General features: G+C 73.5%; 58 protein-coding genes and 1 riboswitch (1 of these 59 only partly in view). Of the genes, 30 read left to right on the forward strand and 28 right to left on the reverse strand.

Translation table 11 applies throughout. The features are described from left to right. Together DEI82_RS05755 and DEI82_RS05760 are read right to left on the reverse strand one after the other, a co-directional pair. Positions 1-672: the 5' portion of a hypothetical protein gene (locus tag DEI82_RS05755; RefSeq protein WP_111036077.1), read on the reverse strand. It extends 33 nt beyond the left edge of the window; the window shows 672 of its 705 coding nt (coding positions 1-672); its start codon is at positions 670-672; its stop codon lies off the left edge, out of view. After that, entirely contained in the window at positions 669-848 is a 180-nt protein-coding gene (locus tag DEI82_RS05760) for a CopG family transcriptional regulator (RefSeq protein ID WP_111012677.1), read from the reverse strand. Before DEI82_RS05760 ends, DEI82_RS05755 begins: the two co-directional genes overlap by 4 nt. A gap of 113 nt (positions 849-961) precedes the next feature. On the opposite strand from DEI82_RS05760, the gene ligD reads away from it, so the two are divergent. Continuing rightward, on the forward strand, positions 962-1,987 hold the full coding sequence (ligD, locus tag DEI82_RS05765) for a non-homologous end-joining DNA ligase (RefSeq protein ID WP_111036078.1): 1,026 nt from the start codon (positions 962-964) through the stop codon (positions 1,985-1,987). 120 nt (positions 1,988-2,107) lie between these two features. Here the strand turns inward: ligD and DEI82_RS16170 are convergent, their stop codons facing one another. The 6 genes from DEI82_RS16170 to DEI82_RS05785 all read right to left on the reverse strand — a co-directional run bounded on the left by DEI82_RS16170 (position 2,108) and on the right by DEI82_RS05785 (position 7,046). Then, positions 2,108-2,257, reverse strand: a complete 150-nt coding sequence (locus tag DEI82_RS16170) for a hypothetical protein (protein ID WP_181434667.1) — start codon at positions 2,255-2,257, stop codon at positions 2,108-2,110. After that, positions 2,254-2,520, reverse strand: coding sequence for a hypothetical protein (locus DEI82_RS05770; protein ID WP_111026843.1), 267 nt, complete (start codon positions 2,518-2,520; stop codon positions 2,254-2,256). Before DEI82_RS05770 ends, DEI82_RS16170 begins: the two co-directional genes overlap by 4 nt. Then, positions 2,517-2,684, reverse strand: a complete 168-nt coding sequence (locus tag DEI82_RS16175) for a hypothetical protein (RefSeq protein WP_181434666.1) — start codon at positions 2,682-2,684, stop codon at positions 2,517-2,519. Before DEI82_RS16175 ends, DEI82_RS05770 begins: the two co-directional genes overlap by 4 nt. Positions 2,685-2,960: 276 nt before the next feature. After that, positions 2,961-4,199, reverse strand: a complete 1,239-nt coding sequence (locus DEI82_RS05775) for a hypothetical protein (protein ID WP_111036079.1) — start codon at positions 4,197-4,199, stop codon at positions 2,961-2,963. Between the two features lie 4 nt (positions 4,200-4,203). Then, the gene (locus DEI82_RS05780) at positions 4,204-5,259 is read right to left on the reverse strand and encodes an ATP-dependent DNA ligase (RefSeq protein ID WP_111036080.1); all 1,056 of its coding nucleotides are present in this window, start codon (positions 5,257-5,259) and stop codon (positions 4,204-4,206) included. 101 nt (positions 5,260-5,360) lie between these two features. After that, complete coding sequence (locus DEI82_RS05785; RefSeq protein ID WP_111036081.1) at positions 5,361-7,046, reverse strand: AMP-binding protein; 1,686 nt, start codon at positions 7,044-7,046, stop codon at positions 5,361-5,363. 153 nt (positions 7,047-7,199) lie between these two features. Beyond that, a riboswitch (TPP riboswitch) is annotated at positions 7,200-7,297 on the forward strand. On the opposite strand from DEI82_RS05785, the gene thiM reads away from it, so the two are divergent. From thiM to DEI82_RS05805, 4 genes are all read left to right on the forward strand, one after another. Next, positions 7,289-8,098 (forward strand): hydroxyethylthiazole kinase, encoded by an 810-nt coding sequence (thiM, locus tag DEI82_RS05790; RefSeq protein WP_111036082.1) that lies wholly within the window; start codon positions 7,289-7,291, stop codon positions 8,096-8,098. (Overlaps the previous riboswitch by 9 nt.) Then, entirely contained in the window at positions 8,095-8,745 is a 651-nt protein-coding gene (gene thiE, locus DEI82_RS05795; RefSeq protein ID WP_375334612.1) for a thiamine phosphate synthase, read from the forward strand. The genes thiM and thiE overlap by 4 nt, the downstream gene beginning before the upstream one ends. Next, positions 8,742-9,551, forward strand: coding sequence for a bifunctional hydroxymethylpyrimidine kinase/phosphomethylpyrimidine kinase (gene thiD, locus DEI82_RS05800; protein ID WP_111036083.1), 810 nt, complete (start codon positions 8,742-8,744; stop codon positions 9,549-9,551). The genes thiE and thiD overlap by 4 nt, the downstream gene beginning before the upstream one ends. After that, positions 9,548-10,195, forward strand: a complete 648-nt coding sequence (locus tag DEI82_RS05805) for a TenA family protein (protein WP_111036084.1) — start codon at positions 9,548-9,550, stop codon at positions 10,193-10,195. The genes thiD and DEI82_RS05805 overlap by 4 nt, the downstream gene beginning before the upstream one ends. 82 nt (positions 10,196-10,277) lie before the next feature. Here DEI82_RS05805 and DEI82_RS05810 read toward each other — a convergent pair whose 3' ends face one another. From DEI82_RS05810 to DEI82_RS05825, 4 genes are read right to left on the reverse strand one after another with little or no spacing between them, the layout of a single operon-like run. Further along, a complete protein-coding gene (locus DEI82_RS05810; protein ID WP_111036085.1) occupies positions 10,278-11,348 on the reverse strand; it encodes a phosphotransferase family protein in 1,071 nt (356 codons plus the stop codon). Beyond that, complete coding sequence (locus DEI82_RS05815) at positions 11,345-12,292, reverse strand: hypothetical protein (protein WP_111008586.1); 948 nt, start codon at positions 12,290-12,292, stop codon at positions 11,345-11,347. Before DEI82_RS05815 ends, DEI82_RS05810 begins: the two co-directional genes overlap by 4 nt. Further along, positions 12,289-13,149: an enoyl-CoA hydratase/isomerase family protein gene (locus DEI82_RS05820; RefSeq protein ID WP_111008587.1), complete on the reverse strand. Its 861-nt coding sequence runs from the start codon at positions 13,147-13,149 to the stop codon at positions 12,289-12,291. The genes DEI82_RS05815 and DEI82_RS05820 overlap by 4 nt, the downstream gene beginning before the upstream one ends. Continuing rightward, entirely contained in the window at positions 13,146-13,952 is an 807-nt protein-coding gene (locus tag DEI82_RS05825) for an enoyl-CoA hydratase/isomerase family protein (protein ID WP_111036086.1), read from the reverse strand. Before DEI82_RS05825 ends, DEI82_RS05820 begins: the two co-directional genes overlap by 4 nt. A gap of 77 nt (positions 13,953-14,029) precedes the next feature. Between DEI82_RS05825 and DEI82_RS05830 the strand changes: the two genes are divergently transcribed. Continuing rightward, positions 14,030-14,692 (forward strand): hypothetical protein, encoded by a 663-nt coding sequence (locus DEI82_RS05830; protein WP_111036087.1) that lies wholly within the window; start codon positions 14,030-14,032, stop codon positions 14,690-14,692. A gap of 58 nt (positions 14,693-14,750) precedes the next feature. Here the strand turns inward: DEI82_RS05830 and DEI82_RS05835 are convergent, their stop codons facing one another. Further along, a complete protein-coding gene (locus DEI82_RS05835; protein WP_111036088.1) occupies positions 14,751-15,773 on the reverse strand; it encodes an MBL fold metallo-hydrolase in 1,023 nt (340 codons plus the stop codon). Between the two features lie 124 nt (positions 15,774-15,897). Between DEI82_RS05835 and DEI82_RS05840 the strand changes: the two genes are divergently transcribed. The 5 genes from DEI82_RS05840 to DEI82_RS05860 all read left to right on the forward strand — a co-directional run bounded on the left by DEI82_RS05840 (position 15,898) and on the right by DEI82_RS05860 (position 22,905). After that, the gene (locus DEI82_RS05840; protein WP_111036089.1) at positions 15,898-18,186 is read left to right on the forward strand and encodes a glycosyltransferase family 39 protein; all 2,289 of its coding nucleotides are present in this window, start codon (positions 15,898-15,900) and stop codon (positions 18,184-18,186) included. Positions 18,187-18,196: 10 nt separating this feature from the next. Continuing rightward, entirely contained in the window at positions 18,197-18,919 is a 723-nt protein-coding gene (locus DEI82_RS05845) for a response regulator transcription factor (protein ID WP_111012661.1), read from the forward strand. Then, on the forward strand, positions 18,916-20,433 hold the full coding sequence (locus DEI82_RS05850; protein ID WP_111036090.1) for a cell wall metabolism sensor histidine kinase WalK: 1,518 nt from the start codon (positions 18,916-18,918) through the stop codon (positions 20,431-20,433). Before DEI82_RS05845 ends, DEI82_RS05850 begins: the two co-directional genes overlap by 4 nt. Positions 20,434-20,530: 97 nt before the next feature. Continuing rightward, complete coding sequence (locus DEI82_RS05855) at positions 20,531-21,850, forward strand: bifunctional glycosyltransferase family 2/GtrA family protein (protein WP_111036091.1); 1,320 nt, start codon at positions 20,531-20,533, stop codon at positions 21,848-21,850. A 68-nt stretch (positions 21,851-21,918) separates the two neighbouring features. After that, a complete protein-coding gene (locus tag DEI82_RS05860; RefSeq protein ID WP_111036092.1) occupies positions 21,919-22,905 on the forward strand; it encodes a hypothetical protein in 987 nt (328 codons plus the stop codon). A gap of 42 nt (positions 22,906-22,947) precedes the next feature. Here DEI82_RS05860 and DEI82_RS05865 read toward each other — a convergent pair whose 3' ends face one another. Both DEI82_RS05865 and DEI82_RS05870 read right to left on the reverse strand, forming a co-directional pair. Beyond that, positions 22,948-23,589 (reverse strand): FMN-dependent NADH-azoreductase, encoded by a 642-nt coding sequence (locus DEI82_RS05865; protein WP_111036122.1) that lies wholly within the window; start codon positions 23,587-23,589, stop codon positions 22,948-22,950. Between the two features lie 10 nt (positions 23,590-23,599). Continuing rightward, positions 23,600-24,262 (reverse strand): QsdR family transcriptional regulator, encoded by a 663-nt coding sequence (locus DEI82_RS05870; RefSeq protein WP_181435120.1) that lies wholly within the window; start codon positions 24,260-24,262, stop codon positions 23,600-23,602. Between the two features lie 63 nt (positions 24,263-24,325). On the opposite strand from DEI82_RS05870, the gene DEI82_RS05875 reads away from it, so the two are divergent. Further along, positions 24,326-25,555 (forward strand): acyl-CoA dehydrogenase family protein, encoded by a 1,230-nt coding sequence (locus DEI82_RS05875; RefSeq protein ID WP_111036124.1) that lies wholly within the window; start codon positions 24,326-24,328, stop codon positions 25,553-25,555. A 19-nt stretch (positions 25,556-25,574) separates the two neighbouring features. Here the strand turns inward: DEI82_RS05875 and DEI82_RS05880 are convergent, their stop codons facing one another. Continuing rightward, positions 25,575-27,707, reverse strand: coding sequence for a prolyl oligopeptidase family serine peptidase (locus DEI82_RS05880; RefSeq protein ID WP_111036093.1), 2,133 nt, complete (start codon positions 27,705-27,707; stop codon positions 25,575-25,577). 75 nt (positions 27,708-27,782) lie between these two features. Beyond that, positions 27,783-28,664, reverse strand: a complete 882-nt coding sequence (locus tag DEI82_RS05885; protein ID WP_258371979.1) for a patatin-like phospholipase family protein — start codon at positions 28,662-28,664, stop codon at positions 27,783-27,785. 130 nt (positions 28,665-28,794) lie between these two features. Between DEI82_RS05885 and DEI82_RS05890 the strand changes: the two genes are divergently transcribed. Then, positions 28,795-29,385 (forward strand): DoxX family protein, encoded by a 591-nt coding sequence (locus tag DEI82_RS05890; RefSeq protein ID WP_111026855.1) that lies wholly within the window; start codon positions 28,795-28,797, stop codon positions 29,383-29,385. A 12-nt stretch (positions 29,386-29,397) separates the two neighbouring features. On the opposite strand, the gene DEI82_RS05895 is transcribed toward DEI82_RS05890, so the two are convergent. From DEI82_RS05895 to DEI82_RS05905, 3 genes are all read right to left on the reverse strand, one after another. Beyond that, on the reverse strand, positions 29,398-30,426 hold the full coding sequence (locus DEI82_RS05895; protein ID WP_111036094.1) for an NADPH:quinone reductase: 1,029 nt from the start codon (positions 30,424-30,426) through the stop codon (positions 29,398-29,400). Positions 30,427-30,482: 56 nt separating this feature from the next. After that, complete coding sequence (locus tag DEI82_RS05900) at positions 30,483-30,863, reverse strand: helix-turn-helix domain-containing protein (RefSeq protein ID WP_111012653.1); 381 nt, start codon at positions 30,861-30,863, stop codon at positions 30,483-30,485. Between the two features lie 142 nt (positions 30,864-31,005). Continuing rightward, positions 31,006-32,337 carry an MFS transporter gene (locus DEI82_RS05905; protein ID WP_111036095.1) on the reverse strand — a complete coding sequence of 444 codons (1,332 nt, stop codon included), beginning with the start codon at positions 32,335-32,337 and terminating at the stop codon, positions 31,006-31,008. A gap of 138 nt (positions 32,338-32,475) precedes the next feature. On the opposite strand from DEI82_RS05905, the gene DEI82_RS05910 reads away from it, so the two are divergent. After that, positions 32,476-33,333: a LysR family transcriptional regulator gene (locus DEI82_RS05910; protein ID WP_111008596.1), complete on the forward strand. Its 858-nt coding sequence runs from the start codon at positions 32,476-32,478 to the stop codon at positions 33,331-33,333. Between the two features lie 33 nt (positions 33,334-33,366). Here DEI82_RS05910 and DEI82_RS16180 read toward each other — a convergent pair whose 3' ends face one another. Then, complete coding sequence (locus DEI82_RS16180; protein WP_181435118.1) at positions 33,367-34,518, reverse strand: hypothetical protein; 1,152 nt, start codon at positions 34,516-34,518, stop codon at positions 33,367-33,369. An 883-nt stretch (positions 34,519-35,401) separates the two neighbouring features. Here DEI82_RS16180 and DEI82_RS05920 point away from each other — a divergent pair. Together DEI82_RS05920 and DEI82_RS05925 are read left to right on the forward strand one after the other, a co-directional pair. Next, positions 35,402-36,373, forward strand: coding sequence for an aldo/keto reductase (locus DEI82_RS05920; RefSeq protein WP_111036097.1), 972 nt, complete (start codon positions 35,402-35,404; stop codon positions 36,371-36,373). Between the two features lie 61 nt (positions 36,374-36,434). Beyond that, complete coding sequence (locus tag DEI82_RS05925; RefSeq protein ID WP_111036098.1) at positions 36,435-37,007, forward strand: hypothetical protein; 573 nt, start codon at positions 36,435-36,437, stop codon at positions 37,005-37,007. Between the two features lie 182 nt (positions 37,008-37,189). Here DEI82_RS05925 and DEI82_RS05930 read toward each other — a convergent pair whose 3' ends face one another. After that, positions 37,190-37,837 (reverse strand): NADPH-dependent F420 reductase, encoded by a 648-nt coding sequence (locus tag DEI82_RS05930; protein WP_111012649.1) that lies wholly within the window; start codon positions 37,835-37,837, stop codon positions 37,190-37,192. An 81-nt stretch (positions 37,838-37,918) separates the two neighbouring features. On the opposite strand from DEI82_RS05930, the gene DEI82_RS05935 reads away from it, so the two are divergent. Together DEI82_RS05935 and DEI82_RS05940 are read left to right on the forward strand one after the other, a co-directional pair. Continuing rightward, positions 37,919-38,203 (forward strand): GNAT family N-acetyltransferase, encoded by a 285-nt coding sequence (locus tag DEI82_RS05935; protein WP_111012648.1) that lies wholly within the window; start codon positions 37,919-37,921, stop codon positions 38,201-38,203. Positions 38,204-38,300: 97 nt separating this feature from the next. Beyond that, positions 38,301-38,795, forward strand: a complete 495-nt coding sequence (locus tag DEI82_RS05940) for a VOC family protein (protein WP_111008602.1) — start codon at positions 38,301-38,303, stop codon at positions 38,793-38,795. Positions 38,796-38,818: 23 nt separating this feature from the next. Here the strand turns inward: DEI82_RS05940 and DEI82_RS05945 are convergent, their stop codons facing one another. Further along, the gene (locus DEI82_RS05945; protein ID WP_146242842.1) at positions 38,819-39,964 is read right to left on the reverse strand and encodes a hypothetical protein; all 1,146 of its coding nucleotides are present in this window, start codon (positions 39,962-39,964) and stop codon (positions 38,819-38,821) included. Positions 39,965-40,091: 127 nt separating this feature from the next. Here DEI82_RS05945 and DEI82_RS05950 point away from each other — a divergent pair, with 127 nt between their 5' ends. The 3 genes from DEI82_RS05950 to DEI82_RS05960 are packed head-to-tail and all read left to right on the forward strand — an operon-like array spanning position 40,092 to position 42,112. Beyond that, entirely contained in the window at positions 40,092-40,598 is a 507-nt protein-coding gene (locus DEI82_RS05950) for a MarR family winged helix-turn-helix transcriptional regulator (protein WP_111012646.1), read from the forward strand. A gap of 1 nt (position 40,599) precedes the next feature. After that, positions 40,600-41,118 (forward strand): metallophosphoesterase, encoded by a 519-nt coding sequence (locus DEI82_RS05955; protein WP_111008605.1) that lies wholly within the window; start codon positions 40,600-40,602, stop codon positions 41,116-41,118. 55 nt (positions 41,119-41,173) lie between these two features. Then, positions 41,174-42,112, forward strand: a complete 939-nt coding sequence (locus DEI82_RS05960) for an NUDIX hydrolase (protein ID WP_111036100.1) — start codon at positions 41,174-41,176, stop codon at positions 42,110-42,112. Here the strand turns inward: DEI82_RS05960 and pcp are convergent. The 3 genes from pcp to DEI82_RS05975 are packed head-to-tail and all read right to left on the reverse strand — an operon-like array spanning position 42,105 to position 44,693. Then, positions 42,105-42,746 carry a pyroglutamyl-peptidase I gene (gene pcp / locus DEI82_RS05965; protein ID WP_111036101.1) on the reverse strand — a complete coding sequence of 214 codons (642 nt, stop codon included), beginning with the start codon at positions 42,744-42,746 and terminating at the stop codon, positions 42,105-42,107. The genes DEI82_RS05960 and pcp overlap by 8 nt on opposite strands. 10 nt (positions 42,747-42,756) lie before the next feature. Then, positions 42,757-44,070, reverse strand: coding sequence for an MFS transporter (locus DEI82_RS05970; RefSeq protein WP_220037237.1), 1,314 nt, complete (start codon positions 44,068-44,070; stop codon positions 42,757-42,759). A 2-nt stretch (positions 44,071-44,072) separates the two neighbouring features. After that, positions 44,073-44,693 (reverse strand): GntR family transcriptional regulator, encoded by a 621-nt coding sequence (locus DEI82_RS05975; RefSeq protein WP_181434657.1) that lies wholly within the window; start codon positions 44,691-44,693, stop codon positions 44,073-44,075. Positions 44,694-44,840: 147 nt separating this feature from the next. Between DEI82_RS05975 and DEI82_RS05980 the strand changes: the two genes are divergently transcribed. Together DEI82_RS05980 and DEI82_RS05985 are read left to right on the forward strand one after the other, a co-directional pair. After that, positions 44,841-45,575: an aminoglycoside phosphotransferase family protein gene (locus DEI82_RS05980; RefSeq protein ID WP_111008610.1), complete on the forward strand. Its 735-nt coding sequence runs from the start codon at positions 44,841-44,843 to the stop codon at positions 45,573-45,575. Between the two features lie 119 nt (positions 45,576-45,694). Beyond that, positions 45,695-46,639: a DnaJ domain-containing protein gene (locus DEI82_RS05985; protein ID WP_111012640.1), complete on the forward strand. Its 945-nt coding sequence runs from the start codon at positions 45,695-45,697 to the stop codon at positions 46,637-46,639. A gap of 51 nt (positions 46,640-46,690) precedes the next feature. Here DEI82_RS05985 and DEI82_RS05990 read toward each other — a convergent pair whose 3' ends face one another. After that, positions 46,691-47,053, reverse strand: a complete 363-nt coding sequence (locus DEI82_RS05990; RefSeq protein ID WP_111036102.1) for an RNA-binding S4 domain-containing protein — start codon at positions 47,051-47,053, stop codon at positions 46,691-46,693. Positions 47,054-47,097: 44 nt separating this feature from the next. Here DEI82_RS05990 and DEI82_RS16475 point away from each other — a divergent pair, with 44 nt between their 5' ends. Together DEI82_RS16475 and DEI82_RS06000 are read left to right on the forward strand one after the other, a co-directional pair. Then, the gene (locus DEI82_RS16475; RefSeq protein ID WP_258370079.1) at positions 47,098-47,418 is read left to right on the forward strand and encodes a hypothetical protein; all 321 of its coding nucleotides are present in this window, start codon (positions 47,098-47,100) and stop codon (positions 47,416-47,418) included. A gap of 57 nt (positions 47,419-47,475) precedes the next feature. Beyond that, positions 47,476-48,906, forward strand: coding sequence for a hypothetical protein (locus DEI82_RS06000; protein ID WP_111036103.1), 1,431 nt, complete (start codon positions 47,476-47,478; stop codon positions 48,904-48,906). 25 nt (positions 48,907-48,931) lie between these two features. Here DEI82_RS06000 and DEI82_RS06005 read toward each other — a convergent pair whose 3' ends face one another. Next, the gene (locus tag DEI82_RS06005) at positions 48,932-50,386 is read right to left on the reverse strand and encodes a S1C family serine protease (protein ID WP_258371980.1); all 1,455 of its coding nucleotides are present in this window, start codon (positions 50,384-50,386) and stop codon (positions 48,932-48,934) included. A gap of 190 nt (positions 50,387-50,576) precedes the next feature. Between DEI82_RS06005 and DEI82_RS06010 the strand changes: the two genes are divergently transcribed. The 5 genes from DEI82_RS06010 to DEI82_RS06030 all read left to right on the forward strand — a co-directional run bounded on the left by DEI82_RS06010 (position 50,577) and on the right by DEI82_RS06030 (position 54,749). Beyond that, complete coding sequence (locus DEI82_RS06010; RefSeq protein ID WP_111012637.1) at positions 50,577-51,596, forward strand: iron ABC transporter permease; 1,020 nt, start codon at positions 50,577-50,579, stop codon at positions 51,594-51,596. Then, positions 51,593-52,615: an iron chelate uptake ABC transporter family permease subunit gene (locus DEI82_RS06015; protein ID WP_258371981.1), complete on the forward strand. Its 1,023-nt coding sequence runs from the start codon at positions 51,593-51,595 to the stop codon at positions 52,613-52,615. The genes DEI82_RS06010 and DEI82_RS06015 overlap by 4 nt, the downstream gene beginning before the upstream one ends. Before the next feature lie 166 nt (positions 52,616-52,781). Next, the gene (locus tag DEI82_RS06020) at positions 52,782-53,264 is read left to right on the forward strand and encodes an FHA domain-containing protein (RefSeq protein ID WP_111008615.1); all 483 of its coding nucleotides are present in this window, start codon (positions 52,782-52,784) and stop codon (positions 53,262-53,264) included. Continuing rightward, on the forward strand, positions 53,264-53,971 hold the full coding sequence (locus DEI82_RS06025; RefSeq protein ID WP_111008616.1) for a MerR family transcriptional regulator: 708 nt from the start codon (positions 53,264-53,266) through the stop codon (positions 53,969-53,971). Before DEI82_RS06020 ends, DEI82_RS06025 begins: the two co-directional genes overlap by 1 nt. A 292-nt stretch (positions 53,972-54,263) precedes the next feature. Beyond that, positions 54,264-54,749 carry a MerR family transcriptional regulator gene (locus DEI82_RS06030; protein ID WP_258368453.1) on the forward strand — a complete coding sequence of 162 codons (486 nt, stop codon included), beginning with the start codon at positions 54,264-54,266 and terminating at the stop codon, positions 54,747-54,749. The last annotated feature ends 106 nt before the right edge of the window (positions 54,750-54,855 follow it).

A 54,855-nucleotide genomic window follows, 5' to 3' on the forward strand; every position in this document is an offset into this window, starting at 1 on the left:
CTGGGCCCCGTTGACCCACAGTCGCCAGCCGTCGGGCGTGGTCACGAGGACGGTCCGGTTGTATGCCTCGTCGACCACGTCCGCCTCGTACCCGCCGGCGCGGAGACGTGCGGCGAGTGTGTCGAGGTCGCCGCGGTGCTCGAACGACAGCTCGGTGCGGCCGTCCGCACCCTCGTGCAGGGCCGCGAGCCCGCCGCCGTCCGCGGTGAAGTCCGCCCATCCGCCACCGTCGGCCGCGATCCGGGGTCCGAGGCCGATCGCTCGGAACACCCGCGCCGCCTCGGCGACCGACGACGCGTAGCGGATGGGCATGACGCTGAGGTCGCCGCCCACTGCTGCTCGGTCCGCGGTGGTGATCGCGACCGGTGCACCGGCGGCGTCGACGGTGAGCAGCTCCCCGACGTCGGCGAGCGTGCTGGTCCGGACGGCCAGCTCTGCTCGGTCGAGCTCGCGCCGCACTGCCGGGAGGTCCGCCACCAGCACCTGCAGATCGACCCGTCCGTCGTCGGCCGACCCGTCATCGACGCCGCGGATGGCGAGGACCCCGTCGCCGTCGAACTCCGTCCAGTCGCCGTCGGCGGGGGCATCGTGCCGTCGGAGCCCGAGCGCCGTCGCGAGGTCGTGCCATGCGGCGGGGTGGGCGGTGTACAGGATGCTGCGGATGGTCGTCATGGTCGTTCCCCCTCCGTCGGGGCGGCCTCGGCACCCGACAGGTACGTGGACATCACGTGTTCGACGAGCGACGAGAGCGAGACCCCCTCGTCGATGGCGCGGTGCTTGAGCTCGCGGACGAGTTCGGCCGGCAGGTACACGTTGAACTGCACCTTGTTCCCGCTGCTGGCTACCATGCTAGCAATCTAGATCGGAACGGTCAGTCTGTCCACGGGGGAGGGCGAGGCGGAGCGACGCCGGTGTGCGGGCCGGTGCCGCGCCTCCCGGCCGTCCGGCGTAGGTTGCACGGATGGCGAGCAACGCGACGGTGCTGACGGTGCCCGGACCGGCCGGTGACCGGGAGGTCCGGATCTCGAGTCCGGAACGCGTGCTGTGGCCGCAGCTCGGGCTGACGAAGCTCGATCTCGCGCACTACCTCGTCACCGTGGGGGACGCGTTCGTGCGCGCGAACGGGGACAGGCCGGTGTCGCTCCAGCGGTTCCCCGAGGGCGTCGACGGCGAGCAGTTCTTCTCGAAGAACCCGCCGAAGGGCGCACCCGCTTTCGTGCGCGCCGTCACCGTGACCTACCCGAGCGCCCGCGCACACCCGCAGATGATCATCGACGAGCCCGCCGCGGCGGTGTGGGCGGCGCAGATGAACACCGTCGTGTTCCACCCGTGGGCGTCACGTGCTGAGCGGAGCGACTTCCCGGACCAGCTGCGGATCGACCTCGACCCGCAGCCGGGCACCGACTTCCACGACGCCGTCCCCGCCGCGCTCGAGCTGCGGAAGGTCCTCGACGAAGCGGGGTTGACCGCGTGGATCAAGACCTCGGGGAACCGCGGCCTGCACGTGTACGCGCCGATCGAGCCCGAATGGGCGTTCCTCGACGTGCGGCACGCGGTGATCGCCGCCGCCCGCGAACTCGAACGGCGGATGCCGGAGCAGGTGACGACCGCGTGGTGGAAGGAAGAGCGCGGCGAGCGGATCTTCGTCGACTTCAACCAGGCGAACCGGGATCGGACGATCGCCGGTGCCTACAGCCCCCGAGCACTCCCGCACGCGTCCGTCTCGACCCCGCTCCGATGGGAGGAACTGTCGGAGACCGACCCGCGGACACACACGGTGCGCACGATCCCGGAGCGACTCCGCGCCGTCGGTGACCCGTGGGAGGACATGCACGCGCAGCCCGCCCGCATCGACGCGTTGCTGGCGTGGTGGGAGCGGGACCTCGCTGCCGGTCTGGGCGAGATGCCGTTCCCGCCCGACTACCCGAAGATGCCGGGGGAGCCGCCCCGCGTGCAGCCGTCCCGGGCGCGCAAGCAGCAGGCCTGACGCGCGCCCCGGCCGAGATCGCAGAACGCGCCGCGTCTCCGCGCCGAGAATGCAGAACGCGCCGCTGCACCCGGAGGTGAGCGGCGCGTTGTGCGATCTGGGCTGGGTGCCGATCGGTTCCTACAGGCCGAGCGCTGCCTCGTCGCGTGCGGTGCGCCCGTCCTCGGTGCGCTTGGTCTGCGTCGGGAGGCCCGCGCTCGCCGTGTGGAGGCGGGTCAAGCGCGACCACGTCCCGCGGTGCGCGTCGCTGATGCCGTCGATGCCGTTCATGCTGCCATTCCTTCCGTGCCGAAGAGCGTGGTCATGTGCTCGATGAGGTGCTGCTTCGCGAGGTCGAGCGTCGCGAAGTCCCCGACGTAGCGCCCGAAGGTGTCCATCGCGTAGTGGTGCGCGCCGTGCTGGTCGATGGTGCCGCCGAAGTACCCGGCGTGCGTCGCGACCCAGAGGCCCTCGTCCGCGAGGGCCCAGGTGGTCGTCGGTGCCGGAGCGGCGGCGCGCTCGATGAGCGGCGTGACGATGGCGGGGGCGTTCACGCGCCGAGCCCGAGGGTGACGAGCGCGAGGCTCGCGACGGTGACGCTGACGATGCCGGTCACGGTCGCGCTGGCGACGAGTGCGCGCTGGTGCCGCGCCTCCCGGATCTCCGTGAACGGGCTGCGCTGCGCCGTGTGACGGACGGGGAGGAGATGCGTGCTCATGGTGGTCCTGTTCTCGAAGGGCGGTGCCCGGGAACTCGTTCGGTTCGGAGACTATCTCCGACCTGGAACAACTGTGGCACGGAGTTACTAGTTCGCCTAACTATGGAGGAGAACTGTGCGGAATTCGGACAGTCGGTTTGTTTCCGCCGGGGCCGGGCGACTCGGTGGACCCTGATCGGCGTCCTCGACCCGCTGATCGTCGCATCGCTGGGTGAACCGTGCACCTCCGCAGGGGGACAGCCGCGTGAACGGGACAGTCCGGTCGGGAACCGCGGGTCAGGGTGGCCAGGCGACCCAGAGCGCCCAGATCGCGATCGGCTGGACCGCGATGCCGACGACCAACGTCGCCGTCGCGCGACGCGTTGAGGCGGACAGCGCAGGGGTCCCGAGCACCGGGGACAGCGGCAGCAACATGCGGAAGGTGCTCTGCTGCGGCAGGAACACCGCGACCAGGTACGCGACGTACGCGACGACGAACGCCCCGATCCCGACCCCGAGTGCACGACTCCGGAACGCCAGACACCAGCCGACGGCGACGAGGAGCAGTACGACGATCGGCACGCCCCAGCCGCCGACGAGCCGTTCCGCGAACAGGAACCACGGCGTCAGCGGGCGGAACACCGCGGCGGCGTCCCCGAAGTAGTCCCGCCACCAGGCGGTCTCCGTGGCCACGTAGCCGTCGCCGCGGCCGGTGACGAGCGTCACGACGACCGGCCACGCGAGTCCTGCCGCCGCGGTCACGAGACCGGACGCGACCACCGCGAGGTGCGTCCGGAGCGGCAGCGGCCGTCGACGCACGAGTGACGCCACCCACACCGCCGCGAGGGCGACCGGCACCGCGAGGGCACCGGGGTGCGTGAACGCCGCGGCCACCCCGAACGGCATCGCCACGAGCGGCCGGCCCCGGAGCACCGCCAGGAGTGCGGCGAACACGAGCGCGAGGAACAGGGACTCGGCGTACGCGACCTGGAACAGGAACCCGAGCGGTCCGAACGCGAAGAACAGCGCGCCCCACATCGCGGGACGGCTGCCGAACCGCTCCGCGAGCAGCCGGTGCAGGACGACCGTGGCCGCGCCGCCCGCCACCACCGACACGGTCACCGCGGCCGGTGCGTATCCGAGCGAGGTCAGCGACATGAGCGCGCGCACCACGGCCGGGTACACCGGGAGGAACGCCCACACGCTCTTCTGCACCGCACCGCCCGCCACGGGCAGGTCCGACGGGTAGCCATGCAGGGCGATCCGCCGGTACCAGGCGCCGTCCCAGGCCGTGAGGAACCCGCCGAACCCGCCTGGGGCCCGGAGGGTCGCGTGTGCGTCGTGGACGCCGCCGCTCACGATCCAGGCGGTGAGCAGCAGGCCGGTCGCGAGCACCCGCGACACCGCGTAGCCGCCGAGCACGACGAGGGTCGCCGCGCCCGGACGCGGGATCGTGAGCCGTCCGGGCGCGCGGTCGGACCACAGGCCGTCGCGGCCACACGGACGTCCCCGCTCGACGAGGTCCCAGGCACCCACGGGATCAGCGCAGCACGCTGCTGAGGTCGTAGGCGATCGGCTGCTCGAGCTGCTCGTAGGTGCAGGACCGCGCGTTCCGGTCGGGCCGCCACCGGTCGAACTGCACCGTGTGGCGGAACCGGTCGCCCTCCATCTGGTCGTACCGCACCTCGACGACGCGCTCCGGCTCGAGCTCGACGAACGAGGTGTCGCGCCCCGAGGCGAACCGGCTGCGTTCGGTGGCGCCGGTGACGGGCCTCCCGTCCGCGTCCCGCCGGACCAGTGGGTCCAGTTCGGTGACGAGTTCCCGCCGTCGGGCGTCGGAGAAGGCGGAGACGCCGCCGACCATGCGCAGCTCGCCGTCTGCGTCGTACAGGCCGAGCAGCAGGGACCCCACGCCCTCGCCCGACTTGTGGACGCGGTAGCCGACCACGACGACGTCGGCGGTGCGGTGGTGCTTCGCCTTGAGCATCGTGCGCTTGTTCGGCGCGTACGGCCCGGCGAGGGGCTTCGCGACGACACCGTCGAGTCCCGCCCCCTCGAACTCGACCAGCCAGCGGCGGGCCTCCTCGACGTCGAGCGTGCGCTGGGACACGAACAGCGGGTTCTCGAACGCGCGACCGAGTTCCTCGAGTGCCACGCGGCGCTCGGCGAACGGCAGGTCCCGCAGGTCCCGGTCCTCGAACGCGAGCAGGTCGAACGCCACGAAGGCAGCGGGGGTCTCGACCGAGAGCTTCCGGATCCGGGACGCGGCGGGGTGGATCCGCTGCGTCAGGGCGTCCCAGTCCAGCCGCTCCGCGCCCGGTTCGCCGGTCCGCACGACGATCTCGCCGTCGAGCACGCACGGCCCCGGCAGCTGGTCGCGGAACACCGCCACGAGCTCCGGGAAGTACCGGGTGAGCGTCTTCGACCCGCGGCTGCCGATCTCGACGTCCGTGCCGTCGTGGTAGACGATCCCGCGGAAGCCGTCCCACTTCGGCTCGTAGCTGAGGCCCCCGGGCACGGCGTCCGCGGCGGGGACATCCGGGACGGCCTTGGCGAGCATCGGGGCAACGGGGTCCGCGGCGGTGGGGAGGGCCATCGACCCATCCAACGCCCCGCGGCCGGGAGGCTGCCGTCAGCGTCGACGGGCGTCGGCGGCGCTGCTTGCCGTCGACGCCGCTGACGGCCGCGGCGGAGCCGTTAGTCCTGGGAGGACGTCACACCGCGCTGCTCCTCGGCGAGCATCGACACGATCCGGTCGCGCAGCACGTTCTTGCGGACCTTGCCGACCGGGGTCATCGGGAGCTCGTCGATCACCACGAGGCGCTCCGGCAGCTTCTGCACGGCGATCTGCTTGCTCCGGAGGAAGTTGGTCAGGTCGGACAACGAGGGCTCGTCGTGACCGGGGGCGACCACCACGAAGGCGCACGAGCGCTCGCCGAGCCGCGGGTCCGGCATCGCGACGACGGCGACGGTGCGGACCGCGGGGTGCTCGCCGAGCAGGTCCTCGACCTCGCGCGACGAGATGTTGATGCCGCCGCGGATGATGATGTCCTTGATGCGGCCGCTCACCCGCACGAAGCCGTCCGCGTCCATCACGCCGAGATCGCCCGAGCGCGAGAACCCGTCCGGCGTGAACAGCGCGGCGGTCTGCTCCGGATCGCGGTAGTACCCGAGCATGTGGGACGGGCCCTGGTACGCGATGTCGCCGCTCGTGCCGGCGGGGACCTCGACGCCGTCCTCGTCGACCACCTTCACGACGGAGTCCGCGAGGGCCCGGCCGTCCGAGAGCACGGACTTCTCGGGGGCGTCCTCGGGTGCGCACAACGCGGTCGTCATGTTCTCGCTCCGCCCGTAGAGGCTGAGGATCTGGCACGACGGGAACATCGCGCGCGCGGACTGCACGACGGCACCCGGGATCGGCGCGCCGGCACACACCCAGTACCGCATCGAGCTGAGGTCGTGGCGCTCCGGGTCGAATGCCTCCATCACGGTCGTCAGGAACGTCGTCGACGTCACGGTGATCGTGCAGCCGTACTCGCGGATGCGCTCGATGCCCTCGTCCGGCGCCCAGACGGGCATGAAGTGGGTGCTGCCCCCCACCATGAGCGGCATGAGGAGGCCCGTGATGAGCCCGGTGGAGTGGCTCACGGGCGACGGGTTGAACATCACGTCGCCCTCGTCGACGTGCAGGCGCTCGTTGAGCAGGCGTGCGGCCGCGTGGATGGTGTTGAAGGTGTGGAAGCAGCCCTTCGGGCGGCTCGTGGTGCCCGAGGTGTAGACGACGAGGCAGCCATCGTCGGGGCCCGCGGTGTCACCGAGCGACGCGTCGAGCTCGTCGAGGTCGCCCTCGGCCGCCAGCGACGCGAGGTCGATCGCGCCGTCGAGCGCGTCCGGGTACTCGGCCCGGGCGACGACGACGTGGTCGAGGGTCGGGATCCGGTCCTTGAGCGCGGTGAACATGGCGAGGTGGTCGAAGCGGTGGAACACGTGCGGGCCGATCACGACCTTCGCCTCGGAGTGCTCGAGGACGTAGCCGACCTCGTCGTGCCGGAAGATCGGCATCGTGGGGACGAGGATCGCGCCGAGCCGCGAGAGCGCGACGACGATCGTGGCGAACTCCGCCCAGTTCGGCATCTGCACGACGACGCGGTCGCCCCGTTCCACGCCGAGGCCGCGCAGGCCGACGGCGAGGCGGATGGCGTCCTCGCGGAGCTGCCCGTACGTCAGCGTGAGCGTGCCGTCGGTGACGAACGTCCGCTCCGGGTGGGCGTCGGCACGGTCGCGGACGATGTCGATGAGGACCCCGTCCTGCCAGTCGCCGTTCGCGTAGTACCGCTCGACCTGCTCCGCCGTGTAGTTCCCGAGGGCGCTGCTCGCTGACATCGTGCTCCTGTTCCAACGTGGTGCCGCTGCTGGTTCGGAGACGGGTCGGGTCCGGATCGGGTTCGCACGGGACGCTCGGTCGTGGTCCGGCTCATCTTCGGCCGTTCGTCAGGCTAACAGCAGGGTGCGCCAATGTCCGACGGCCCTAGACTCGCCTGCGACGCGGGGTGCCTCCATCGAGCGAGGCTGAGAACAGACCCGTCGAACCTGATCTGGTTAGTACTAGCGAAGGGACGTCATCCGTGGCATCTCCATCTGTCCCACTCGACCCGTCGGCGCTCGCAGCGGCGTTGGACGGTCTCCGCGACCGCCCGCCACTCGTGCAGTGCCTGACGAACATCGTCGTCGCACAGTGGACGGCGAACGTGCTGCTCGCGGTCGGCGCCGCGCCCGCCATGGTCGACAACCCGGAGGAGGCCGGGCCGTTCGCCGGGGCCGCGGGCGGCGTGCTCGTGAACCTCGGCACCCCGCAGGAGCCGACCGTCGAGGCGATGACGGCGGCGGTGCTCAGCGCCGCGGAGCACGGGACGCCGTGGGTCCTCGACCCGGTCGCCGCGGGCGGGCTGGGATGGCGCACGGGCGTCGCCATGGACCTGCTCGAGCACCGGCCCTCCATCGTGCGCGGGAACGCATCGGAGATCATGGCGCTCGCGGGCGGCGCGGGCGGCAAGGGCGTGGACGCGACCGACAGCCCGGAGGCGGCGCTCGGGTCGGCGGAGGAGGTCGCCCGCCGCTTCCACACGGTCGTCGCGGTGAGCGGACCCACCGACCACCTCACGGACGGCGACCGGACCGTCCGACTCCGCAACGGGCACCCCTGGATGACGCAGGTCACCGGGGTCGGCTGCGCACTGGGGGCGCTGATGGCCGCGTTCGCGGCGACGGGATCCGAACCGCTGCTCGCCGCGTCCGCGGCGACGGCGGTGCTCACCGTCGCCGCGGAGCAGGCCGCCCCGCTCAGCCGCGGGCCGGGCACCTTCGCCGTGCAGTTGCTCGACCAGCTCGCCTCGATCACGTCGGCCGAGGTCGCGGACCGGGTCCGGCTCGTGTGAGCGGCTCCCGGTCGTCCGACCTGTCCCTCTACCTCGTCACCGACACGCGGATGTGCGGGGTGAGGGGTGTCGCCGACACCGTCCAGGAGGCCGTGGGCGCCGGCGTCACGGCCGTGCAGCTCCGAGACCACGATGCATCCGACGACGAGTTCGTCGCGATGGGCCGCGCGGTCGTCGCCGCCGTCGGCGGGCGGGTCCCCGTGCTCGTCGACGACCGGGTCGCACTCGTGCGCGCCATCGGAGCCGACGGCGCGCACGTGGGGCAGTCCGACCTGCACCCGGTGCTGGCACGACGTCTGCTCGGACCGAGCGCACTCATCGGGCTCTCCGCCCAGACCGTCGCCCACGTGCACGCCGCGGAGGCGATGGGGCCGGGCGTCATCGACTACCTCGGCGTCGGTCCGGTGTGGCCGCAGAGCACCAAGCCGGACGCCGCCGAGCCCTGCGGACTCGACGGATTGCGTGCCGTGGTCGATGCCAGCCCCTGGCCGTGCGTCGCCATCGGCGGTGTCGACGTCGCGCGTGCGCCGTCGGTCCGGGCCAGCGGTGCGGCGGGGATGGCCGTGGTCAGTGCGATCTGCGGCCGCTCCGACGTCGCGGCAGCCACGTCCGCGCTCAGAGCTGCCTGGGGGAGTGGTGCCCGATGAGGCCACCGGTCGCCCTGAGCATCGCCGGCAGTGACCCGTCCGGCGGGGCGGGGATCCAGGCGGACCTGAAGACCTTCAGCGCGCTCGGCGCGTACGGAACGACCGTTCTGACCGCCTTGACCGCGCAGAGCACCACCGGCGTGTACGGCGTGCACGAGGTGCCCTCGTCCTTCGTCGCCGAGCAGCTGCGTGTGCTCACCGACGACGTCCGCGTCGACGCGGTGAAGATCGGCATGCTCGCCACCGCCGGGACCATCGACGTGGTCGCCGCGTTCCTCCGGGTGCCACCGTGCGACGTCGTCGTGCTCGACCCGGTGATGGTCGCCACGAGCGGTGACCTCCTGCTCCGTCCCGACGCGGTCCACGCCATGACGGAGCTCCTGCCGCTCGTCTCGCTCGTCACGCCGAACATCCCGGAGGCCGCGGCGCTGCTCGCGACGGTGCCCGCCACGTCCGTCGACGCGATGCGCGACCAGGCACGCGAACTCGTGCGCCGCGGTGCTCGTCGCGTGCTCCTCAAGGGCGGACACCTCGACACCGGTGACGAGGTGGTCGACGTCCTCGCCGATGCGTCGGGGGTCGAGTGCCTCCGGAGCCCGAGGATCCCGACGGAGAACACCCACGGCACGGGGTGCAGCCTGTCCTCGGCGGTCGCGGCACTGCGGCCGCGACGGGGTTCGTGGGCGGAGGCGGTCCGTGACGGCCGGTCCTGGCTGCAGGACGCGCTCGCGGGCGCCGACGTGCTCGACGTCGGACAGGGCCACGGCCCTGTCCACCACTTCGTGCACCTGTGGGACGAGCGATGAGCTTCACGGACGAGGTCTGGGAGACCGTGGCGCCGATCCGCGATGCGGTGGACGCGCTCCCGTTCCTCGTGGCGCTCGAGCGCGGTTCCCTCCCGAGGGCGACGTTCCTCCACTACCTCGAGCAGGACGCGGCGTACCTGGGGGCGTACGCGAGGGTCCTGGCCGCCGCGGCGACTCGAGCCGACGACGCCGGGGACCTCGCCTTCTGGAGCAACGCCGCCGCGAACGCGGTCGCCGTCGAGCGGCAGCTGCACGCCTCGCACGGTGTGGACGGCTCCTCGGTGGCCCCGTCACCGACCTGCGTCGCGTACACGTCGTACCTGCTGTCGCTCACGGCGTCGTCGTCGTACCCGGTGATCGTCGCGGGTGTGCTGCCGTGCTTCTGGCTCTACGACGACGTCGGACGCCGGTTGCGGCACCGCGTGGGCGACCTCGACGGCCATCCGTACGGGGACTGGATCGGGACCTACGGGGATCCGGGCTTCGCCGCGGTCACCGCCGAGGCCCGCGACGTGGTCGACCGTGCCGCGGATGCAGCCTCCGCCCACCAGGTCGAGCAGATGCGACAGGCCTTCACCACGGCGTCGCGCTACGAGTGGATGTTCTGGGACGCCGCGTGGCGGCACGAGGTGTGGCCGGTGTGACGGGCGTCGCGGCGGATGGCTGCAGCCGGCGCGGCACCGACGGGGGGCGACTCGTGCGGCGCGGCCGCTCGCGCGCGCCGCGTCAGGTCAGCGGCTCGGTGCGCGCGGCGTCCGCGGCCCTCAGGAAGGCCCTGACCTTGCCCGTACCCGCGTAGTACGGGTCGCCGTCCCCGCGCTCGTGGCGGCGGCGGCTGTACTCGTAGAGCACCGCGAGTTTCCAGTTCGCGAGCACGACGTACCACCGGAGGTGGTCGAGGGGAGCGCCGGTCGCATCGGCGTACCGCGCCACGAGCGTGCGAGCGTCGGGGAACCCGGGCGCACTGCTCGCCGCGCCGAGTTCCTGCACGGGCGTCGACGGGCCCCCGGGCCCGGACCAGGACGCGACGAGGTACCCGAGGTCCACGAGGGGATCGCCGACGGCGGCGAGCTCCCAGTCGAGCACGGCCGCGACCCGCGGGGCGTCCGGCGCGAGCAGCAGGTTCCCGAGTCGGTAGTCGTTGTGCACCAACGCGGCCCCCGACTCGGCCGGCGCGTGCTCGACCAACCACGCGTCGACGTCGGCGAAGGCGTCGGGCGGGGAGCCGTCGGGCTCGGCGACGAGTCGTGCGAGGCGGTCCCGCTGCCGGAGGTTCGCGCCGTCGGGTCGGCCGCGGAGCCCGAGCGTGTCCCACGGCAGGCGGTGCAGCGCGGCCAGCCGGTCCACGAGGTCGTCGGCGAGTGCGGCGCGGGCGGCGGGTGTCGACAGCCCCTCGGGCAGGTCCGTCGTGACCACCGGACCCGCCACGTACGACATGGCGAAGCACGGCACGTCGAGCACCGTGCCGGCGTCGGCCGTCGCGAGCACGCGTGGCACGGGTACCGATCCGCCGGCGTGGCTGCCCACCGCCGCGATCACGCGGGCCTCGCGGAGGACGTCGTTCGCGCCGGGGGGCGTCGGCGGTGGGGGTGGGCGTCGGACCACGACGCGCTGCCCGGCGTCGTCCTCGACGAGCCAGGTGACGTTGGCGTGGCCGTCGCCGATCGGCCGCACCGACACCCGCGAGTCGGTCAACCCGGCGTCGGCGAGCCACCGCCCGAGGGCCGCGGTCGTCGTCGCGTCGACGGCGGTCCCGGTTCCCGCGCCGGTGGTCCCGGCGGTCGCACCGTCGCTCACGCGTCGTCCCCGCGCAGGTGGGCGAAGTAGTCCGTCGGCCACTCGACCTCGAACTGCCCAGCGCCCCGCTCGCCGTCGATGCGCGCCACGCACCCACCCTCGAGCACGGTCGTCCCGGTCCGCTCGTCGGGCAGGTGCAGCACGCCGAAGACGTCGAGGTCGAGCGTCGTCGTGCCGCCCTCGACGTCGTGCAGGACCGCGTGGAGTCGGCGTTGCTCGTACCCGGCGCCGTAGGTCGTGTCGTCCTCGATGCGCGACACGGGCACCGGCCGGCCGTCCCGCAGGACGTACCCGGCGAACCCCCACCGCCCGGCGGCGATCCACGTCCACCCGTTCACCGCGCGCCCGGAGGGCGTGTACGCCACGAGCCACTTCCAGTGCTGGGGCGCACGCCAGTCCCGCAGACCCCACGAGTGGTCGCGGTGCCCGATCGGCCCGAGCTCGAACGCGTGGTCGTCCGCGCGCACGTGACCACGGACGGCACCGGTCTGCTCGATGCGGTCCTCCGCGAACCAGGACGGCAGGCCGTCGGGGGCGTCGCGGAAGCTGAAGGCCTCGTGCAGGGCCGTGAACGTCAGGTCGAGCTCGATGCGGTCCGTCCGCACGACGACGTCAGCCGTGCGCAGCGGATCCCGGTGCCGGACCGTGAGACCGCCGACGGTGAAGTCGTCGAGGTCCATGGCCTCGGCCACGCGCCCGCCGCCGAACTCGCGCACGGTCGGCGCGGCGTCGCCCCACACCGCCACGTTGTAACCCGCCGCCCCCGTGCCCGTGACGAACAGGTACACCTGCACCGCCAGTCGTTCCTCGGGCAGCACCGTCTGGTAGAAGACGCTGTCCCGCATGCGCGCCCCGGGTGCCGGTCGGTGCCGCAGGTCGTCCGTCGGCAGCAACGCTCGGGAGGCCCGGAGCACGTCCGCCCCGCCGCTCGCCGCAGCGCTCACGCCCGGTCCCCGAACGCCTGCCGGACCGCGACCTCGTACGACGGGGTCTCCCCGGCCCTCCCGAGCGATCGCTTGCCGATGCGCGTGCCACGGCGGTCGGGGGCCGCGTACGCCGTGGCGAGTGCGACGGCCTCGGCCTGCAACGCGCCCACGGCGTCGTCGGCGGTGGTGTCGACGATCCGGTCGAGCAGCCCGATCGCCAGGGCTTCGTCCGAACGGACGACCCGACCGGTGAACGCCAGCTCGGCGGCCATGCCGGGGCCGACGACGCGGGGGAGCATCCACGACGTCCCGAGCTCGCCGATCGAGAAGCCGACCTTGACGAACGCCGCGTTGAAGGAGGCACGCCGCACACCGAGCCGCACGTCGGCCGCGAGCGCCAGGGACAGGCCACCACCGGACGCAGCGCCGTTCACCGCGGCGACGACCGGGAACGGCAGGTCGTGGAGCGCCTGGACGGCCTCGCTCGCGGTGTCCTCGATGTCGAGGAACGCCGGGACCGTCGTCGCGCGCAGGGCCGGGAGCGCGGCGAGGTCGTACCCGGCGCAGAACGCGCGGTCGCCGGCGCCCGTGAGCACGAGCGCGCGCGTGCCGTCGCGCCGCAGGTGCCGCGCGGCCTCCCCGATCTCGCGGAAGACGTCGGCGTCCACGGCGTTCATCCGCGTGGGGTTGTCGATGACCAGGCGGCTGACACCGGCGTCGAGGTGCTCGAGACGGATGCCCTGCCAGGGGTGCGCGTGTCCGGAGCCGGTCGCGCCGCTGCCGGGCGTGCCGTTTCCGTCCGGGACCGTCGGCAGGCCCGTGCTGTCACCAGCGACGGTGCTGCCGGTCGTGCGTTCGGTGGAGTTCGGCGTCATCGGTTCGAGAACGACGCCTGGCGCTTCTCGAGGAACGCCTCGAGCGCTTCCGCCATGTCGGAGGTCCGGGTGAGCAGGGTCTGGCCGCGGTTCTCGAGCTCGAGCGCCGCGTCGTACGACGGGACCTCGAGGTTGGCCTGCATCGCGCGCTTCGACAGTCGGACGCCCGCGGGGGAGTTCGCGGCGATCGTCCGCGCCAGCTCGAGCGCGGCGGCGTCGACGTCCGGCACGACCCGGTTCACGAGACGCAGGGCGGCGGCCTCGTCGGCGTCGACCGCGCGGGCGGTGAACGCGAGGTCCGCCGCGACCGCGGGGCCCACCAGTCGGGGGAGCAGCCACGACACGCCGTACTCGCCGGTGGAGGTGCCGAGTGCGGTGAACGACGCCTGGAACACCGCGTCGGGTCCGGCGAGCCGGATGTCGGCGACGAGCGCGAGTGCCAGGCCCGTCCCGGCGGCCGGTCCGCCCACGGCGGCGACCACGGGCACGCGGAGGGCGCGGATCGCCGCGAGTGCGTCGGCGGTGCGCTCCTGTCGGTCGAGGTCGTCCGGGACGGTCGCGTCCGTGCGGTCCGCGGACTCGGCGACGTCGTACCCCAGGCTGAACGCGGATCCCGAGGCGCCGATCACCAGGACCCGGACGTCGACGTCGGCACGGACCGCGTCCGCCAGGTACTCGAGCGCCTGGACCATCGCGACGTCCAGCGCGTTGCCGGCGTCGGGTCGGTCGAGTGTGGCGACGACGACGCCCGGCGCGGGGCGCTCGACGCGGACGGGCGCGGGATCGGATCCAGGGCTGCTCACGGGTCGAGACTAGCCCGGCCACGGGAGGCCCGAACGGGGGCGCGGCGCCCCTGTGGACAGCGGCTTAGGGTGTCCACATGCGCAGACGTCGGGGTGGCATCGTCGGGATCGTGCTCGTGGTGGCGTACGCGGCGCTCCGCTTCGGGTTCCTCGCGTACCGGGAGCACGAGGACGGCATGTCGACCGTCGGGATCGTCGAGAGCCTCCTCGTCATCGCGCTCGGGGTGTTCGTCCTCATCGAGGTGGTCCTCGCCGTGCAGCACGCCCGCACCCGCGCCCGTGAGCGGGTGCTCGCCGAGCGGCACCCCGGTGCGTTCACGGCCCCCGTCCTCGTCAAGCGCGGCACCGCGGCCGAGGTCGACCGCGCCGCGGGCCTCCTCGGCGTGCGACCCGAGCGGCGGGCGCCGCGGAGCGCGGCGGGGACGCTCGTCGCCGACCAGCACGGGATCGGCCTGTACGTCGGTGGCGGGACGCCGACGCTCCTCCTCGGGGTCCCGCGCGCCGCGGTCGGTCAGGTGGGCACGGGGACCACGTCCTCCGCCAACCGCTACGGCGTCGGCACGGTCGAGGCGCTCCGGGTCGTGGTCGACAGCGGCGGACGCTGGACGACCGTGGACCTCCCGGTGTACCGGCGCGTGGTCGGGTTCTCGCTGGCGCTCCACGACGACGCACTGCGCGAGGTCGTCCGCTCGGTCGCCGCGGCGGCGCAGGTGCCGCTCGACGCCCAGGTGCGCGGCTGACGCGTCCTCGGCGCCCGCGTCGGGGATCTCCGGATCGCAGGCGGCGTCCGCGTCGGCCTCAGGCTGGCCGGATCTCCTCCGATCGCCCGAGCAGGCGAGCGTGGAACGCGGTCTGGGCGAGCGCGGACGCGAGCAGGTACCCGGTCATCGACGCGATGCCCCCACGGAACGGCACGTGCGCCGCGACCTCGAACAGCGTGGGACGGTCGAGCGTGTCGAGTGCCGCGGCGACGTGCTCGCCCCGTTCCCGCCGGTGGTCGGCGAGCGTCGCGGCCCGGGCCCGCACGTCGCGGAACCGGTACTCGTGTCCGGGGCACACCTCGAGCTCCGCGAGGTCGGCGAGTCGGTCGAGCGACGCCAGGTAGTCCTCGAGCGGGTTCGTGGCCGTCCGACCCCCGAGCCCCAGCCCGGAGTTGATCCGCGGGAGCACGTGGTCGCCGGTGAACAGGAGTCCGTCCGGCGCGTCGACGAAGCACAGGTGTCCGGTCGTGTGGCCCGGCGTCCACAGGGCCCGGAGTTCGCGCCCCGCGACCGGCAGGACGTCCCCGTCCTCCACGAGCAGGTCCGCCTCGACGTCCGGGAGGCGCCGCCCCGTTCCCCAGGCCCGCACCAGGCCGGCGCGCAGCGGCTCCGGCACGCCCCAGCGTGCGATGTCCTCGTCGTCCCGCCGACGGTCCTCGTCCTGGTGGCGGATCGCTCGCGCCTCCGCCGGGTGCATCGCGACCCGCGCGCCGGAGGCGTCCCGGACGGCCGCCGCCGCGCCGAGGTGGTCGACGTGCAGGTGCGTCACGGCGACGAGTCCGACGTCGTCGAGGGTCCGACCGATCGTGGCGAGGCCGTCCCGGAGCACCGCGAGCGTCGGTTCGGTGCCCCAGCCCGGGTCCACGACGACGAGCGACCCGTCGGCGGCCTCGAGCACGTACGTGAGCGTGGAGTCGGGGATGCCCGCGGCGAACGGGATCGCGAGGGTCCAGACGCCGTCCCGGACCTGCTCGACGGGCGGCAGGGTGCCCGCGGCGAACGCCTCGGCCTGCAGGGTGCTGACGGGGGTGGGCGGACTGGTGGGCGCCGGGGTCGTCACGAGGGCAGCCTAACGACGGGCCGCCGGCGCGATGGCGATCCTCCACAGTCGGCTCGCAGCCGTTCTGATCCACGGCATAGGGATCGCCGAGGAACCATACGCGCTCGCTCGGCATCCTCGACCCATGACCAGTCACCCGGCGACCCTGATCGACCGACCCGACCATCCCGCGGAGAGGAGGACCGCGGAACGACGCAGTGCGATCGTCCGACTCTTCCTCGGCGACCGCGCGGACGCGGCCTGGCTCCGTCCGGCGTTCTGGGCGCTGCTGCTCCTGACCGCCGTCTTGTACTTGTGGGACATCACGGTGTCCGGCTCCGCGAACAGCTTCTACGCCGCGGCGGTGCAGGCGGGCTCCGAGAGCTGGAAGTCCTGGTTCTTCGGGTCGCTCGACACTGCTGACTTCATCACGGTCGACAAGCCCCCTGCGTCCCTGTGGGTGATGGGACTCTCGGCGCGCATCTTCGGCTTCTCGAGCGCGAGCATGCTCGTGCCCGAGGCGCTCATGGCCGTCGCCTCCGTCGCGTTGACCTGGGGGGTGGTCCGTCGGACCCTCGCGCGACTCGGTGGCACGACGGCGAACGTCGGCGCGCTGCTCGCCGGGTTCGTCCTGGCGATGACCCCGGCCGCGGCGCTCATCTTCCGCTTCGACAACCCGGACGCCCTGCTCGTGCTGCTCATGACGGCCGCCGCGTACTGCACCGTCCGGGCCCTGCCCCGCGGGAGCTGGCGGTGGTTCGCGCTCGCCGGCGTCGCGCTCGGGTTCGCGTTCCTGACCAAGATGCTCCAGGGTCTGCTCGTCATGCCGGCCCTCGGACTCGTCTACGTGTTCGCGGCGCAGGCGACCTGGCGGAAGCGCGTCATCGGCGCGGTCATCGGGGTGGTGTCCCTCGTCGTCGCAGCGGGGTGGTGGGTGCTCACGGTGGCCCTCTGGCCCGCCGACGCGCGCCCGTACATCGGCGGATCGACCGACAACACCGTGCTCGACCTCGTGTTCGGCTACAACGGCCTCGGGCGGATCTTCGGCGGTGACGGCAACGGCGGCGGTGGCGGCGGCGGGATGACCGGGGGCACGGCCGGTTCGTCGTTCGGCGGATCGACGGGCCTCGAGCGGCTGTTCTCGTCCGAGATGGGGCTCGAGATCTCGTGGCTCCTCCCCGCGGCGCTCCTCGCGCTCGTCCTCGGCCTCGTGGCCGCTGGACGGCGTCCTCTGGCCGATCCGGCCCGCGCCGGGCTCGTGCTCTGGGGTGGATGGCTCCTGGTGACCGGGCTCGTGTTCAGCTACATGTCCGGCACGATCCACCCCTACTACACCGTCGCGCTCGCTCCAGCGATCGCGGGTCTGGTCGGCACCGGTGGGGCGATGCTGTGGGCACGTCGCCGGTCGGCACTCGGGACGCTCGGGCTCGCGGCCATGATCGCGATCACCGCGTCTTGGAGTTGGGCGCTCCTGGGCGAGAACGCGACCTGGGTGCCGTGGCTGCGGTGGGTCGTCCTCGTCGGCGGATTCCTGTCAGCCGGCGCCGTGGCAGTGGGGACCCTGCCGACTCTGCGCCGGCTCGTGGCGGTCGGCGTTCTCGCAGGCACGTTGTTCGGCCTCACCGGCACGACGGCGTACGCCGTGGCGACCACGACGGTCGGCCACACGGGATCGATCCCGAGCGTCGGTCCTGCGGGGAGCGGATCCTCGGGGACGGGCGGCGCCGCGGGCGGCATGGGCGGGGGCATGCCCGGTGGTACCGGTGGCCCCGGAGGCTCCTCCAGCGACTCCACCACCGGTTCCGGTGCCGGGACGGGCATGCCGCCCGTTGGGTCCGGAGGATCGGACTCGGACGCGACGACGGGGCAGCCGCCCGCCGGTGCGCCGGGGAGTTCGTCGGGCACGAGCGGCACGAGCGACGGGGGTGGCCGAGCGGCGGATGCCGGCAGCATGGGCGGCGGGAGCCAGACCACCTCGACCGCGCTGCAGAAGCTCCTCGAGGCGTCCGACGCCAAGTGGGCGGCGGCCGTGAACGGATCGCAGTCCGCAGCGCAGCTCGAGCTCGACACCGACCAGGCCGTCATGGCCATCGGCGGTTGGTCGAGCGACCCGACACCGACGCTCGCGCAGTTCAAGGCGTGGGTGAAGGAGGGCAAGGTCGGCTACTACATCGTCTCGAGCGGCATGGGCGGCGGCATGGGCGGCGGTCCGGGCGGTAGCTCCGCAGCGGACACGAGCGGCAGCGCTGGCGACACGAGCGGCAGCGCTGGCGACACGAGCGGCAGCGTCGACGGCGATGACGGCGGAGCTGGCGGCGGGATGCCGGGCGGCCAGTCGACCAGCACGGCGACCGCGATCCAGGCCTGGGTCGAGGCGCATTTCACGGCGAAGACAGTCGGGGGCCAGACGGTCTACGACCTCAGCGGCGACTAGGCTCACCGCGATGAGCAGCGCGCCCCTCACGAGGACCGACGGCACGCCCGTCCGGGTGCTCGTCGTGGACGACGAGGTCGCCCTCGCCCAGGCGATCGGCCTCGCGTTCACGGCCGATGGCTGGTCCACGCACGCGGTGCACCGCGGCCGCGACGTCCTGTTCGCAGCCCGGGAGTTCCAGCCGGACGTGGTGGTGCTCGACGTCATGCTGCCCGACATCGACGGCTTCGAGGTCCTGTCCCGGCTCCGGGACGCCCGCGATGACGCCCGCGTGTTGTTCCTCACCGCCAAGGACGCCCACGAGGACCGGATCGCCGGACTCACGGGCGGCGGGGACGACTACCTCACGAAGCCGTTCGGCATCGAGGAGTTGCTCGTCCGTGCGCGGATCCTCGCCCGGACGTCGTCGCGTGTGGTCGCCGACGGGGGGCCGGCCCGGCTCGTCGTCGAGGACCTGGAGCTCGACGAGGACACGCACGCGGTCACCCGCGGTGGCGAGGGCATTGACCTCACGGCGACCGAGTTCGAGCTCCTGCGGTACATGATGCGGAACGCACGACGGGTCCTCACCCGGGATCGCATCCTCACGAACGTCTGGGGGATGGACTTCGGGGCGTCGTCGAACCTCGTGGACATGTACGTGTCGTACCTGCGACGCAAGGTGGACGCCGGGCGCGAGCCGCTCCTCCAGACCGTACGGGGCACCGGGTACGTCCTCCGTCCGCCGACGTGAGGGCGTCCGGGGCCGGGAGTCCGCGGAAGGACCGGACGCACTCGCTGCGGTGGCGGATCGTCCTCATCGTGGCGCTGCTCCTGACGGTCACGAACGTCGTCGTCGGCGTCGTGACCGTCGTGGCGTTCCGTGGGTACCTGTTCGGGCGCCTGGACGACGACCTGACGACCGCGTCCCAGCGCGCGCTCGACGCGCAGAGCGACCTCCCGTCGCCGCCGCCGGACGGGCGCAACCCGCCCCCGGGCGTCACCGGCACCGATCCAGACCACGACTTCATCGGCGCACCAGGCCAGTCCGCGGACACGGTCGTCGCCGTGTCCCGGAAGGGAGCGTTCGTCATCGCCGGGTACACCGACGCGACGGGTGAGCAGCACCGTCTCAGCACCGCTGCGAAGGCGGCGCTCGCTCGGGTGCCGCGTGACGGCGATCCGGTCACGCGCGAGCTCGGCTCCCTCGGTGCCTACCGAGTGCTCGCCACCAGGTCGGACGGCGCGGTGTTCATCACGGCGCTCCCCGTGGGCGGCATCACGGCGGCGATCGCGCGGCTCGTCCTGGTCATCGCGATCGTCGCGGTGCTCGGGGTCGTGGTCGCTGCCTGGGCCGGGGCGATGCTCGTGCGTCGCGCGATGCGTCCGCTCTCGCGAGTCGCCGCCACCGCTTCGGCCGTCACCGCCCTCGATCTCGACAGCGGCGACGAGGGCATCCCCATCCGGGTCTCCGACGAGGACATCGGCGTCAGTCGCGAGGTCCGCCAGGTCGGCACGGCGTTGAACAGCCTGCTCGGGCACGTGTCGGAGGCCCTCGCCGTGCGGGATCGCGCCGAGACCCGCGTGCGCGCGTTCGTGGCGGACGCCTCCCACGAGCTACGGACGCCGCTCGCGACCATCCGGGCGTACGCGGAGCTGACGGGATCTGAACCCGCGTCGCCCGCGGTGCACCGGAACACCGAGCGGATCCGAGCCGAGGCGGTGCGCATGGGTGACCTCGTCGAGGAGCTCTTGCTGCTCGCTCGGCTCGACTCGACCGTGCCGCCCGTCCGGGAGCCCGTCGACCTGTCCGCACTCGCCGTCGAGACGACGATGGACGCCCGTGCGGCCGGGCCGGAGCACCGATGGGCGCTCGACCTCGACGACGAGCCGGTGGTGGTCATCGGCGACCCGGTCCAGCTGCGTCGGGTGGTCGTCAACCTCCTTGCGAACGCGCGGATCCACACGCCAGCGGGGACACACGTCGCGGTCTCGGTGCACCGGGACGAGCGTGACGGAGCCGGTGCCCGCGCTCGGCTCGCCGTCGCGAACGACGGTCCTCCGATCTCAGCGGCGTCCCTGCCGACGCTGTTCGACCGGTTCAGCCGGGGTGACGCCTCGCGGTCGCGGTCGACGGGCACGACGGGGCTCGGTCTGTCGATCGTGCAGGCCGTTGCCCTCGCGCACGGCGGTTCGGTCTCGGTGACGAGTGGCCCGACCCGGACGGAGTTCGTCGTGTCGCTGCCGCTCGACGTCGCCGCCAGCTGAGGTCGCGCCGACCTCCTCGGCGACGCCTCGGTCGTTCTTACGGCGACCACAGGCCCCGGAAGCGCTTCCTCCATCCCCGCTCCGCACGCTGTCTGGCATGAGCGCACCGACGGACACCATCGACATCGACATCGTGGTGCCCTGCTACAACGAGCAGGGCACCCTCGCCGCGCACATCCGGCGGCTCCACAGCTTCCTCAGCGCTGAACCACTCGTGGCCGGGCCGGGACGGACGTGGCGGATCACCATCGCGGACAACGCCTCGACGGACGACACCGCCCGGATCGCGGACGACCTCGCCGCGATCCTGCCGCGGGTCGTCGCCGTGCACCTGCCGCTCAAGGGCCGCGGGCGCGCGCTCAAGGCCGTGTGGTCCGCTTCACCGGCCGAGGTCCTCGTCTACGTCGACGAGGATCTCTCCACCGACCTGGCGGCGCTCGGCCCACTCGTCGCGCCGCTGCTGTCGGGCCACTCGGACCTCGCCATCGGAACTCGCTTGGTCGGGTCGTCGCGGGTCGTCCGGGGTGGCAAGCGGGAGTTCATCTCGCGTTCGTACAACGCGTTGCTCCGGACCGCCATGGGGGTGTCGTTCTCCGATGCCCAGTGCGGCTTCAAGGCGATCCGCCGCGACGTCGCTGCGCGTCTGCTGCCCCTCGTCCGTGACGACGCCTGGTTCTTCGACACCGAACTCCTCGTCCTCGCCGAGCACGCGAGACTGCGGATCCACGAGGTCCCCGTGGACTGGGTGGACGACGTCAACTCGTCGGTGGACATCACCGCGACCGCGCGGGAGGACCTCCGTGGAATGCTCCGCGTCGGCCGGGATCTCGCTCGTGGGCGATTGCCGCTCGCCGAGGTGTACGACGCCGTCGGGCGCCACCCGTTCACGACCCCGACGATCGGCTTGTTCGCGCAGGTGCTCCGGTTCGGCGCGGTGGGCGTGGCCTCGACCCTCGCGTTCGCCCTGCTCTACGTCGTCCTGCAGCCGGCGCTCGGCGCTCAGGTCGCCGATTTCGTGGCCCTGATGGTCACCGCGATCGGCAACACGGCTGTGAACCGCCGGTTCACGTTCGGCGTCCGGGGAGCGGCGGGCGCCGGGCGACACCAGGTACAGGGGCTCGTCGTGTTCGGCGTCGCCTGGCTCATCACCGCCGGGTCGCTGGCCGGACTCCACGCGACGGCCCCGCATGCCGGAAGCGGGACCGAGGTCGTCGTCCTGACGGTCGCGAACCTCGTCGCGACCGGGATGCGGTTCGTGCTGTTCAAGCTCTGGGTGTTCCGAGGGCGGCGCCGACAACCCGCCGATGGAGTCGAGCGCCCCGCGTCCGACGTCGCCACACGTCCGATGAGGGCCGTCGGCGACGAATCCGCGCCAGCCGCCACCTCGTCCGTCCCGTTCCAGCAGGTGCGGCCGTGACGACGTCCGCTCCTCAGGGGCGCTCCCGCATCTCGAACATCCGACCGCCAGAACCAGGACCAGGCATCATGACGACCACGTCAGCCGGCTCGAGCCGCCCCGCGATCAGCGCCGCCACCGACCGCACCGCCACCGACCGCACCACCACCGTCTCCCGCGCACCGCGCCGACCCCTCCTCCTCCGAGCATCGGCCTCGGTCGGCGTGCTCGCCCTCGCGGCTGCCCTGACGGCCTGTTCGTCATCGAACCGCACCGACCAGACCGCCACGGGGGCGTCGACCGCGGGTGGCACGAGCGTCGCCGGCCGGGGCATCGGCGGGATGGTCCGCGGGACGATCGCCTCGGTCGGCTCGGGAACGCTCGCGGTCACGACGACGTCGGACACATCCGACACGACGACCCTGACCTACTCGTCCTCGACCACGATCGAACAGCTCGTCGATGCGTCGCTGTCCGACGTCAGCAAGGGCGTCTGCGTGAGCGCGTCATCGATGCCGGCGTCGGGCTCGTCGGGCTCGGGCACCTCCTCCGACACCGTGACCGCGTCGACGGTCACGGTCTCGACCGCGGTCGACGGTGCCTGCACGACCGGCACTGCCCCCGGCGGTGCACCGGGTGGTTCCGCCCCGGGTGGTACCGGGGCGGGCTCAACGGACACAACGGCCCCGAGCGGCGCGCCGACCGGGGGACCGGGAGGAGCGGGCGGACCAGGCGGAGGATCCGGCGGTTCCGGCATGGGCGGTGTGGTCTCGGGCCTCGTCACGAAGGTCTCGGGGTCGACGATCACCGTCCGGACGACGGGCGCGTCCGGTGCATCATCGACGTCGACGATCTCGGTCGACGCGGACACGACCTACATGAGGACGGCGTCGGCGACGTCGTCGGCGTTCGCCGTCGGTGAGTGCGTGCAGGCCTCGTCCTCGTCCTCGTCGTCATCCGGCTCGTCGATCGCCGCGACGACCATCACCGTCTCCGCCGCCAGCTCGGCCGGCTGCACCACGCGACCGGGTGCCGGCTCCGACTCCGGCTCCGGCTCGAGCGACGGCGACTCCTGACGCCGGTCCTCGGTGCAGCGAGGCGGCTCCTGACGTCCGACCTCAGGCCAGCGTCGACCCGAGTCGGGCGAGCTCGCGCTCGGCGTCCGCGAACTCGGCGCGGGCGCGCTCCCGGTACGGCGCGAGCGCGGGGACGGTCTCGGCGAGGGTCGTGCTCGCGGTGACGGTGTGGACGTCCATCCCGAGTGCGGTCCCGAGGATGAGCTCGAGCACGGGCGTTCCGTGGTCCGAGCCCTCGGTCGGGGTCCCCGCGTCGTAGGCGCCACCGCGGGTGACGACCACCACCGCGGGACGCCCGGCGAGCGGGCCGGTCGACCCGGCGTCCGGCACGAGCACCCCGGGCAGGTGCACCCGGTCGATCCAGGTCTTCAGGGTCGACGGCAGCGAGTAGTTGTAGAGCGGCGCCCCGACGAGCAGGACGTCCGCGGCGAGCAGCTCGTCGACGACGGACTGCAGGAGCTCCTGCGATCCGGCGGGGACGTCCGCGCCGGGCCGGCGTTCCGCGGCCGGCCAGTGCAACGCCGATGCCTCGAGGTGGGGGAGCGGGTGCACGTGCAGGTCCCGGTACGTGACGGTGTGGTCGGCACCACGAGCCCGCCAGGCGTCCGCGAACACCGCGGTGAGGGCACGGGACCGCGACGCGGCGAGGTCGGCGGACGAGTCGAGGTGCAGGAGCGTGGGCATGGTCGCCACGCTATCCGGCGGCCGGGTCGGACGGGGGCGGTGTGGTCGGCGCGGACGGACGGAGGACGTACTCGAAGGCGGCGCGAGCGCGGTCGGCGTCCGGCGGCTCGCCCGAGATGAGGTCGGCGTACGAGAACGACTCCGAGATCCGGACGAGCAGCGATGCCACCTCGCGTGCCGACAGTGGCGCGGGATCGAAGCGCGCCGCGGCCGACTCCTCGTCGATCAGGGTGGCGACGACCGCGACGAGCCGGCGCTGCACGTCGCTGTCCGTGGTCGTGAGCAGTCGCAGCGCGCGCGAGGGCTCCCGCGTCAGGAACACGCGGAAGTACGGCGCCTCGATGAGGTCGGCCGTGAACCGGGTCAGCACGCCGACGATCCGGGCGGCACCGGTGGTGGTCACGGCGCGGTCGGCCGCGTCGAGCGTCGGCACGGCCAGGGACCACAGCACCTCGGACAGCAGCTGGTCGCGGTTGCCGACCCAGCGGAACAGGCTCGTGCGGTCGACGCCGAGCTCGGCGGCCAGGCGGCCCATGTCGATCCGCTCGCCGTCCATGAACCGGTGTCGCGCGGAACGGAACGCGCGGAGGGCGTCGGGATGGGCCTCCAGACGGGCGGAGAGGGTGCTCGGGACGAGCGCCGTGCCGTGCTGGCCGAGCCGCGCCTCCCGCATACCGTCCACCACCGGAGCCTACGCGTGTTGCAACGTTCCCCAGAACGATGCACCATGGGGGTCATGTCAACGACGACCCCCGCCGCCGCTGCATCGCTCGACACGACCGAGCGCGTGCAGCGGGCCCACCTCGAGGCCGACTTCTACCGCTTCCAGGACAACCTGACCGACGTCGAGCGCGAACGCGTCCTGGCGCTCCGCGCGTTCATGGAGGACCGGGTCGCCCCGATCGCCGACCGCACGTGGGCGGACGCGGAGTTCCCGACGCACCTCATCCGGCCGCTCGCCGAGACCGGGGTACTCGGATCCGGGATCCCGCTCGTCGCCCGGTTCGAGAACTCGGCGGTGTACCGGGGGTGGGCGGCCCTCGAGATGGGCCGGGTCGACGCGGGCATGGCGACCTTCGTCGGCGTGCAGTCCGGCCTCGCCATGAACGCCATCGCCGTCGCGGGCAGCGAGGACCAGCAGCGCGCGTGGCTGCCGCGCATGGCCACCGGCGAACTCGTCGGTGCGTTCGGCCTGACGGAACCGCTCTCGGGGTCGGACTCGGCCCGCGGTCTCCGCACCACGGCCCGACGCGAGGGCGACACCTGGGTCCTCGACGGCGAGAAGCGTTGGATCGGCAACGCGACGTTCGCCGACGTCGTCGTGATCTGGGCCAAGGACGTGGCCGACGGGCAGGTCAAGGGATTCCTCGTGACCACGGACTCGCCGGGGTTCACCGCCACGAAGATCGAGGACAAGATCTCGCTCCGGACGGTGCAGAACGCCGACATCGTGCTCCGCGACGTGCGTGTCCCCGAGGAGCGGCGGCTGCAGCGTGCCCGGTCGTTCCGGGACACCGCGGCGGTGCTCCGGCTCACCCGGTGCGAGGTCGCGTGGCAGGCGATCGGCATCGCCGTCGGTGCCTACGAGGCCGCCCTCCGGTACGCGCGGGAGCGCGAGCAGTTCGGCAAGCCGATCGCGCGGCACCAGCTGGTGCAGGACCTCCTGGTCCGCTCGGTCGGCAACATCACGGCGTCGATCGCGCTGTGCACCCAGGCGTCGGCGCTGCAGGACCGCGGCGATCACCGCGACGAGTTCTCCGCGCTGGCCAAGGCGTTCGCGACGGCGCGGATGCGCGAGACCGTCGGCTGGTGTCGCGAGGTCCTCGGCGGCAACGGCATCGTCCTGGGCGCGGGCGTCGCGCGGTCCTTCGCCGACGCCGAGGCGATCTACTCGTACGAGGGCACCCGCGAGATGAACACGCTCATCGTGGGACGTGCGATCACGGGGCACGCCGCATTCGTGTGACCGCTGCCGCCCGGCGTCCTCACCCGAGCAGTTCCGGCCGCTCCCAGGCCTCGCCGAGCACGTGCTGGGCGAGGAACGCGAACACCGTCTCGTACCAGACCTTCGCGTGCTGCGGCGTGAGGATCCAGTGGTTCTCGTTCGGGAAGTACAGGAACCGGTGCGGCATGGTGCCGTCGGGGTCGGCGTGGTGCTCGGCCAGCTCCGACCAGAGCCGCAGCCCCTCGCCGATCGGCACGCGGTAGTCCTTGTCACCGTGGATCACGAGCATCGGTGTCGTGATCGCGTCCACGGACCGGTGCGGGTCGTTCTCGGCCATGCCCTCGGCCGTGAAGATGGACTGCCAGTAGTACGACGCGTCGGTGGTGCCGGCGAACTGGTCGAGCGCCCAGAGGCTCGCGTGCGTGACGATCGCGTCGAAGCGGTCGGTGTGCCCGGCGACCCAGTTCGCCATGTAGCCGCCGAAGGAGCCACCCATGGCCGCCGTGCGGGTCTCGTCGACGTCGGGCCGCGCCACGACGGCGTCGGTGATGGCGAGGAGGTCGGTGTAGGGCGCCTGCCCCCAGGCGTTCCAGCCGCGCGCGATGAACTCGAGGCCGTACCCGGTGGACAGCGCCGGGTCGGGCAGCAGGACCGCGTAGCCCCGCGCCGCGGCGACCATCGGACTCCATCGCCAGCTCCAGGCGTTCCAGCTGCTGAGCGGTCCACCGTGGATCCACAGCAGGAACGGCGCGGGCGCGTCGGCCGACGCGCCCGGCGGCAGGACGAGCCAGCCGCGCACGCGCGTGCCGTCCGCGGTCGTCGTCTCGACCTCCTCGACGCGGCCCGGCACCGCGGGCAGCGGCGCGGGGGTCGGCAGGGCGGTCACGGTGCCGTCGGGGTCGATCCGGACCGGGTGCAGCGGCGCCGCCCAGGAGGACCGGAGCGCGACGACGACGCCGGTCGCCCGGTCCACTGCCACGCCGCTGTACGCGTGCTCGTCCGTGGTGCGCTGTTCGACGGCGCTCCCGTCGAGCGGGATCCGGAACACCGGCGCGCGGCCGTCCTGGTCCGCGGTGGCGATGAGGGCGCGGTCGTCGGCGTCGAACACGAACTCGTTCGCCCAGCGGTCCCACTCCGTCGCGATGCGTCGGGCGTGGCCGCCGTCGAGGTCGGCCACCCAGATCTCACGGTCGGCGGGCCCGGCCGGGGTGTCCCGCGGGGCGCGCACCCAAGCGATCGTCGTGCCGTCGTGGCTGACGGCCGGCATCTCGTGGAACACGTCCGGCTCGTCGAACAGCGTGGTGCGCTCGCCGGTCTCGGTGTCGATCGCGACGAGCACGGCCCGGACACCGCGCTGCTCGTGCACCGTGAGGGCCGCCACGAGCGTGCGGCCGTCCGGTGTCAGCGCCTGCCCGGCCGTGTCGGCGGAGCGCCCGGGGAACGGCGTGAGGTCGCGCGGGCGCGGGAGGTCCGCGGGGTACTCGGCGGTGACGGCGACCGGTGCGTCGGCCACCGCGACCTCGTCCGGGGCTGCGGTGCCCGGTGCGACGGGAGCGTCGAGCGTCTCGTGCAGGTCGCCGAGGTCGAGCGCCAACAGGTGCGGCTCGTCGGGTCCGAGGTCGTGGTCCCAGAAGCGGACCGGGTGGGTCTCGTGCAGGATCGCCGCGACGGCGTGCTCCTTCCGGGCCGCGCGGAGTTCGGCGTCGCGTTCGAGCAGGCGCCCCTCGGCGTCGTTCGCACCCGGGAGCAGCCCCGCGCTGATGACCACGGTGTCGGCCTCCCGCGCGGTCGCCGCGATGCCCGCACCACCGGCGAGTCGCGTGACCGCCCGGGCCTCGCCGCCGGCGGCGGGCAGGAGCCACACCTGACCGGCCTCGGTGTCCTTCGCGGCGTCGGCGTCCGGACGGGCGGAGACGAACAGGACGTCGCCGTTCCGGGTGAACGCGACGCCGCCCTCGCCCTTCGCCGAGCGGGTGAGCCGCACCGGCACGCCCTCGCCCGACGTCGGCACGGACCAGATCGAGCGGGTGTACCCGGTCCGGTCGTGGTCGAGCGTGCTCACCGTGAGCGCCACGCGCGTGCCGTCCGGCGACAGCGCGATGCCGTCGACACGGGGGAGCGCCACGAAGGCGTCGAGGTCGGAGAACGGTGTGGCGTCGTCGTCGTTCGGCATCCACCCACGCTATCGGAGGGCGGGGACACGGCCTCGGAGTCGGCCGATCCGACCGAGCGTCAGCCGACCGATCGCTCAGCCGACCCAGAGGTCGCGGACGCGCGCGGCCACGGCGGCCGCCTGCGCCCGACCGGCGTGCGCGGCGGGGGCCCGGGTCGACAGCGCCAGGACGTTCGTGCCGTAGGCGGCCTGGCTCGTGGCGTCCGCGACGACCACCTCGACGGCCGAACCGTCGTGCCGCAGACCGGCCACCGCGCGGTCGAGCCACGGACCGGTCGGGCTCGGGTCCTCAGCACGGCAGCCGATGACGAGCACGCGCTCGTACCCCGCCGCGGCGTCCGCGTTCGTCCCCGAGCGGGCGCCGCCGTCGACGTACGGGCGGCCGTCGACGGTCACCGGGGACCACACGAGGGGCACGGAGCAGCTCGCCGCGATCGCGCGGGTCAACGGGACGCCGTCGGCGGCGGTGAGCACCCGGAACGACCCGTCGGTCGCGTCGACGGTGGTGATGCCGAGGGGCGCGTCCGGCCACGTGTCGGCGGGGAACGTCGCGCGGAACGAGGCGATGCGTTCCTCCTGGCTCTGTCCCGACGTCACGGTGCGCGCGAGGCGACCGATGCGGGCGCGAGCGTCCTGGTCGCCCGTGGCGCCCTGGAGCGCGGCCACGAACTGCGCGCCGATCGCGGCCCAGTCGGGCGAGGCCGGTTCCTCGTAGTCCCACGGCACGTCATCGACCTGCTGACCGTAGGCGTCCGCGACGCCACCCGTCCGGAGCAGGGTGCCCACGACGCTGCCGGCGCTCGTCCCGACCACGAGATCGGCGTCGGCGAGCGGGATCCCGGCGTCGAGCAGCCCGCTCAGGAGCCCGAGCTCCCACGCGATGCCGGCGACGCCACCTCCACCCAGGACGATCGCGGTGTGCTGTGGGCGGTCGGTCAGGTCCGGCAGGTCGGTCACCCCTCTTGCCTACCGCATCGTCCTCGGGGAGTCCGGAGCGTCGACCGGCGGGCGCGTGCCGGAGAGCGTGAGTACGTTCGGCGACACCGGCCCGCGTGGTGCGGGCCCGTCGACACCAGGGAGGAACTCCATGCGTCATCCGGGAACCACGGCGGCGACCACCGCAACGACCCTGCTCCGCGTCGCCCTCGGGGCGGTGCTCGTCGCGCACGGTTCGCAGAAGCTCTTCGGGGCGTTCGGCGGTGGTGGCATCGAGGGCACCGCGCAGGGCATGCACGCGATGGGCTTCCGGCCGGCGAGACCGCACGCCGTGCTCGCTGGGCTCGGTGAGGCGGGGTCGGGAGCGGCCCTCGTGCTGGGGCTCGGGACCCCCGTGGCCGGTGCCGGCGCGGCGACGACCATGGGCACGGCGGCGAGCATCCACGTGCCGAACGGGTTCTTCAACGCCGACGGCGGGTTCGAGTTCCCCGCGTTCCTGGGATTCGCCGCGTCGATGTTCGCGCTCGGTGGGCCGGGAGCGGTCTCCCTCGACCACGCGACCGGGCACGTGTTCGACCGCCCGTGGATGCGCGGCCTGGCCCTGGCGGCCGTCCCGGTCGCGATCGCCGTGCAGGTCACGCGCCGGAAGCGGGCGCTCGCGGCGGACCCGACCGAGCCTCCGGCGGAGAGCACGGCCGAGACGCCGGAGGCGGCGGGGTCCTCGGACCCCGAGGAGGGCTGACCGCGCCCCGCCTCACTCGGGCTGGACGTCGATGAGCACCTTGCCGACCGCGTCGTGCTCGACCGCGTCGTGCGCGTCGGCCGTCCGCTCGAGCGGGAACCGCGTGATCGGGAGGCCGTGCTCCTCACCGACGGGCAGTGCCCCGTCGCGCAGGGCCGCGGTGACGTCCTCGACCGCCGCGCGGAGCGCCACCTCGCCCATCGTGTAGAGCAGGACGAACTGGTACCGCGCGTTCAGGGCCATGTTCGGCCGGACCTGCAGCGTGGCCTCGTCGCCGCCGTTGTTCGCGTACATCGCGATGACACCGCGGGTGGCGAGCACCTGCGCGTCGAGGTCGGCGTTCTGCGGGATGGCCACCTCCACCACGATGTCGACGCCGTCCGGCGCGAACGCCCGGACCTGGTCCGCGGCGTCGTCGTCGTGGTAGTCGACGGTCGCGTGGGCGCCGGCCGCGGTCGCGAGTGCTGCCTTCGCGGGGCTGCTGATCGTCGAGGCGACACGGGCACCGGACCAGGCGGCGAGCTGGATGGCGGCGTGCCCGACGGCACCCGCGCCACCGGCGACGAGCACGGTCCGTCCCGCGAGCGCCCCGGGACCGAGACGTGTCGGCCCGTCCTCGTGCACGGTGAGCGCGCGGTGCGCGGTCAGTGCGGGGACCCCGAGCGACGCGGCCACGTCCCAGTCGACGCCGTCGGGCAACGCCGCGACACGCTCCAGTGGCAGGACGGTGTACTCCTGCGCGGTGCCCGTCGGACGCTGCTGCGCGGAGAGGAAGGTCCAGACACGGTCACCGACCACCAGGCCGTCGACACCGTCGCCGAGGGCGTCGACCACGCCTGCGCCGTCCTGGTTGGGGGTGACCTCGGGGAACGGCAACCGAGACCCGTCCGTGCCGCCGCGCCGCGACTTCCAGTCGGTCGGGTTCACGCCGGAACGGACCACCCGGACGCGGACCTCGCCCGGGCCGGGCTCGGGGACGTCCCGCTCGACGAGCTCGAGGACGGAGGGGTCACCGGTGTGGGTGTAGACGATCGATCGCATACCGGCAGGCAACCACGCGGACGCGCCCGGTGTTCCGGTGGACCCCGGGTCGACCGTCAGCGTTCGTCGTACGCCGCGCGGGCCGCGAGGACGTCGTCCATGTGGCCGGTCGCCCAGTCCTCGAGCCCGGCGAGCACGGTCCGGAGCGACCACCCGGCATCGGTCAGGGCGTACTCGACGTGCGGCGGGATCTCCGGGAACACCGTGCGCGTGACGAGGCCGTCCCGCTCGAGCGCCCGCAGCGTCTGCGTCAGCATCTTCTGCGACACGCCGTCGACCCGCCCCGCGATCGCGGAGTACCGCCGTGGCCCGTCGACGAGCGCCCCGAGCGTGAGGACGGTCCACCGGTCACCGATGCGGTCGAGCAGTTGCCGGGTGGGGCAGTCCCGCGCGTACGGGCTGTACGCCTCGTACCGTGGTGCGTCCGTCGTGGTCATCGTCCCCGCTCCTCGCCGTGCACCCGCGAGGTGCCCGCTTCCCCGAAGAGAGTAACGCCCTGATGGTGCGGTTCCAGACGGGGTGCACGACGGACGGGAGGGGCGGGGCGGCTCCGCCCCGTCGCTCCCGTCCGTCGGCCCCCTAGTGCTGGCCGACGATGGTCGGGAGCGGCAGGTGGTGCCGCAGGCGGACCTCCAGGTGCAGGCCGCCCCGTCGAGCGAGCACGACCGCGATGACCGCGGCGGCGATCGCGGGCACCCCACCCGCGACGACCATGCCGACGTGTGCACCGAAGCGGTCGACGATCTGCCCCATGACCGGCCCGCCGATCGCCTGGCCGCCGAGCAGGACGAGCACGTACAGCGACATCACACGGCCGCGGATCCCGATGTTCGACGACATCTGGACGAGTGAGTTCGACGCCGTCTGGAACAGCAGCTGCGCCATCCCGACCGCGACGAGGATGAGCGCGAACGGCGCGATCATCGGCGCGGCGCCGGCGAGGACGAGGAGCAGCCCCGTGATGCCGACACCGCCGACGATGGTCCGCAGTCGTACCACCGCACGCCGCGTCGACAGGAGCGCGCCGGTCAGCGCGCCGATCGCGACCATCGAGTTGAACACGCCGTAGCCGCCGGCCCCGACGTGGTAGACGTCCGAGGCGAACGCGGACAGGAGGACCGGCATGGTCAGCGCGAACACCGAGAAGAACGCGACGAGCACCACGGGCACGATGATCGTCGGCTTCCGGATGGCGTAGCGGAGGCCCTCCTGCAGCTGCCCCTTCGACGGCGGCACGGCCGGCATCCGGTGGAGTTCGGAGACGCGGAGGAACCCCAGGGTCACCACGACCGCCGCGCAGGCGATGCCGTTGATGCCGAACGACCAGCCGGCCCCGACCGCGACGAGCAGGATGCCGGAGAGCGCCGGTCCGATCATGCCGCCGAGCTGGAACACCGACGAGTTGACGCTGATCGCGTTCCGGAGGTGCTCCTGTCCGACGATCTCGGTGACGAACACCTGCCGCGCCGGATTGTCGATCACGGTGACGAGCCCGACGACGAACGCGATCACCCAGATGTGCCAGGCCTGCACGACCCCCGCGAGCGTCAGCGCCGCCAGCACGCCGCTGAGCAGCGCGAACGACGCCTGCGTGAGCATCATCAGCGCGCGCTTCGAGTAGCGGTCCACGATGACGCCGCCGAACAGCCCGAACAGGAGCATCGGGGCGAACTGCATCGCGACGGTGATCCCGACGTCCGCCACGGAGTGCGTGAGCTGGAGCACGAGCCAGTCCTGCGCGACGCGCTGCATCCACCCGGCGGTCATCGCGACCAGGTTCGTCGCCGTGAAGAGCCGGAAGTTCGGTACCGACAGGGCGATGAGGGTGTGTCGCCACGGCGGGCGGGTCGCCAGGACGGGGAGCGGCTCGGTCGGCGGGTAGAGGGTGGACGAGGACGAGGGGGCGCTCACGGTTCTGGGGCTCCGGCGATCGGTGGCGAATGCTGTTCATCTTCGAAACTAACCGCCGGGACCCATTGCCGAGGGCTATCGTCCCTATCAATCCATTGCGTTCCGTGATGACCATCGCCGCGACCACCGGGGGAACTGTTGCTCGATCCGATCCTGCTCCGCACGTTCCTGACGGTCGCGGAGACCCTGAGCTTCACGCAGGCCGCGGGCCGACTCGGCATCAGCCAACCCACCGTCAGCCAGCACGTCCGGAAGCTCGAGACCGCGGTGTCCCGGACCCTCCTCGTCCGGGACACGCGGGGCGTGGCGCTCACGGACAACGGCGACGCCATGGCCGGTTTCGCGCGCACGATCCTCGCCGCACACGGGCAGGCCGATGCGTACTTCTCGGGCCAGGCGAACCGCGGGCGTCTGCGCTTCGGGGCGGCCGACGACCTCGCGATCACCCAGCTGCCCCGCATCCTCCGCGACTTCCGGCGGCTCCACCCGCACATCAACCTCGAGCTCACGGTCAACCAGTCGGGTCCGCTGCTCCGGCGGCTCAAGGCCGGTCAGCTCGACCTCGTGTTCATCAAGCAGACCGCCGGGCAGCCCGCCGAGGGCACGCGCGTCGCGAGCGACCAGATGGTGTGGATGGCCCAGGACGGCATCGCGCTCGAGCCGAACGAACCCGTGCCCCTCATCGCCTACCAGGCGCCGAGCATCAGTCGCCAGATGGCCATCGACGCGCTCGAGGCCGTCGGCCGCACGTGGCGGATCACGTGCAACACGCGCGACGTCAACGGCGTGCTCGCGGCGGTCCGAGCGGGCATCGGGGTGGCGGTGTTCCCGCACTCCCTCATCCCGGCCGACCTCGTCAAGGTGTCCCAGCGGCTGGTGTTGCCGGACCTCCCGGCCGTCGACTACGTCCTCATGGCGAACCCGGCCGCCGGTCGCGGGCCGGTCGACGCGTTGACGAACGCGATCCTCAGCCGCGGCGTGATCCGCGCGGTCTGACCCGCGCGGTCCGGTCGTCCGGTCGGGTCCGCGTCACCAGGTGACGGACGTCGCGCTGCCGGTCCCGGTCATCGTGCCGAGGTCCGGCAGGTGCAGCCCGAGGGTCGGCGCGAGCGCGCTCGCGAGGCCGGCGAGCAGCACGGCGCTGCCAGCGATGCCGAACACGAGTCCGACGAGCGAGAGCAGACGAGTCCACGACGCAGCTGCCCGTGCCCGCAGCACCATCACGGCCAGACCGATCGCGAGGCCGCCGAGCACGAGGGCCACGACGTGCACCTGACCCGCGACGAGCAGGAACCAGGCACCGACCGCGAGCGTCGCGAGGCCGGCGACCACCGCGAGTGCGGCGGCGGTGCCGGGGCTGACGGCCGGGCGTCCGTCCGGCCCGTCGGTCCGGGAGGCCCGTGCCGCGTCGGTCCGGGAGACCCGCCGCGGGTCGTCGGTCCGGGCCCCGGCCCGGCGGGGCACGCCGGCGTCGGATCCGTGCGGTTCTCGGCTCCCGACGGGGGCTGCGCGGTGGAGGCCGTGCGCTCGCGCGGTCCGAGCGCCGCGGCGACCGGACCGACCACGTCGACCGGTGAGGGACACGGCCGAGGCGGCGGAGCGAGCGAACACGACGGGCTCGTCGTTGCCCTCGCTGCCCCGGTGCTCGGGCGTCTGCGCGGCCGTCGCCGCGGGCTGCTCGGCGGCGCCGACGGCCGGAGCAGGCTGCTCCGGGGCGGTGCGTGCGGCGGCCGTCTGCTTCTGGGCGGCGCGCTCTGCCGTCGCGGTCTGCTTCTGGGCGGCGCGCTCTGCGGCGGCGGTCTGCTTCTGGGCGGCGCGCTCTGCGGCGGCCGTCTGCTTCTGCGCGGCGCGCTCTGCGGCCGCGGTCTGCTTCTGCGCTGCCCGTTCCGCTGCCGCGGCCTGCTTCTCGGCAGCGGCGGCACGACGCCGGTCCCGCGCGGTCGGGGCCGGGGGTGCCGGAGCCGGGAACGGCGACGCCGGAGCGGCGGGGTCGACGGTGTCCGGCGTCACGAGGCTCGTCGTCCCGGGCGGGATCGGTGCGGCCTGCGGTGCGGCAGCGCCCGTCGGAGTCGCCCACGCCGGTGCGACCGGCGTCCCCGGGACGGGCCTGGGGGCCCCGACGGGTCGGGGCAGGTCCTCGTCGACGGGGCCTCCGACCACGAGGTACTCGAGCCCGGGCACCGAGAACCGCGGCTGACCCGGCCGGGGTTCGACGGGCCCTTCGGCGTCGGTCGTCCGTCGTTCCGTCGGCTGTGGCGTGACGGGGCGTGGCTCACCCGGGGTCGCCACGATCGGCGACCCGGACGTGGCGGGGCGGACGGCACCCGCGATGCCGACGCCGGGCCTCCCGGGATCCGGGACCGGGACCTGGCCCGGGACGCGACCCGATGCGGTCCGGCCGGTGGGACCGGCGTGCTGCTCGCCGGTGGGGAGCGGGGACGTGACGTGAGCGTCCGCATCCGATGCGGTTGCGGCGCCGTGCCCGGCAACGGTCGCGGTGAGGGATGCCGCGAGGTCGGGTACGGGCGGCGCGGTCGGGTCCGAGGTGCCCGGACGGACGGTCGCCGCGATCCGCGACGCCGTGCCGGACGCCGCGTGACGGCGGGCCGCCTCGATCGCTCCGGTGTCGACCGTGGGGGAGAGCGGCGCGGGGGGCAGGGGGGCTCGCGCGGTCCGCGGACGACGAAGCGGATCAGCAGGAACCGTGCGTGCGGCGGGAACGGGCGTCGTCGCACCCTCCGTCACGGGGCGTCCGGTCGCCACGGCGGGGCGATCAGTCGCGGCGACGGGCCGTGTGACGCCCGGTTCGGCGAGCGCGGCGGTCTGCGGAGCCGGGACGGGTGCCACGGGCGTCGGTGGTGCGGTCACCCACGCCGGGAGGCCACGCGTCCCGGTCACTGGCGGAGGGGTCGGCACGTCCGGCGTCGACGCCTGGTCCGGCGTCGCGCCCGGCATGCGGTGCTGGCCCACGCGTGCTCCCTCTCGATGGTCCGTCCTACTGTTCTAGTGCGCGGCGCCCGTTCCCGGACGCCCCAGTGCGGGTGACGCCGGTAGCGTCTGCGGCATGGCAGACATCGAACACCGTCCTCTCGGTCCCTCCGGCCTGGTCGTCTCGACCGTCGGGCTCGGCTGCAACAACTTCGGCAGACCAGGCACCGCCACCGAGACGCAGGAGGGCACGGACGCCGTCGTCCACGCTGCGCTCGACGCCGGAGTCACCCTGTTCGACACCGCGGACATCTACGGCGGCGAGCCCGGCCGGAGCGAGTCGATGATGGGCAGGTCCCTCGCCGGTCGTCGCGACGAGGTCGTGCTCGCGACGAAGTTCGGCAGCGACATGCGCGGTGCGAACGGGCCCGACTGGGGTGTCCGTGGCTCCCGTCGGTACGTCCGGCTCGCCGTCGAGGCGTCGCTGCGTCGACTCGGCACGGACTGGATCGACCTGTACCAGATGCACGTCCCCGACCCGATCACGCCGATCGAGGAGACCCTGTCGGTGCTCGACGACCTCGTGCGCGAGGGCAAGATCCGCTACATCGGGCACTCGAACTTCGCCGGGTGGCAGATCGCCGAGGCCGAGCTCACCGCCTCCATCGCCGGCACCACGTCGTTCGTGTCGGCCCAGAACGAGTACAGCCCGCTCGCTCGTGGTGCCGAGGCCGAGGTCCTGCCGGCGGTGCGGGCGTACGCGCTCGGGTTCCTGCCGTACTTCCCGCTCGCCAACGGCCTGCTCACCGGCAAGTACACCCGACGCGGCGGCGGCCCGGCGGACGCCCGGATCACGAACATCAAGCCGCAGCTGCTCGACGACGCCCCGTGGGACGTCATCGAGGAGTACCAGCGCTTCTGCGAGGCCAGGGGCGTGACCATGCTCCAGGCGACGTTCGCTTGGCTGCTGGCCCAGCCCGGACTCACGAGCGTCATCGCGGGTGCGACCAAGCCGGAGCAGATCGACCAGAACGTCGACGCCGGTTCGGCCTGGACCCCGTCCGAGGACGACCTCGCCGAGATGACGCTGGTGTTCGAGGGGGTCTGACCCGAGCGCCGACGTACGGCGGCTGGGCGTTCCTGCGCCGTCCGCGCGTAGCGTCCGGGACATGGCAGGCAACCTCCCCGGACGATCCATCCACGACCTGACCGCGGCCGCGTGGTTCGGCGGCTCCCTCATGGGTGCCATCGGACTCAACGGTGCCGCGGCCCGCGCCGAGGACCCGGAGGAACGGACCCGTCTCACCACCATCGGGTGGCGGCGCTGGGGGCCGATCCAGACGGGCGCCGTCGTGCTGCACCTGCTCGCCGACCTCGACGTGACCGCGCACAACGCGCCGCGGAGCGCGGTCCAGCACGGCATGCACCGCATCAACACCTACAAGGCCGTCGTGACCCTGGTCGGCGCGGGTGTGACGCTGTGGACGGCCGTCGTCGGCAACCGCTACGGCAAGCTCGTCGAGGCGGACGCGCGCAAGGGGCAGCCGGCGGCCGGGGCCACGGAGCCGGCGCCTGGCACGTCACCCGAGCTCGCGCGCGTGCAGCGGAAGCTCCAGCGCCTGCAGTGGCTCCAGGCGATCTTCGGCGGTTGGATCATCGTGGTCGGTGCCAAGGAGGGCGAGATGCAGCGCCCCCACAACGTCGCGAAGGGCGTGGTGCGCAAGGCGCTCCGCCGCCGCTGACCCGGGGGCCGGGCCGGCCGCCCGGCCGGTCGGGCCGCCCGGCCCGGCCCCCGGCCCCTTCGCCGAGATCGCAGAAGATGCCGCTCCGACCCAGGTCAGAGCGGCATCTTCTGCGATCTCGGCGGGTGTGCCGGGGGGGGTGGGGGCCGCGACCGCCAGCGGCCGCGGCCGCCGGCCCGGACTCACATGTCGCGGTAACGCTTCGCGTCCGCGACCGCCAGCTCGAGGTCGATCGCGGCGTACGGCTTGACGTACCCGGGGGTGTCACGCTGGATGCGCCAGCCCTCGCTCAGACGTCCGATGTCCACGGCGTCGAACCCGAACTCGTCGATCAGGTCGCCCACGGCCTGCTTCGCCTCGTCGTCGTCACCGGCCACGACGAGGGCACGGCGCCCCTCGGTACCGCGCGGGGTCCCCGCGGTGGTCAGGTCGGCCGCGGCGATGTGGTTGAAGGCCTTGACGACGTGCGACTGCGGCAGGTGGTGCTGGAGCAGTTCCGACACCGTGGTCGTCTCCTCGTCGAGGGCCGCGATCTGCCCGTCCCGCTGCGGGTAGTAGTTGTTCGTGTCGATCACGACCTTGCCGACGAGGGGCTCGACGGGGATGGTCTCGATCGCGGCGAGCGGCGTGGTCACGACGACGACGTCGCCCTTGGTCGCTGCGTCCTCCGGGGTCCCGGCGGTCGCGTGCGGTCCGAGTTCGTCGACGAGGTCCGACAGGGTCTCGGGGCCGCGTGAGTTGCTCATCACGACGTCGTAGCCGTTCTGCACGGCGAGCCGGGCGAGCTGCGAACCGATGTTCCCTGATCCGATGAATCCGATGGTGGTCATGGATCGAGTGTGCTCCGGTCGGACGCGCGATGGTCAGCGCACGTCCGGGCAGCGCGCGGGGGTGGCGGGCAGGATGGCACGATGGCCCACGAGTTCCGCAACGAGACCGACCGCGACCGCTACGCGCTCTACGTGGACGGCGCCCTGGTCAGCGTGCTCGACTATCGGGTGAACGGCGACTCGATCGCGTTCCCGCACACGTACACGGTGCCCGCTCATCGGGGTCACGGCTACGCGGGTGAGCTCGTCGAGCAGGCGGTCGCCGACGTCGAGACCACGAGCACCCGCCGGATCGTCCCGATGTGCTGGTTCGTCGGTCAGTGGTTCGAGGACCACCCGGACAAGGCCGACCTGCTCTCCCGATGAACCCACGATGTGGACCGCCTGGTGATCCCGGCGCCTCGGCAGTAGTGTCCCGCCGAGGCGGTCGTCCGACGTCGTGACCGCCGGAGAGGACACTCCCGTGCAGCGAATCGTCCCGTTCCTCTGGTTCGACGACCAGGCCGAGGAGGCCGTCACCTTCTACACGGGCCTGTTCCCGGACGCCCGCATCGACTCCATCGGCCGATGGCCGGACGGCACGCCCGACGCGGGCAAGGCGCTGGTGGTCGAGTTCACGCTCTTCGGGCAGCGATGGCGAGCGATGAACGGCGGACCGGGGCACCCGCACTCCGATGCGATCTCGTTCCAGGTCGACTGCGACACGCAGGACGAGGTCGACCGGCTCTGGGACGCCTTCACGAGCGACGGCGGCCACGAGGTGGCGTGCGGGTGGTGCACGGACCGGTGGGGCGTCGCGTGGCAGGTCACGCCCGTCCGACTCGCCGAGCTCCTCGCGGACCCCGTTCCCGAACGGCGGACCCGCGCCATGCTCGCCATGCAGGACATGGTGAAGCTCGACATCGCCGCGCTCGAAGCAGCCGCCGACGGACGCGGAGGCGCGGGGACCGCGGGCTGAACCTCGCTCCTAACCGGGGGTGCTCAGGCAGCGACGACCTGCTCCTCCTCCAGTCGGGAGACCTCGCGTTCGCGGGCGATCCGGGTCCGTCGGGCGACGAGTCCGTGCACGACGAGCACCAGGAGCACGGCGGTGGCCAGCCAGAGCGCCAACACGAGGGCGCTGCGGCCGAGGGATGCCGCGGGGAAGTACTGCAGGTCCTGTGCCGCTTGCAGCCAGGCCGCGCCGCTCCAGAAGGTGTGGAGTCCCGCGAACAGCCCGGGCTGGAACGCCGGCTGGAAGATCCCGCCCGACGACGTGAAGTTGAGCATCACGAACAGCATCGTGAGGATCGGCGTGGTCCACCGGCCGAGCATCGGGTGGAGTCCGACACCGAGCGCGATGATGACGAGGTCGTACATCCAGGCGAACAGGAAGATCGGCCACGCATGGTGCGTGATCACGCCGTAGACGGGACCGGCGATGACGACGCCGATCCCCGCGACGACCCCGGCGGTCGCGACGCCGATGACCGCCGTCCAGAGCAGGCGGAGCCGCCCGGAGAACGCGGCGACCGCGATCGCGCTCGAGTACCCGCCGACGCTGAGTGCGACCAGCAGGAAGAAGAGTCCCTGGCCCGTCGCGTCCTCGTCGTGCACGGCGGCGACGTCGACCACGTGGAACGGCAGGTGCTGCTGGTAGGCGATGGGCACGAAGATCCGCTCGGCAGCGGTCGCGGTGGTGTCCGACGCGGCGGTGGACACGTAGAGGGTGGCGCTCGTCGACCCCGGCGCGTACACGGCCGCCAGATCACGGTCGCGGATCGCCGCACGCGCATGCGCGGGGTCCTGCACCACGTGGGCGACGAGCGCGCCGTCGGACCGGTCGGTGACGGTCTGTGCGAACACCTGGGTCGCGGCTCCCGTGCCGACGACCCCGACGGGCAGGTCCTTCGGGGTCGGGGCGTGGAATGCGCCGAGGTAGGCCAGGCCCATCCCCGCGGCGAGGAACAGTGGGACGAGGATGTGGGAGGCGAACGACAGCAGGAGCCGACCGAGCCCGGCCGGACGGAGCATGGACGGCTCGTGCGCGGGCGCGCTGCCGGCGTGGCGGTCGGCGGCGTGACCGGGCGTCGGCCGCTCGGTCAGGCGACGGACGGGTAGCAAGTTGTTCTTTGCAACATCGGACACGTGTTGCACTGTACAACTTCGATCCCCGGTCCGCTAGCGTGTCGCGTACACGACGCGGTGCACCGCGCACGCTGGCACGTTCGCGGAGCGGGTCGCGGCGGACGCGACGACAGGGAGGGACTCGTCGATGGAGCAGGGAACCGATCGGCTTCGTGCCGCCGAGATCACCCGGGCCTACCGGGAACTCGCGCGGATCACCCGGCGCGCCGCGGTCCGCGCCCGAGGTCCCGAAGCCGCGCTCAGCATCGTCGACCACTCGCTGGTCGACTTCGTCGCCCAGCACTACGGGTGCATGGCGATCGACATCGCCCGGTACCTGCGGCTCAACCGGTCGACGATCTCGCGCCAGTTGTCGGGCCTCCTGGCCGCCGGCCTGATCGAGCAGGTCGACGGCGGCACCGGGAACGCGAAGCCGCTCGCGGTGACGGCGGCCGGCGAGGCGGCGCTGGAACGCTCCGTCCGCGTGCACCGCGAGAGCCTGGAGGAACGGCTGGCGTCGTGGTCCGACGACGACGTCGCGCTGCTCGCCGGTCTGCTCGAGCGCCTCAACGCCGCGGAGACCGAGGATCCCGTGCCGGTTCCCGACATCGACGACGACGACCTGCCGGGCGCCGCGGCCCCGATGGAGGCCTGACGTGCCCACCCGCCTCGTGTTCCTGTCCGACACCCACCTGCCCCGGCGCGCGAAGGACCTCCCGCCGGCGCTCTGGGCAGCGATCGAGGACGCCGACCTCGTGGTGCACGCGGGGGACTGGGTGGACCTGGCGACCGTCGACCGGATCGCAGCCCGGGCTCGACGGCTGGTCGCGGTGCGCGGCAACAACGACGTCGAACCGGGGTTCGCGGACCGGCTGCCACTCGTCGCACACGAGCACGTCGAGGGCCTGCGGTTCGCGGTCGTGCACGAGACCGGGGCCGCGGCGGGACGCGACGCCCGGATGGCGCAGCGGTTCCCCGACGTCGACGTCCTCGTGTTCGGGCACTCGCACATCCCCTGGGACTCCACCGCGTCGAGCGGGCTCCGACTGCTCAACCCCGGATCGCCGACGGACCGGCGACGACAGCCCGACCACACGTGGATGACCGCGGTGGTCGACGGTCGCGACCTCGCGGTCGAACTCGTGCGCCTCCCACCGGTCCCGCGGGAGCGCTGAGGCCGCGGCGCGACCCGACTGGCCGTGCGGTGTGCCGACGTGGGACGCTGGGGCGATGACGGACGACCGGCACGACGAGCGCGCGGTGCCCGCGGAGGCCGCGCCGTCCCTCCCGCCGGGTCCGCCGCCCGGCCCCCGGGACCCGGGCGACGCGTGGGCGTACGGGCCGGACGGTCAGAAGGCGTGGGGCCTGTTCGGCGCCGCGGGGCTGCTCGTCGACGACGGTGCGGGACGCGTCCTGCTGCAGCACCGTGTCGAGTGGAGCCACCACGGCGGTACCTGGGGCATCCCGGGTGGTGCGCGACACCAGGGTGAGGACGCGGTCACCGGAGCGCTCCGCGAGTCCGCGGAAGAAGCCGGTGTCCCCGCCGCCGCGCTCCGGATCCGCCACACCTCCGTGCTCGACCTCGGGTTCTGGACCTACACGACGGTGGTGGCACGCGCCGTCCACCCGTTCCGGGCCGAGGTCGGCGACCGCGAGAGCCTGGCCCTCGACTGGGTGCCGGTCGACGACGTCGAGGGGCTGCCCCTGCACCCGGGGTTCGGCGCGAGCTGGCCGGCCCTCCGCGGTGTGCTCGTGACCGAGCCCGTGGTCGTCGTCGACGCCGCGAACGTCGTCGGCAGCGTGCCGGACGGCTGGTGGCGGGACCGCGCCGGCGCCGCCGAGCGACTCGTGGACGCGATCGGTGTGCTCGCCGCGTCGGGACTGGCCGCTGCGGAACTCGGACTGGGTGCCGGTCGGTGGTGGCCGCGGTGGTCGGTCGTCCTCGAGGGAGATGCGCGAGCCGCCCGGACCGACGACGCCGAGGTCGAGGTCGTCCGCGCGACCGGCGCGGGTGACGACGCGATCGTCGAGTCCGTGCACCGGGCGATCGCGAGAGCGGCCGGTCCGGTCGTCGTCGTGACGGCCGACCGCGGGCTGCGAGCGCGCGTCGAGGCCCTCGGAGCGTCGGTGACGGGGCCGTCCTGGCTCCGAGCGCTGATCGCTAGCTGATCGCACCGCCCGCGACGGCCAGGTCGGGTGCCGGGTCCACCGCGGCGCGGACCGCTGCGGCGAGTCCGGTGACGAGCACGTCGAGCGACACCGTCGGGACGGCGTCGTCCGCCTCGCGCAGGGTCTCGGGTGTCGCGGGCACGTGCACGAACCCGGAGCGCACCCCGGCCCCGGCCAGCGCCTGCAGCGCGTAGAACACGTGGTTGCACACGTACGCGCCGGCCGTGGCGGACAGCGCGGCCGGTGCGCCCGCCGCGCGCGCGGCGGCGACCATGCGCTTGACCGGGAGCGTCGTGAAGTACGCGGCCGGGCCTCCCGGCAGGACGGGCACGTCCACGGGCTGCGCGCCGTCGGCGTCCGGGATCCGGGCGTCGTCGAGGTTGACGGCGACCCGCTCGGGCGTGATCGCGGTGCGCCCCTCGGCGAGCCCGACCGCGACCACGACGTCCGGCGTCACCCGCTCGACGGCGTCACGGAGTGCGTCGACCGAGCGTCCGAACGCGACGGGCAGCAGGACGGCCTCGACGCGTTCCGGACCCGTCCAGGTCGCGGCGACGCGCTCGACGGCGTCCCAGGACGGGTTGCGGGGCGCGTCCGCGAACGGCTCGAACCCGGTCAGGAGGATCGTGGTCACGCCCGCGACCCTAACCCAGGTGCGCCGTGGGGTCGTCCGGTCCGACGCCCGCGGCCGCGGCGGGCAGGTGGCGGCGCGACGAGACGCCCACGAGCACCCACGCCACGAGACCGAGGCCGACGACCACGAGCAGGATCGCCGTCACCGGCGCGACGGCGGCCACCGCGGCGATCACGGCCGGGGCGAGGAACCCCGCGTACGCGACCGCGTAGAACACGCCGGTGAGGCCCGCGAGGTCCCGACTCGACGCGATCCGCTGCACCTCGAGCAGGCTCGACACCAGGGCGATGCCCATGCCGGCACCGACGACCGCGTTCGCCACGAGCCCGATCCAGACCGAGTCGGCCGCGATCGCGAGCGCGACGACCGCGATGCCGACGGTCATCACGAGCACGGCGACGACGAGCCCGCGCGCGCTCGACACGGAGTGCACCCGTGCGGCGATCGGTTGGACCGCACTCGACACCCCGAGCGCGACGACCGTCGCGGCGGTCGCGAAGACGAGCCCCCAGCGTCCGGTCGCGTCGTGCAACTGGGTGGGCAGGTAGCCGTACGCGATCGCGGCGGACGCGAACACGAGCGGGGCCGACACCATGACCACGCGGACGAAGCGCCGGTGTCCGGCCGACGGCACGCGGAGCTGCCGCCACCAGGGCCCGGTGACGCCGCCGGACGTGTGGGTCTCGGGTGCGCGCAGCACGACGACGAGGAACGGGACCGCGACGGCGATGTGCACGAGGAACGGCAGGACCTCGGGGACCGGGCCCCACTGGGCCATGCAGCCGGCGACGAGTGCGCCGCTGCCGGATCCGAGGGTGAACGCGAGTGATGCCCGTCGTGCACCCGATCCGGCGTCCGCCGCCGGGTCGTACCGGCCCTGGGACAGTTCCTTCACCCAGCTGTTCCCGACGGCCATGGCGATGCCCACGGTGATCCCGGAGCACAGTCGCCCGGCCGCGAGGTACCCCGCGCCGAACGGACCGAGGGCCAGGAGGCCGCTGCCGACGAGCGCCGCCGTGACCCCGACGAGCATGAGGGGGCGGCGTCCGTGCCGGTCGGAGAGCGACCCGGCGACGAGCAGTGCCGGTGCGAGACCGAGGACGTACACGCCGAGGAACGCGTTGACGAGGAGCGTCGAGTAGTGCGCACGCTCCTGGTACATGAGCAGCAGCGGGCTGAACTGGTTGCCGCCCCACGAGCAGACGAAGACGGCGCCCCACACCGCGAGCCACGGCCGCACCCGTGCTGCCCGCCGGCTCGTGGCACCGGTCCGGCCGGGAGGCCCGGTCCGCTGCAACGGGACCGCTCCCGTCGACGTGTCCACGCTCACAGCGCGCCCCGGTGCCCGGCGACGTGGTCGCGGAGCACCTCGGCGTAGCGGGCGGCGTCGCCGGCGGCGACGGCCCGGGCCAGTGCGCGGTGCTGGTCGAGCGCCGGGTGGAGCTGTTCGGGACGGACCCGGATGAGCTGGTGCCGGAGGCGTTGCTGGCGGTCGTGGAGGAGGCGGGTGAAGTGCACCGCGACGGGGTTCTCCGCGGCCGCGACGACCGCGGTGTGGAACGCGTCGTCGGCGTCGACGAAGCGGTCCACGTCGTGTTCCGCGATCGCGTCGGCCTGGTCGCGCAGGAGGTCGTCGAGCACGGGCACGAGGTCCGGACGCGGGCCACCGCGGAGTGCTCGGGTCGCCGCGGACGCCTCGACCGCTTCCCGCATCTCGAGGACGTCGGCGGACTCGCTCGGGGACATGGGGCGGACGACGGCGCCCTTCCGGGACTCGAGCGTGAGCAGTTGCTCCGCGGCGAGCCGGAGGAACGCCTCGTGCACCGGGGTCCGGCTGATGCCGAGCTCCTGGCAGACGACCCCCTCGCTGAGGAGGGCACCGCCAGGGAGTTCACCGCGGATGATCCGCTGCTTCGTGTGCTCGTAGGCGCGCTCCGCGGACGACATGTGTCGATCGTACGTCTTGCATGCAAGTGCCCGTGCAGCTTGTCCGAGGAGCATGTGAACATCGCGTTTCCGGCCCGGACTCCCGAGGTGCCACCGCGTAGATTGACGGGACGGCGTCGACGGCGACGTCCGACTGGAGGGACCGCCATGGAGAGGATCACGCGAGCCGAGGACCGTGTCCACCGCCCCGCTGGGCCCTGGACACCGACCGTCCACCGGCTGCTCGCACACCTCCACGAGCGCGGGTTCGTGGAGGCGCCGGAGCCGATCGCGCTCGGTGAGGTGCTCGAGACCGTGTCGTTCATCCCCGGTCTCGCGGGTGAGTACCCCTGGACCGACGACGTCGCGTCCGAGGCCGCGCTCGTCACCGCGGCCCGGCTGCTGCGCAACTACCACGACGCCGCTGCCACCTACGCGGTGGCGGCGGACGACGTGTGGTCCCAAGCCGACCGTGCTCCTGTCGAGACGATCTGCCACGGCGACTTCGCCCCGTACAACTGCGTGTTCGACGGCCGGGCCGCGGTCGGGATCATCGACTTCGACACGGCCCACCCCGGGCCGCGGGTGTGGGACGTCGCGTCGGCGGTCTACCGGTTCGCGCCGCTGACGACCGGGGACACCCCCGTGACGCGTCTCGACGACCAGCTCGCCCGTGCGGCCGAGTTCTGCCGCGCCTACGACCTCGACGCGTCCAGCCGAGCGGGGCTCGTGGAGGCCGTGGTCGCGGGCCTCGTCGCCCTCGTGACGACCATCGAGTCCGAGGCCGCCGCCGGGGACCCGAAGTTCGCCCGGGACCTCGCGGCCGGCCACGCCGAGCTCTACCGCGCCGACGTCGCCTACATCGAGCACCACGCCGACGCCATCCGGCACGCCGTGGCCTGAGCAGGGCTCCACGCGGGCGGCACCACACCGGCACGCAGCCCGCGCCCAGCGGGAGCACGGCGAGCCCACGGCGAACACGGGGCGTGCTCCGCGCGGCGAGCCGGTAGTGTTCCACCGCCATGAGCGACAGCCCTGCCGACGCCACCCCGTACGAGGTGCTCGGCGTCCCCGCCTCCGCCGACGACGACACCCTCCGGCGCGCCTACCGCCGGGCTGCCCGCGAGACCCATCCGGACCTCGGCGGGGACCCGCGCTCGTTCCGCCTGTTGCAAGAGGCGTGGGAACGCGTCGGCACCCCCGAGGCGCGCCGGGCGTACGACGCGGGAGCCTCCCGTTCGGCGATCGCCGGGCACGGACCCGCCGGCGACCCCGCGGGGCGTCCGGCCTCGGGCCGTGACGCCTACGCGCCGCCCGCCGCGCGCCGCGACTCCCGCCCACGTGCCCGGTCCTTCGGGCACCCCGGCGGACTGTCGCGCGAGGTCTTCCTCGCCGCCGAGCGCGAGTGGGTCGGCCTCGGCGACCCGATCGAGGACCCGTACGACCCGGCACTCGTCCGCTCCGCCCCGCGCCACATCCGCCGTCTCCTGGCCGAGGCGCTCGCCGAGGAGGCGACCGCGGCGATCGTCGCCGACCTCGGGATCGGTGTGACGGTGTGGCACGACCTCGACGCCGGGCCGGAGGGCAAGCTGGACCACGTCGTCCTCACGACGAGCGGACTCTGGGCGCTCGAGTCCATCGACTGGGGTGCTCCCGTCCGCATCGAGCACGGCGAGGTCGTCGGCGCGACCCTCGCGCCGGGGGAGCGCCCGGTGCGCGAACTCGTCCGGGCTGCGCGCACCGTCCAGAAGGCGACCCGCGTCCGGTTCACGGGCCGGCTCCTGGTCGTCCCGGACTCCGCGGTCGACCACGACGTCCGGCTCGTGGGACCGGCACGCAGACCGACCGCGTTCGTCGTGCGGCGGAGCGCCCTGGCCGGCGTGTTGCTCGGCCCCGGTGCCGAGACGGGATCGGTCGACGTGTTCGAGCTCCGCGCGCGGCTCCAGGAGACGGTCCGCTTCGTCTGACCGTGCTCGTCGACGGACCGCGAGCGCCGAGCGCGGACCCGAGACGCGGCTTCAGTACCCGCGCAGCTTCTCGAGGTCGCGGCGCTCCCGCCCGGTCGGTCGACCCGCTCCGCGGTCCCGCGCCGGCAACCAGGCCGTCTCCTCGCGCGGCGGCGGTGGGGGCGTCCGGTCCTCCAGACACGTGGCGGCCACCGGTGCCCCGACGCGCTTGACGACGATCCCGCGCACGACGACGATCCGTTCGACCCCGTTGGTCCGCAACCGCACCTCGTCGCCGATCCCGACCGACTGCGCTGCCTTGACGCGCTCGCCGTTCACCCGGACGTGCCCAGCACGGCAGGCAGCGGTGGCGGCGGAGCGGGTCTTCGTCAGCCGCACCGCCCACAACCAGCTGTCGACGCGGGCGCGGTCCATGCGCGACAGCCTATGCGGAACGCCCCGGTCCTACCATGAGTGCCGTGGACGACGACCCCGACGGCCAGGCCGACCCTGCCGACCACGCGGGGTCCGCTGCGCGTGACGACGTCCGCCGCGCGGACGCCCACCGCCGCCGGGCGCTCGCCCTCCTCGCCACCGCCCCGATCGGCACGCGCCTGGTGGTGCGCGCCCACCACGGCGACGGTGCGCGGGACGCCCTCGGCACCCTGGTCGCACGCACCGACACGATCTGCACGGTGCGCACCCGCCGCGAGGACGTCGACATCGCCCTCGCCGCCGTCGTCGCCGCCCGTCCGGTGCCACCTCCGCCGCCGCCCCGCGAGCGCCGACGCGCGTCCTGAGCGCGCCGCCCGCGCGCCTCGTCGAGCGGGGGACCCGTCGCCCGTACCGTGAACGGCATGGTCCCCGCACCACAGGCACCGAACCCGGCACCGGCCCCGTCATCGGTGGGCCCGTCGTCGGTGGCCCCGTCGTCGCCGGACGTGAGCTCGTCGGCCGGGATGCCGGCGCCGTCGCCCGGCCGGTCGACGCCGGGTCGCCGCGAGCACGCGGACACCGTGACCGACCGCACCGCCCGCGTCAGCATCACGCGCCCCGCGTCCTGGGCGACCGTGCACGCCGCCGACGCGGACCTCCGGACCACGGGTGACGGCGTCACCGTGACCGTGCGCTCCCGCCCCAGCGACAACGGCATCGCGGACGAGACCGCCGCGCTGGTCGCTCGGCTGCCCGGCTCGGTCGACGGCGTGCTCGTCGTCGGGTGCGACCCGTGGGGGAGCGCCGGGGCGCCGGCCCGCCTCGTCGAGTACCACCGCCCCGCTCCGCCGCTGGAGGCCGCCGCCGCGACGGACCGCCCCGCGGTCGGCGAGTCGGACGGCACCGAGCACGGACACGAACCGCACCGGCCCGTTCCCGCCCTCGGCCACCGCGCCCCCGACCGCACGGGCGTCTTCGTGTCGCACCTGCTCGTCACCACCGGTCGGCACCGCATCGACGTCGTCGCCGAGCGCCCGCTCGCGGTCCTCGACGCCACCGACGACGTCGTCGCCCGCGTGCTCGAGTCCGTCCGCGTCGTCGGCCCCGCGCCGGCCGCAGCCCAGCCGCCACGCGTGCTCGAGGACGTCCCGGTCCCCGTGCGCCCGACGCTCGCCCCGTTCGGTGTGCCGGTGGACGCCGAGGCGCTCGCCGCGCTGCAGGGCATGGCGGGCCGCCGTTGGAACCCCGCGGTCCTCCGGTCGCCCGGCGGTCGCGCGCTCATCGACCAGGGGCTCGTCGGCCGCTTCGGCACCGTCCCGTCACTGACGAGCGCGGTGCTCGCGCCCTGGGAAGCCGGCGTCGACCCCGTCACGCTCGAGCAGCAGCGGGAGGACGGGCCCGCCACCCGGCTCCGCTGGTGGCGCGGCGACGCCGCCGTGACCGTGCTGGACGGGACCGAGGAGGCCGGCTTCCGCATCGGCAGCGTCGACGACGCCACGCTCCTGGCGCTCGCGGCCGGGAGGGTCGGGGTGACCCCGTCGTGGACCTTCGCCTTCGCGACGCCGCGGCTCCCGGCCGCGGTCCTGGACCGCCGGGTCGAGGACCCGACGGCCCGCCCCGACCTGCCCGTGGCGGTCCGCACGGCCGATCCGGTGCTCGCGCGGTTCTGGGACGCCCCGTGGACCGTGTCGCACCTCCGGGTGCCGACGCGGCCGCGTCCCGTCACGGTGGTCCACGCCGCGGGCGTCGGCTTCGCGCGCATCGGACGGGCGACGGCCGAGGGGACCGCGATCCGGGTCGAGGCGTCCGCGAACGTCCACCGTCTGCTCGTCCGCACGGTCCTGGCGGGCTGACCCCGGTCCTCCCGGACGTCCCGCGTCAGGCGGCCGGACCGGCGACCAGCGTCGCGGTGACCGTTCCCGCCGTGCCGTCGGCGGCGGTGTACCCGACGGTGACCGAGTCCCCGACGGCGTGTGCCTGGATGAGCTCGGTGAGCTGATCGGCACCGGTCACGGCGGTGCCGTCGATGCTCGTGATCGTGTCGCCCGCGGCGAGCCCGGCGTTCTCGGCCGGGGACCCGGACACCACGCCCTGCAGCGTCACACCGGAGCCGGTGGTCGGAGTCGTCGACGAGACCTCCGCGCCGAGGAAGGCCGGGGTCCCGATGACGATCGTCGAGGTCGCGGTGCCGGACAGGATCCGTTCGGCGATGCTCTTGGCCGTCGCGATCGGGATCGCGTACCCGGTGACGTCGCTCGTGCCCGACGACGCGGCGGTGGTCATCCCGACGACCTCGCCCTCGGAGTCGAGCAGCGGGCCGCCCGAGTCGCCGGACACGACGTCGGCCGCGACCTCGATGAGACCGGTGAGCGACTCCGTGCCGGTGCCGGACTCGCTCTGCACGGTGATGTCCTGGTCGAGCGCGGTCACGGAGCCCTTCGCGGCGACGAGTTCGCCCTGGCCCTCCGCGTTCCCGACGTCGGTCACGGTGTCGCCGACGGCCAGGTCGTCGTCGTCGTCGAGTGTCGCGGTGGTGAGGTCCGACGCCCCGCGCAGCTCGAGCACGGCGACGTCGTCGGTCTTGTCCGTGCCGACGACGTCCGCCGTGTAGGTCTTGCCGGTGGACTCGACGGTCACCTCGATGCTCGTGGCGTCCTCGACGACGTGGTTGTTCGTCAGGATCTCGCCGTCGGAGGAGATGATCATCCCGGTGCCGGCCGCCTGCGACGAGGAGTCGTAGTCGAGCGTCGTGTCGATCGTCACGATCCCGGCCTTCTGCGAGTCGGTGGCCGTGGTCTGGGCGCTGTCGGTGGATCCACTCGACCCGGTCCCGCTCGACCCGGAACCGCTCGATCCGCTCGACGAGCCGTCGCCCGGGACGGACCAGCCGCCACCGATGCCGCCGCTGTCCGACGATCCGTTGCTCGAGGACCCGCTCGACTGGCTCGAGGTCGTGGTCCCCGTGTCCCGGGAGGCCAGGCCGAAGGCGGTGCCGCCCGCGGCGCTGACGATCGCGAGGGTGGCGACACCCGCCCCGACCATGAGGCCGACGCGGCGGCGCTTCGGCTTCGCTGCCGCGGTCGGGTCGGTGGCACCCGCCGTGGCGCCGACGAGGTAGGGGCCGTGGCCGTCGTGCGTGTACGTGTAGGGGCCGGAGCCGTCCGGCGCGTAGAGGTAGGGGCCCGATCCGTCGAACGCGTAGGCGGACCGCAGCGTGCTCGGGTCGACGTGCGGTGCCGCTGCGGGAGCCGGCGTGCCGATGGGCTGCGTGGTGTCGCGCGGGGCGTCCTCGCCGCGCTCGTCGTCGGCGGGGGTGGTGGGGTGCTCGGTCATTGGTCTCTCCGGTGGCTCGTCCGACAGCCGGTGGGGCGTCGATGCGTCCAGTACAGGACCCGATCCGATGAGTGGCCTATGAGCGGCGTGGACAGCGGCTCCGCACTCCCTCGGGATCGGCTGCGGCGCCGTCGCCGTCGCCACCGCGCCCGCCGTTCGACCGCGGGGGAGCCGGACTAGGCTTGCGCCGATGTCCCCGACCGCTCGTCCGCGCCGAGCGCGCCTCGTCGGGACGACCGCCGTGTCCCTGGTGGTGCTCGCCGCGGCGTGCGTGCTCAGCGTCATGGTCGGCGCGCGTCCGATCGATCCGCTGGCGGTCGTCACGGTGCTCCTGCACCCCGGCCGGACGGACGAGATCACGCTCATCGTCGTCGGCGAGCGGGTGCCCCGGACGGCGCTCGGACTCGTCGCCGGAGCCGCGCTCGGCGTGGCGGGCGCGGTGATGCAGGGCGTCACCCGCAACCCGCTCGCGGATCCGGGCATCCTCGGCATCAACGCCGGCGCCGCACTCGCGGTGGTCGTCGGGACGACGGTGTTCGGGATCGCGGGCACGGCGGCGACGCTGCCGTTCGCCTTCGTCGGCGCCGCCGTCGCGGCCGTCGTGGTGTACGGGATCGCATCGGCCGGGAGGCGCGGGCCGACCCCGGTGGGCCTCGCTCTGTCCGGTGCCGTGGTCGCCGCCGCACTCGGGTCGGTCACGACCGCGGTCCTCCTGACGCACCAGTCGGCACTCGACCGCATCCGCTTCTGGCAGGTGGGTTCGCTGGCGACGGGGGACCTGCACGTCGTCGCTGTCGTCGCCGTGCCGGTCGTCGTCGGCCTGGCCATCGCCATGACCCTCGGCCGGTCACTCGACACGCTCGCCCTCGGGGACGAGCTCGCGGCGTCCCTCGGGCAGCGGGTCGTCGTGGCGCGGGCACTCGGCGCGCTCGCCACGGTCCTCCTCGCGGGCGCGGCGACGGCGGCGATCGGACCCGTCGGGTTCGTCGGGCTCGCGGTGCCGCACGCCGTCCGCCGTGTCACCGGTCCGGCGAACCGGTGGACCCTGCCGTTGTCCGCGATCGTGGCCCCGGCCCTCCTGCTCGTCGCCGACGTCATCGGTCGTGTCGTCGCCTTCCCGGGCGAGGTCCAGGTCGGCATCGTGACGGCGGTGATCGGCGCTCCCGTGTTCATCGCGCTCGTCCGGAGCAGGGCGGTGCGGGACCTGTGAGCGTGTCGACCCGGACCCCTCGGCGACCACGGGGCACCGATGCCGGACTGCGGCGCGAGCTCCTCGTGCTCGCGGGGGCCCTCGTGCTCGTCGTGGTGCTCGCCGTCGCCGCGCTCGGCCTCGGCGAGATCGCGATCTCCCCGGGTGCGGTCCTCGCCGCGCTCGTCGGACGCGCGGACCGCGTGACGGACTTCGTCATCACCGAGCTCCGCGGGCCCCGGCTGCTGGCGGCGGTCCTCGTCGGCGCGAGCCTCGGCACCGCCGGCGGCATCGTGCAGAGCGTCGTGCGGAACCCGATCGCGAGCCCTGACGTCATCGGGATCACCTCGGGCGCGAGCGCGTCGGGCATCACGGCCATCGCGCTGTTCGCCGCCTCGGGGCTCACCCTGTTCTCGGTCGTCGTCGTCGGTGCCGTCCTCGTGACGGTCGTCATCGCCGCGCTGAGCTGGCGCGGCGGGATCGGGGACAACCGGCTCGTCCTCGTCGGCGTCGGCGTCGCGGCGATCGCCGTGAGCGTCACGGGGTGGATGCTCACGCGCGGGAACGTGCAGGACGCCGCCGTCGCGCTCGTGTGGCTCACGGGCAGCCTCAACGCGGTCGACCCCACGGTGCTCGCGGTGCTCGCGGTGGCGTTCGTCGTGCTGTTCGTCCTCGCCCTCCTCCAGTCGCCGCGGCTCGGGGTGCTCACCCTCGGGGACGACGTCGCGGCGTCGTTGGGGCTGCCGCCGGACCGGGCCAAGGTGCTGCTCGTCCTCACCGCGGTCGGCCTGAGCGCCTCGGCGGTGGCGGCAGCGGGCCCGGTGTCGTTCGTCGCGCTCATGGCCGCGCCGATCGCCCGTCGTCTCGTCGGTCGTGGTCGCGTCGCCCTCGCTCCCGCCGCGGCGGTGGGGGCCGTCATCGTGCAGGCGAGCGACCTCGTGGCGCAGTTCGCGATCCCCGGGGTGGCGGTGCCCGTCGGCGTCGTCACGGGCATCGTCGGCGCGCCGTACCTGCTCTGGCTGATCGCGCGCGGGCGCTGACCGCGCCCGCCCGTTCCAGGCTGCTCCACGCCGACCGAGCGGGACCTCCCGGCGGTCCCGCCGTGTGCAGGACGTGTGTGGACCGTGCGGTCGCTCCACAGGAGTGAAAGGGCGTTCGCGGTGCCGCGCGTTTCCGATACGCTGGTCCGCCAGAAGGAGGTCCACGATGGCAGGTCCAACGGGTCCGCGCGACGGCGCCGCACGATCCGATGCGCCCGAGCGGCGCGTCGACACCACCCTGACCTTCAGCATGGACATGGGGGCGGCGCTCACGCCGGAGAACGGTGTCTCGACCGAGGAGATCGACGCGATCGGCGCGCTGCCGTCCGGGTCGGCGCTGCTCGTCGTCCGCCGCGGGCCGAACGCCGGGGCTCGGTTCCTGCTCGACTCCGACGTCACGACGGCCGGCCGACACCCCGACGCCGACATCTTCCTCGACGACGTCACGGTGTCGCGCAAGCACGCCGAGTTCCTCCGGCACGGCACGAGCTTCAGCGTCAAGGACCTCGGATCGCTCAACGGCACCTACTTCGACGGCGTCCGCATCGACGAGGCCCTGCTCGCCGACGGCGCCGAGGTGCAGGTCGGCAAGTTCCGCCTCACCTTCTACGCGTCCCGCGTCGACATCGCGCGCCTGGCGACCGCGTAGTGCCGGCGCGGAGCGCTGCGGCCCGGTCGACGGCCGCGGGTCCCGACCTGCTCACGATCGGGCAGGTGCTCGCGCGGTTGAAGCCCGAGTTCCCGGACCTGTCGAACTCCAAACTCCGGTTCCTTGAGGAACGCGAGCTCGTGACGCCGATCCGGACCGAGAGCGGATACCGCAAGTTCTCGCCCGCCGACGTCCAGCGGCTCCGGATCGTCCTGGGCCTGCAGCGAGACCACTACCTGCCGCTCAAGGTCATCAAGGAGTACCTGGCCGACCTCGACGCCGGGCGCGACCCGGTCCTGCCGGGTGGTGCCGACGGCCCGCGGCCCTCGATCCTCGGCACCGAGCGGCGGTACACGCGCGACGAGCTCGTCCGCGCGGCCGGCGCGACCCCGATGCTCGTGTCGGACGCCGTGTCCGCGTCGCTGCTGCCGGCCGTCGAGCACTACGGCGAGGACGCCGTCACCGTCGTCAAGGCGCTCGTGGAGCTGCAGCGCACCGGCATCGAGCCACGGCATCTCCGCACGTTCCGGGCGTCGGCGGAGCGCGAACTCGGTCTCATCGAGTCGGCGCTCATGCCCGTCCGGCGCCGGTCCGACGCCACCTCACGCGCCAAGGCGGCGGAGCTCGCCCGCGAGATCGCAGGGCAACTCGAGGTCGTCCGGTCGAGCCTCATCCGGGCTGCGATCGGGCGGTTCGACGCCTCGTGAGCACGGGGCCCGAACGTGGACAGCCGGTGTCGGTCGGGCTTATCCTCGACACGCCGAACTCCCCGGTGCGGATGTCCCGCGACGACCGGGTCCGACTCGCTAGCGTGGACCTCGGCACAACTCTCAACCGATCGTTGAATGTTCGGTTGCGGGCCGGAACGTCGTGGAAGGCAGTCTGATGAGTGGGAACGAAACGCCCCGGACCCCCGGGGACGCACCGTCCGACGCAGCCGTGGACACGCCCGACGGCGAGCTGACCCGCTACGACCTCGGCCTGCTGTTCACCGACGGCATGCCCGAGCGCGACGAGTCCAACGGCTACCGCGGCACCGTCGCCGCCCGGGCCGCGGGTATCAGCTACCGCCAGCTCGACTACTGGGCGCGGACCGGCCTCGTCGAGCCGACCATCCGTGGCGCGGCGGGGTCCGGTTCGCAGCGGCTCTACGGCTTCCGCGACATCCTCGTGCTCAAACTCGTCAAGCGCCTGCTCGACACCGGCATCTCGTTGCAGCAGATCCGCACCGCGGTGAACCAGCTCCGCGAGTCGGGGGTGAACGACCTGGCACAGACGACCCTGATGTCCGATGGGGCGTCCGTGTACCTCTGCACCTCGAACGACGAGGTCATCGACCTGGTCTCCCGAGGGCAGGGTGTCTTCGGCATCGCGGTCGGCAAGGTCCTGCGCGAGGTCGAGACGAGTCTCGTGGAACTCGACTCGACGCCGGCGGCCGACCCGAGCGACGAACTCGCGGCGCGCCGGGCCTCCCGGGCCTCCTGACCCGCGCGGCCTCCCGGGTCTCCTGACCCGCGCGGTCTCCCGGGTCTCGTGACCCCCGCGTCCGACGCGTCACACGGCGCAGCGCACACGGCAGGCGACACGGGGA

Source organism: Curtobacterium sp. MCBD17_019, assembly GCF_003234555.1.
Lineage (GTDB): Bacteria > Actinomycetota > Actinomycetes > Actinomycetales > Microbacteriaceae > Curtobacterium.

What these genes read in the sequence shown, in the direction of transcription:
- DEI82_RS05760 (WP_111012677.1), bottom strand. Translation starts at nt 848, where the DNA reads ATGGTAGCCAGCAGCGGGAACAAGGTGCAGTTCAACGTGTACCTGCCG.
- ligD (WP_111036078.1), top strand. Translation starts at nt 962, where the DNA reads ATGGCGAGCAACGCGACGGTGCTGACGGTGCCCGGACCGGCCGGTGAC.
- DEI82_RS16170 (WP_181434667.1), bottom strand. Translation starts at nt 2,257, where the DNA reads ATGAACGGCATCGACGGCATCAGCGACGCGCACCGCGGGACGTGGTCG.
- DEI82_RS16175 (WP_181434666.1), bottom strand. Translation starts at nt 2,684, where the DNA reads ATGAGCACGCATCTCCTCCCCGTCCGTCACACGGCGCAGCGCAGCCCG.
- DEI82_RS05780 (WP_111036080.1), bottom strand. Translation starts at nt 5,259, where the DNA reads ATGGCCCTCCCCACCGCCGCGGACCCCGTTGCCCCGATGCTCGCCAAG.
- DEI82_RS05785 (WP_111036081.1), bottom strand. Translation starts at nt 7,046, where the DNA reads ATGTCAGCGAGCAGCGCCCTCGGGAACTACACGGCGGAGCAGGTCGAG.
- thiD (WP_111036083.1), top strand. Translation starts at nt 8,742, where the DNA reads ATGAGGCCACCGGTCGCCCTGAGCATCGCCGGCAGTGACCCGTCCGGC.
- DEI82_RS05805 (WP_111036084.1), top strand. Translation starts at nt 9,548, where the DNA reads ATGAGCTTCACGGACGAGGTCTGGGAGACCGTGGCGCCGATCCGCGAT.
- DEI82_RS05820 (WP_111008587.1), bottom strand. Translation starts at nt 13,149, where the DNA reads ATGACGCCGAACTCCACCGAACGCACGACCGGCAGCACCGTCGCTGGT.
- DEI82_RS05830 (WP_111036087.1), top strand. Translation starts at nt 14,030, where the DNA reads ATGCGCAGACGTCGGGGTGGCATCGTCGGGATCGTGCTCGTGGTGGCG.
- DEI82_RS05840 (WP_111036089.1), top strand. Translation starts at nt 15,898, where the DNA reads ATGACCAGTCACCCGGCGACCCTGATCGACCGACCCGACCATCCCGCG.
- DEI82_RS05845 (WP_111012661.1), top strand. Translation starts at nt 18,197, where the DNA reads ATGAGCAGCGCGCCCCTCACGAGGACCGACGGCACGCCCGTCCGGGTG.
- DEI82_RS05855 (WP_111036091.1), top strand. Translation starts at nt 20,531, where the DNA reads ATGAGCGCACCGACGGACACCATCGACATCGACATCGTGGTGCCCTGC.
- DEI82_RS05860 (WP_111036092.1), top strand. Translation starts at nt 21,919, where the DNA reads ATGACGACCACGTCAGCCGGCTCGAGCCGCCCCGCGATCAGCGCCGCC.
- DEI82_RS05865 (WP_111036122.1), bottom strand. Translation starts at nt 23,589, where the DNA reads ATGCCCACGCTCCTGCACCTCGACTCGTCCGCCGACCTCGCCGCGTCG.
- DEI82_RS05870 (WP_181435120.1), bottom strand. Translation starts at nt 24,262, where the DNA reads ATGCGGGAGGCGCGGCTCGGCCAGCACGGCACGGCGCTCGTCCCGAGC.
- DEI82_RS05875 (WP_111036124.1), top strand. Translation starts at nt 24,326, where the DNA reads ATGTCAACGACGACCCCCGCCGCCGCTGCATCGCTCGACACGACCGAG.
- DEI82_RS05880 (WP_111036093.1), bottom strand. Translation starts at nt 27,707, where the DNA reads ATGCCGAACGACGACGACGCCACACCGTTCTCCGACCTCGACGCCTTC.
- DEI82_RS05890 (WP_111026855.1), top strand. Translation starts at nt 28,795, where the DNA reads ATGCGTCATCCGGGAACCACGGCGGCGACCACCGCAACGACCCTGCTC.
- DEI82_RS05895 (WP_111036094.1), bottom strand. Translation starts at nt 30,426, where the DNA reads ATGCGATCGATCGTCTACACCCACACCGGTGACCCCTCCGTCCTCGAG.
- DEI82_RS05900 (WP_111012653.1), bottom strand. Translation starts at nt 30,863, where the DNA reads ATGACCACGACGGACGCACCACGGTACGAGGCGTACAGCCCGTACGCG.
- DEI82_RS05920 (WP_111036097.1), top strand. Translation starts at nt 35,402, where the DNA reads ATGGCAGACATCGAACACCGTCCTCTCGGTCCCTCCGGCCTGGTCGTC.
- DEI82_RS05925 (WP_111036098.1), top strand. Translation starts at nt 36,435, where the DNA reads ATGGCAGGCAACCTCCCCGGACGATCCATCCACGACCTGACCGCGGCC.
- DEI82_RS05930 (WP_111012649.1), bottom strand. Translation starts at nt 37,837, where the DNA reads ATGACCACCATCGGATTCATCGGATCAGGGAACATCGGTTCGCAGCTC.
- DEI82_RS05935 (WP_111012648.1), top strand. Translation starts at nt 37,919, where the DNA reads ATGGCCCACGAGTTCCGCAACGAGACCGACCGCGACCGCTACGCGCTC.
- DEI82_RS05950 (WP_111012646.1), top strand. Translation starts at nt 40,092, where the DNA reads ATGGAGCAGGGAACCGATCGGCTTCGTGCCGCCGAGATCACCCGGGCC.
- DEI82_RS05960 (WP_111036100.1), top strand. Translation starts at nt 41,174, where the DNA reads ATGACGGACGACCGGCACGACGAGCGCGCGGTGCCCGCGGAGGCCGCG.
- DEI82_RS05975 (WP_181434657.1), bottom strand. Translation starts at nt 44,693, where the DNA reads ATGTCGTCCGCGGAGCGCGCCTACGAGCACACGAAGCAGCGGATCATC.
- DEI82_RS05980 (WP_111008610.1), top strand. Translation starts at nt 44,841, where the DNA reads ATGGAGAGGATCACGCGAGCCGAGGACCGTGTCCACCGCCCCGCTGGG.
- DEI82_RS05985 (WP_111012640.1), top strand. Translation starts at nt 45,695, where the DNA reads ATGAGCGACAGCCCTGCCGACGCCACCCCGTACGAGGTGCTCGGCGTC.
- DEI82_RS05990 (WP_111036102.1), bottom strand. Translation starts at nt 47,053, where the DNA reads ATGGACCGCGCCCGCGTCGACAGCTGGTTGTGGGCGGTGCGGCTGACG.
- DEI82_RS06000 (WP_111036103.1), top strand. Translation starts at nt 47,476, where the DNA reads ATGGTCCCCGCACCACAGGCACCGAACCCGGCACCGGCCCCGTCATCG.
- DEI82_RS06005 (WP_258371980.1), bottom strand. Translation starts at nt 50,386, where the DNA reads ATGACCGAGCACCCCACCACCCCCGCCGACGACGAGCGCGGCGAGGAC.
- DEI82_RS06010 (WP_111012637.1), top strand. Translation starts at nt 50,577, where the DNA reads ATGTCCCCGACCGCTCGTCCGCGCCGAGCGCGCCTCGTCGGGACGACC.
- DEI82_RS06020 (WP_111008615.1), top strand. Translation starts at nt 52,782, where the DNA reads ATGGCAGGTCCAACGGGTCCGCGCGACGGCGCCGCACGATCCGATGCG.
- DEI82_RS06030 (WP_258368453.1), top strand. Translation starts at nt 54,264, where the DNA reads ATGCCCGAGCGCGACGAGTCCAACGGCTACCGCGGCACCGTCGCCGCC.